Source organism: Streptomyces silvisoli (genome assembly GCF_029269905.1).
Lineage (GTDB): Bacteria > Actinomycetota > Actinomycetes > Streptomycetales > Streptomycetaceae > Streptantibioticus_A > Streptantibioticus_A silvisoli_A.
On the sequence record NZ_JARJBC010000003.1, the window covers coordinates 279,544 to 336,306 of the forward strand.

52 protein-coding genes and 1 pseudogene (2 of these 53 cut by a window edge) are annotated in these 56,763 nt (G+C 71.2%); 13 read left to right on the forward strand and 40 right to left on the reverse strand.

Annotated features, from left to right (window positions below; genetic code table 11):
• Window positions 1–48, reverse strand: partial view of a dihydrofolate reductase family protein gene (locus P3G67_RS06895; RefSeq protein ID WP_276092652.1) — the start only. Its footprint begins 516 nt before the window's first position; 48 of the gene's 564 nt are visible here — the first part of the coding sequence; its start codon is at window positions 46–48; its stop codon lies beyond the left edge, outside the window.
• Window positions 49–303: 255 nt separating this feature from the next.
• Here P3G67_RS06895 and P3G67_RS06900 point away from each other — a divergent pair, with 255 nt between their 5' ends.
• Entirely contained in the window at window positions 304–750 is a 447-nt protein-coding gene (locus P3G67_RS06900; RefSeq protein ID WP_269854980.1) for a TIGR03618 family F420-dependent PPOX class oxidoreductase, read from the forward strand.
• Window positions 751–864: 114 nt separating this feature from the next.
• Here P3G67_RS06900 and P3G67_RS06905 read toward each other — a convergent pair whose 3' ends face one another.
• From P3G67_RS06905 to P3G67_RS06925, 5 genes are all read right to left on the reverse strand, one after another.
• On the reverse strand, window positions 865–1,614 hold the full coding sequence (locus P3G67_RS06905) for a GNAT family N-acetyltransferase (RefSeq protein ID WP_276092653.1): 750 nt from the start codon (window positions 1,612–1,614) through the stop codon (window positions 865–867).
• 58 nt (window positions 1,615–1,672) lie between these two features.
• Complete coding sequence (locus P3G67_RS06910) at window positions 1,673–4,075, reverse strand: excinuclease ABC subunit UvrA (protein ID WP_276092654.1); 2,403 nt, start codon at window positions 4,073–4,075, stop codon at window positions 1,673–1,675.
• Window positions 4,076–4,491: 416 nt separating this feature from the next.
• Window positions 4,492–4,908 carry a VOC family protein gene (locus tag P3G67_RS06915; RefSeq protein WP_269854983.1) on the reverse strand — a complete coding sequence of 139 codons (417 nt, stop codon included), beginning with the start codon at window positions 4,906–4,908 and terminating at the stop codon, window positions 4,492–4,494.
• Window positions 4,909–4,918: 10 nt separating this feature from the next.
• On the reverse strand, window positions 4,919–5,356 hold the full coding sequence (locus P3G67_RS06920) for a helix-turn-helix domain-containing protein (protein WP_269854984.1): 438 nt from the start codon (window positions 5,354–5,356) through the stop codon (window positions 4,919–4,921).
• Between the two features lie 272 nt (window positions 5,357–5,628).
• Window positions 5,629–7,848: an NADP-dependent isocitrate dehydrogenase gene (locus P3G67_RS06925; protein ID WP_276092655.1), complete on the reverse strand. Its 2,220-nt coding sequence runs from the start codon at window positions 7,846–7,848 to the stop codon at window positions 5,629–5,631.
• Between the two features lie 267 nt (window positions 7,849–8,115).
• Between P3G67_RS06925 and P3G67_RS06930 the strand changes: the two genes are divergently transcribed.
• Both P3G67_RS06930 and P3G67_RS06935 read left to right on the forward strand, forming a co-directional pair.
• Window positions 8,116–8,820, forward strand: a complete 705-nt coding sequence (locus tag P3G67_RS06930; RefSeq protein ID WP_276092656.1) for a hypothetical protein — start codon at window positions 8,116–8,118, stop codon at window positions 8,818–8,820.
• 77 nt (window positions 8,821–8,897) lie between these two features.
• On the forward strand, window positions 8,898–9,104 hold the full coding sequence (locus P3G67_RS06935; protein ID WP_269854987.1) for a DUF1918 domain-containing protein: 207 nt from the start codon (window positions 8,898–8,900) through the stop codon (window positions 9,102–9,104).
• A gap of 3 nt (window positions 9,105–9,107) precedes the next feature.
• On the opposite strand, the gene P3G67_RS06940 is transcribed toward P3G67_RS06935, so the two are convergent.
• Window positions 9,108–10,331: a glycoside hydrolase family 10 protein gene (locus P3G67_RS06940; RefSeq protein WP_276092657.1), complete on the reverse strand. Its 1,224-nt coding sequence runs from the start codon at window positions 10,329–10,331 to the stop codon at window positions 9,108–9,110.
• Window positions 10,332–10,438: 107 nt separating this feature from the next.
• Here P3G67_RS06940 and P3G67_RS06945 point away from each other — a divergent pair, with 107 nt between their 5' ends.
• A complete protein-coding gene (locus P3G67_RS06945) occupies window positions 10,439–10,873 on the forward strand; it encodes a DUF6314 family protein (RefSeq protein WP_276092658.1) in 435 nt (144 codons plus the stop codon).
• A gap of 109 nt (window positions 10,874–10,982) precedes the next feature.
• Window positions 10,983–11,843, forward strand: coding sequence for a 3-hydroxybutyryl-CoA dehydrogenase (locus tag P3G67_RS06950; protein WP_269854990.1), 861 nt, complete (start codon window positions 10,983–10,985; stop codon window positions 11,841–11,843).
• 86 nt (window positions 11,844–11,929) lie between these two features.
• On the opposite strand, the gene pheT is transcribed toward P3G67_RS06950, so the two are convergent.
• From pheT to infC, 7 genes are all read right to left on the reverse strand, one after another.
• On the reverse strand, window positions 11,930–14,443 hold the full coding sequence (pheT, locus tag P3G67_RS06955) for a phenylalanine--tRNA ligase subunit beta (RefSeq protein ID WP_276092659.1): 2,514 nt from the start codon (window positions 14,441–14,443) through the stop codon (window positions 11,930–11,932).
• Entirely contained in the window at window positions 14,443–15,588 is a 1,146-nt protein-coding gene (gene pheS / locus P3G67_RS06960) for a phenylalanine--tRNA ligase subunit alpha (RefSeq protein ID WP_276092660.1), read from the reverse strand. Before pheS ends, pheT begins: the two co-directional genes overlap by 1 nt.
• A gap of 158 nt (window positions 15,589–15,746) precedes the next feature.
• Window positions 15,747–16,868, reverse strand: a complete 1,122-nt coding sequence (locus P3G67_RS06965; protein ID WP_276092661.1) for a sensor histidine kinase — start codon at window positions 16,866–16,868, stop codon at window positions 15,747–15,749.
• Between the two features lie 45 nt (window positions 16,869–16,913).
• Window positions 16,914–17,753 carry a TrmH family RNA methyltransferase gene (locus P3G67_RS06970; RefSeq protein ID WP_391858209.1) on the reverse strand — a complete coding sequence of 280 codons (840 nt, stop codon included), beginning with the start codon at window positions 17,751–17,753 and terminating at the stop codon, window positions 16,914–16,916.
• Window positions 17,754–17,902: 149 nt separating this feature from the next.
• A complete protein-coding gene (rplT, locus tag P3G67_RS06975; RefSeq protein ID WP_255928596.1) occupies window positions 17,903–18,286 on the reverse strand; it encodes a 50S ribosomal protein L20 in 384 nt (127 codons plus the stop codon).
• 97 nt (window positions 18,287–18,383) lie between these two features.
• Window positions 18,384–18,578: a 50S ribosomal protein L35 gene (gene rpmI, locus P3G67_RS06980; protein WP_269854995.1), complete on the reverse strand. Its 195-nt coding sequence runs from the start codon at window positions 18,576–18,578 to the stop codon at window positions 18,384–18,386.
• A gap of 115 nt (window positions 18,579–18,693) precedes the next feature.
• On the reverse strand, window positions 18,694–19,317 hold the full coding sequence (gene infC, locus P3G67_RS06985) for a translation initiation factor IF-3 (RefSeq protein WP_269855159.1): 624 nt from the start codon (window positions 19,315–19,317) through the stop codon (window positions 18,694–18,696).
• A gap of 357 nt (window positions 19,318–19,674) precedes the next feature.
• Between infC and P3G67_RS06990 the strand changes: the two genes are divergently transcribed.
• Window positions 19,675–20,064 (forward strand): DUF1844 domain-containing protein, encoded by a 390-nt coding sequence (locus P3G67_RS06990; RefSeq protein ID WP_276092663.1) that lies wholly within the window; start codon window positions 19,675–19,677, stop codon window positions 20,062–20,064.
• A gap of 76 nt (window positions 20,065–20,140) precedes the next feature.
• On the opposite strand, the gene P3G67_RS06995 is transcribed toward P3G67_RS06990, so the two are convergent.
• From P3G67_RS06995 to P3G67_RS07010, 4 genes are all read right to left on the reverse strand, one after another.
• The gene (locus tag P3G67_RS06995) at window positions 20,141–20,884 is read right to left on the reverse strand and encodes an MIP/aquaporin family protein (protein WP_276092664.1); all 744 of its coding nucleotides are present in this window, start codon (window positions 20,882–20,884) and stop codon (window positions 20,141–20,143) included.
• Between the two features lie 140 nt (window positions 20,885–21,024).
• A complete protein-coding gene (locus P3G67_RS07000; protein WP_276092665.1) occupies window positions 21,025–21,804 on the reverse strand; it encodes an SseB family protein in 780 nt (259 codons plus the stop codon).
• 34 nt (window positions 21,805–21,838) lie between these two features.
• Entirely contained in the window at window positions 21,839–23,017 is a 1,179-nt protein-coding gene (gene mycP / locus P3G67_RS07005) for a type VII secretion-associated serine protease mycosin (RefSeq protein WP_276092666.1), read from the reverse strand.
• A complete protein-coding gene (locus tag P3G67_RS07010) occupies window positions 23,014–23,952 on the reverse strand; it encodes a hypothetical protein (RefSeq protein ID WP_276092667.1) in 939 nt (312 codons plus the stop codon). The genes mycP and P3G67_RS07010 overlap by 4 nt, the downstream gene beginning before the upstream one ends.
• Before the next feature lie 272 nt (window positions 23,953–24,224).
• Here P3G67_RS07010 and P3G67_RS07015 point away from each other — a divergent pair, with 272 nt between their 5' ends.
• Window positions 24,225–25,427, forward strand: a complete 1,203-nt coding sequence (locus P3G67_RS07015; protein WP_276092668.1) for an amino acid deaminase/aldolase — start codon at window positions 24,225–24,227, stop codon at window positions 25,425–25,427.
• 123 nt (window positions 25,428–25,550) lie between these two features.
• Here P3G67_RS07015 and P3G67_RS07020 read toward each other — a convergent pair whose 3' ends face one another.
• From P3G67_RS07020 to P3G67_RS07030, 3 genes are read right to left on the reverse strand one after another with little or no spacing between them, the layout of a single operon-like run.
• Window positions 25,551–26,351: a 3-oxoacyl-ACP reductase gene (locus P3G67_RS07020; RefSeq protein WP_269855002.1), complete on the reverse strand. Its 801-nt coding sequence runs from the start codon at window positions 26,349–26,351 to the stop codon at window positions 25,551–25,553.
• Window positions 26,348–27,724, reverse strand: a complete 1,377-nt coding sequence (locus tag P3G67_RS07025; protein ID WP_276092669.1) for an aldehyde dehydrogenase family protein — start codon at window positions 27,722–27,724, stop codon at window positions 26,348–26,350. The genes P3G67_RS07020 and P3G67_RS07025 overlap by 4 nt, the downstream gene beginning before the upstream one ends.
• Window positions 27,725–27,732: 8 nt before the next feature.
• Window positions 27,733–29,100 (reverse strand): glutamine synthetase family protein, encoded by a 1,368-nt coding sequence (locus P3G67_RS07030; protein ID WP_276092670.1) that lies wholly within the window; start codon window positions 29,098–29,100, stop codon window positions 27,733–27,735.
• Between the two features lie 82 nt (window positions 29,101–29,182).
• On the opposite strand from P3G67_RS07030, the gene P3G67_RS07035 reads away from it, so the two are divergent.
• Window positions 29,183–29,932: a FadR/GntR family transcriptional regulator gene (locus P3G67_RS07035; protein ID WP_276092671.1), complete on the forward strand. Its 750-nt coding sequence runs from the start codon at window positions 29,183–29,185 to the stop codon at window positions 29,930–29,932.
• 49 nt (window positions 29,933–29,981) lie between these two features.
• Complete coding sequence (locus P3G67_RS07040) at window positions 29,982–30,686, forward strand: gamma-glutamyl-gamma-aminobutyrate hydrolase family protein (protein WP_276092672.1); 705 nt, start codon at window positions 29,982–29,984, stop codon at window positions 30,684–30,686.
• A 51-nt stretch (window positions 30,687–30,737) separates the two neighbouring features.
• Here P3G67_RS07040 and P3G67_RS07045 read toward each other — a convergent pair whose 3' ends face one another.
• On the reverse strand, window positions 30,738–31,664 hold the full coding sequence (locus tag P3G67_RS07045; RefSeq protein WP_276092673.1) for a LysR family transcriptional regulator: 927 nt from the start codon (window positions 31,662–31,664) through the stop codon (window positions 30,738–30,740).
• Window positions 31,665–31,734: 70 nt separating this feature from the next.
• On the opposite strand from P3G67_RS07045, the gene P3G67_RS07050 reads away from it, so the two are divergent.
• Complete coding sequence (locus tag P3G67_RS07050) at window positions 31,735–32,856, forward strand: TDT family transporter (RefSeq protein WP_276092674.1); 1,122 nt, start codon at window positions 31,735–31,737, stop codon at window positions 32,854–32,856.
• Here P3G67_RS07050 and P3G67_RS07055 read toward each other — a convergent pair.
• The 3 genes and pseudogenes from P3G67_RS07055 to P3G67_RS07065 form a co-directional block, all read right to left on the reverse strand.
• Window positions 32,822–33,541, reverse strand: a complete 720-nt coding sequence (locus P3G67_RS07055; RefSeq protein ID WP_276092675.1) for a helical backbone metal receptor — start codon at window positions 33,539–33,541, stop codon at window positions 32,822–32,824. The two genes, P3G67_RS07050 and P3G67_RS07055, sit on opposite strands and share 35 nt — an antisense overlap.
• A 126-nt stretch (window positions 33,542–33,667) precedes the next feature.
• Window positions 33,668–35,431 (reverse strand): annotated as a pseudogene (locus P3G67_RS07060) (ABC transporter permease/substrate binding protein); the annotation flags it as partial.
• Entirely contained in the window at window positions 35,424–36,500 is a 1,077-nt protein-coding gene (locus P3G67_RS07065; RefSeq protein WP_276092676.1) for a quaternary amine ABC transporter ATP-binding protein, read from the reverse strand. The gene P3G67_RS07065 and the pseudogene P3G67_RS07060, both read right to left, overlap by 8 nt.
• Before the next feature lie 178 nt (window positions 36,501–36,678).
• Between P3G67_RS07065 and P3G67_RS07070 the strand changes: the two genes are divergently transcribed.
• Both P3G67_RS07070 and P3G67_RS07075 read left to right on the forward strand, forming a co-directional pair.
• A complete protein-coding gene (locus tag P3G67_RS07070) occupies window positions 36,679–37,596 on the forward strand; it encodes a 5'-3' exonuclease (protein ID WP_313879748.1) in 918 nt (305 codons plus the stop codon).
• Between the two features lie 65 nt (window positions 37,597–37,661).
• Window positions 37,662–38,519 carry a siderophore-interacting protein gene (locus P3G67_RS07075; RefSeq protein ID WP_276092678.1) on the forward strand — a complete coding sequence of 286 codons (858 nt, stop codon included), beginning with the start codon at window positions 37,662–37,664 and terminating at the stop codon, window positions 38,517–38,519.
• Window positions 38,520–38,634: 115 nt separating this feature from the next.
• On the opposite strand, the gene P3G67_RS07080 is transcribed toward P3G67_RS07075, so the two are convergent.
• The 10 genes from P3G67_RS07080 to P3G67_RS07125 all read right to left on the reverse strand — a co-directional run bounded on the left by P3G67_RS07080 (window position 38,635) and on the right by P3G67_RS07125 (window position 49,445).
• A complete protein-coding gene (locus tag P3G67_RS07080) occupies window positions 38,635–41,475 on the reverse strand; it encodes a DEAD/DEAH box helicase (protein ID WP_276092679.1) in 2,841 nt (946 codons plus the stop codon).
• A gap of 146 nt (window positions 41,476–41,621) precedes the next feature.
• A complete protein-coding gene (gene tatC / locus P3G67_RS07085; RefSeq protein WP_276092680.1) occupies window positions 41,622–42,539 on the reverse strand; it encodes a twin-arginine translocase subunit TatC in 918 nt (305 codons plus the stop codon).
• Window positions 42,540–42,771: 232 nt separating this feature from the next.
• Complete coding sequence (locus P3G67_RS07090) at window positions 42,772–42,975, reverse strand: hypothetical protein (RefSeq protein WP_276092681.1); 204 nt, start codon at window positions 42,973–42,975, stop codon at window positions 42,772–42,774.
• Between the two features lie 24 nt (window positions 42,976–42,999).
• Window positions 43,000–43,236, reverse strand: a complete 237-nt coding sequence (locus P3G67_RS07095; protein WP_269855017.1) for a hypothetical protein — start codon at window positions 43,234–43,236, stop codon at window positions 43,000–43,002.
• A gap of 10 nt (window positions 43,237–43,246) precedes the next feature.
• On the reverse strand, window positions 43,247–44,206 hold the full coding sequence (locus tag P3G67_RS07100; RefSeq protein ID WP_269855018.1) for a helix-turn-helix transcriptional regulator: 960 nt from the start codon (window positions 44,204–44,206) through the stop codon (window positions 43,247–43,249).
• A 16-nt stretch (window positions 44,207–44,222) separates the two neighbouring features.
• A complete protein-coding gene (locus tag P3G67_RS07105) occupies window positions 44,223–45,197 on the reverse strand; it encodes a helix-turn-helix transcriptional regulator (protein ID WP_269855019.1) in 975 nt (324 codons plus the stop codon).
• Between the two features lie 107 nt (window positions 45,198–45,304).
• Entirely contained in the window at window positions 45,305–45,685 is a 381-nt protein-coding gene (locus P3G67_RS07110) for an FKBP-type peptidyl-prolyl cis-trans isomerase (RefSeq protein WP_269855020.1), read from the reverse strand.
• A gap of 40 nt (window positions 45,686–45,725) precedes the next feature.
• Window positions 45,726–46,622, reverse strand: coding sequence for an FKBP-type peptidyl-prolyl cis-trans isomerase (locus tag P3G67_RS07115; protein ID WP_276092816.1), 897 nt, complete (start codon window positions 46,620–46,622; stop codon window positions 45,726–45,728).
• Between the two features lie 204 nt (window positions 46,623–46,826).
• A complete protein-coding gene (pafA, locus tag P3G67_RS07120) occupies window positions 46,827–48,188 on the reverse strand; it encodes a Pup--protein ligase (protein ID WP_269855021.1) in 1,362 nt (453 codons plus the stop codon).
• A 9-nt stretch (window positions 48,189–48,197) separates the two neighbouring features.
• Complete coding sequence (locus P3G67_RS07125; RefSeq protein ID WP_269855022.1) at window positions 48,198–49,445, reverse strand: MFS transporter; 1,248 nt, start codon at window positions 49,443–49,445, stop codon at window positions 48,198–48,200.
• Between the two features lie 73 nt (window positions 49,446–49,518).
• Here P3G67_RS07125 and P3G67_RS07130 point away from each other — a divergent pair, with 73 nt between their 5' ends.
• Window positions 49,519–50,604 carry a LacI family DNA-binding transcriptional regulator gene (locus P3G67_RS07130; RefSeq protein ID WP_276092682.1) on the forward strand — a complete coding sequence of 362 codons (1,086 nt, stop codon included), beginning with the start codon at window positions 49,519–49,521 and terminating at the stop codon, window positions 50,602–50,604.
• A 505-nt stretch (window positions 50,605–51,109) separates the two neighbouring features.
• Here the strand turns inward: P3G67_RS07130 and prcA are convergent.
• The 5 genes from prcA to arc form a co-directional block, all read right to left on the reverse strand.
• The gene (gene prcA / locus P3G67_RS07135; protein ID WP_269855024.1) at window positions 51,110–51,856 is read right to left on the reverse strand and encodes a proteasome subunit alpha; all 747 of its coding nucleotides are present in this window, start codon (window positions 51,854–51,856) and stop codon (window positions 51,110–51,112) included.
• A 49-nt stretch (window positions 51,857–51,905) separates the two neighbouring features.
• Complete coding sequence (gene prcB / locus P3G67_RS07140) at window positions 51,906–52,751, reverse strand: proteasome subunit beta (RefSeq protein WP_276092683.1); 846 nt, start codon at window positions 52,749–52,751, stop codon at window positions 51,906–51,908.
• A 152-nt stretch (window positions 52,752–52,903) separates the two neighbouring features.
• Entirely contained in the window at window positions 52,904–53,119 is a 216-nt protein-coding gene (locus P3G67_RS07145) for a ubiquitin-like protein Pup (RefSeq protein ID WP_269855026.1), read from the reverse strand.
• Between the two features lie 181 nt (window positions 53,120–53,300).
• Window positions 53,301–54,812: a depupylase/deamidase Dop gene (gene dop, locus P3G67_RS07150; RefSeq protein WP_391858211.1), complete on the reverse strand. Its 1,512-nt coding sequence runs from the start codon at window positions 54,810–54,812 to the stop codon at window positions 53,301–53,303.
• Window positions 54,813–55,023: 211 nt separating this feature from the next.
• On the reverse strand, window positions 55,024–56,763 hold the 3' portion of the coding sequence (arc, locus tag P3G67_RS07155) for a proteasome ATPase (protein ID WP_269855027.1). It continues 27 nt past the right edge of the window; 1,740 of the gene's 1,767 nt are visible here — the last part of the coding sequence; its start codon lies off the right edge, out of view; it ends in the stop codon at window positions 55,024–55,026.

Below are 56,763 nucleotides of genomic sequence, written 5' to 3' on the forward strand. Positions count from 1 at the left end.
GATGTAGCCGTCCAGTGAGACGCCCATCGAATACGTCAGGCTGCGCATCAAAGGCCTCCTCGGCGACGGGTTCGCCAGTACGACCGCCGGACGCCGCGGTGACATCTATCGCGACAGTCACAGCAGGGTAGCGGTCGCCACTCCCACCTGCGGGGTCTTCGTGGGAAGTGGTACGGGAGGCCGCTCGGGCAGGCTGCGCTGGGCGCGGTCTCGGCCGCAGGGGGCAGGCCCCGCGTCGGCTTCGCCCCCCGGAATCCGGCTCTCCCGAGCTGTCCCGCCGATCATGGTTGATAGCCTCCCGGGATGACTGCGACGTTCGACGAAGCCGTTCGCGCCCGGCTGCAAGCCCCCAACATCTGGTACGTCGGCACCGTGTTCGCCGACGGAGCACCACAGGTCAGCCCGATGTGGGTGGATCTGGAGGGAGAGGGGGAGCTGATGTTCAACACCTCGGTGGGTCGGGTGAAGGAGGAGAACCTGCGCCGCGACCCCCGCGTCTATCTCTCGCACGCGGACGCCACGGACCCCTTCGACCGAGTGCAGATCAGTGGTGTGGTGGCCCGCTTCATCGAGGGCGAGGAGGCGCACGAGCGGATGGACCAGTTGGCCCGCAAGTACCTGGGCAGCGAGCGCTTCGAGTGGCTCATGCCGGGAGAGCAGCGGGTCGCGGTGATCGTGCGCCCGGTCAAGGTGCGGCACATCGTCGGGGTGGAGCGGTTCCGGCCCGGCGGCCCCGTCCCCGCTCCCTGACAGGCACCCCCGTCGTGGCAACCGTCACCACCGGCTAGGCCGCCCTGTCGCAGGGCGGCAGGACGGTCGGCAGGTGCCACGCTGCCGACCTGCGCCGTGCCGGAGGGGCAGTCCTCACCGGCCCTGGTCGGCAGGGGCGTTGCCCAGGCGAACGCTGAGCTGGGCACCCAGTTCCTGGAAACCCAGAGCTACAGCCACCCGTTGTGATGGATAGGGCCGTGCTCTCCACTGGGGCAGCAATCCGACATCAAGGGCATGGGCCACTGCTGCGGACGCCACGGTCCGGGCCAGGTGCCGTCCCCGGTAGTGCGGAGCAACCAGCACGCTCAGGTGGGCCACTGACCGCGGCCATGACTGGTACCCGGCCGCGGCCACCACCTCGTCGCCCCGGCGCAGCGTGAACGTGGGAGAGGAGATGTCCGCCAGACCGCTCTCGCCTGCCTCCTTCTCCCCGGCCACGGCCAGCAGTTCGGCCAGGCCGCCAGTACCGTGACCAACCGGCAACTGCTTGACCCCGGTAACTTCGTGCGCAGGAAGAAAGCCGTCCCGGCCGACATAGAAGAGCGAAGCCGGCCCGAGGACATCGAGTACAGGCAGCACCGCACGCAGACGAGCGACATCGAAGAGCTCTTCGAGGGACAACTCCCGCGCGGCGTCGCCCATCATCCCGGCGGTCCGCGCGCTCGGCGCGGTGACGATGGCAGCGTCATCGATCCGCACGACCCCGGTCCACGACGGCGGACACAACCGAGACCCGGGCGCGACCACCACATTCCCATCTCCCGACGGGCGGAAATCGACTGGTGTGCCCGCCAGCTCCGCCCACAGTTCCCGGGCGCGAGCGAGCAAGAGATCGTCAGCCATGGCCGCATCCTGTCGGCTCCGTCAGCCGGAGCGCGACCGGATTCCGCGAGAGCCTCGGTCAGGTGCCGACGTAGGCCGCGAGGTGCTCGCCGGTGAGGGTGGAGCGGGCGGCGACGAGGTCAGCCGGTGTGCCCTCGAAGACGATCCGGCCGCCGTCGTGGCCGGCGCCGGGGCCGAGGTCGATGATCCAGTCGGCGTGCGCCATGACCGCCTGGTGGTGCTCCACGACGATGACCGACTTGCCGGAGTCGACGAGCCGGTCGAGCAGGCCGAGCAGGTGCTCGACGTCGGCGAGGTGGAGGCCTGCGGTCGGCTCGTCGAGGACGTAGACGCCGCCCTTGTCCGCCATGTGGGTGGCCAGTTTCAGCCGCTGCCGCTCGCCGCCGGACAGCGTGGTGAGCGGCTGGCCGAGGGTGAGGTAGCCGAGCCCGACGTCGGCGAGCCGGCCGAGTATGCGGTGCGCGGCCGGCGTGTGCGCCTCGCCGGCGCCGAAGAACTCCTCGGCCTCGGCCACGGACATCGCCAGCACCTCGCTGATGTCGCGGCCGCCGAGGCGGTACTCCAGCACCGACGCCTCGAACCGCTTCCCCTCGCACTCCTCGCAGGTGGTGGTGACTCCAGCCATCATCGCCAGGTCGGTGTAGATGACACCGGCGCCGTTGCAGTTGGGGCAGGCGCCCTCGGAGTTGGCGCTGAACAGCGCGGGCTTCAGGCCGTTGGCCTTCGCGAACGCCTTGCGGATCGGCTCCAGCAGCCCGGTGTACGTCGCCGGGTTGCTCCGTCGCGAGCCGCGGATGGCGCCCTGGTCGATCGAAACCACACCCGCACCATCGGCCCCCGGCTGTTGGGGCAGCGACCCGTGCACGAGCGAGCTCTTGCCGGAGCCGGCGACGCCGGTGACCACGGTGAGCACGCCGAGCGGGATGTCGACGTCGACGTCGCGCAGGTTGTGCGTCGTCGCGCCGCGGATCTCCAGCGTGCCGGTGGGCTTGCGCACCGTCTCCTTCACGGCGGCCCGGTCGTCGAGATGGCGGCCGGTGATGGTGCCGCCGGCCCGCAGCCCCTCGACGGTGCCCTCGAAGCAGACGGTGCCGCCCGCCGTACCGGCGCCGGGACCGAGGTCGACGACGTGGTCGGCGATCGCGATCACCTCCGGCTTGTGCTCCACGACGAGCACCGTGTTGCCCTTGTCCCGCAGCCGTAGCAGAAGGTCGTTCATCCGCTGGATGTCATGGGGGTGCAGGCCCGTGGTGGGCTCGTCGAAGACATAGGTGGTGTCGGTGAGCGAGGAGCCGAGGTGGCGGATCATCTTGACGCGCTGGGCCTCGCCACCCGACAGCGTGCCCGAGGGACGATCGAGCGAGAGGTAGCCCAGGCCGATCTCCACGAACGAGTCGAGGGTGTGCCGCAGCGCGGTGAGCAGCGGCGCCACCGACGGCTCGTCGAGGCCGCGGACCCATTCGGCCAGGTCGCTGATCTGCATCGCGCAGGCGTCGGCGATGCTGGTCTTCTTGATCTTCGACGACCGGGCCGCCTCGCTGAGCCGGGTTCCGTCGCAGTCGGGGCAGGCGGTGAAGGTGATCGCCCGGTCCACGAACTCCCGGATGTGCGGCTGCAGCGAGTCGACGTCCTTGGAGAGCATCGACTTCTGGATCCGCGGGATCAGCCCCTCGTAGGTCATGTTGATGCCCGCGATCTTCATCCTGGTCGGCTCGCGGTGGAGGAAGTCGTGCAGTTCCTTCTTGGTGTACTTGCGGATCGGCTTGTCCGCGGCGAAGAAGCCCGACTCGCTGTAGAGCCGGTAGTTCCAGCCGCCCGCCTTGTAGCCGGGGACGGTGATCGCGCCCTCGGCGAGCGACTTCGAGTCGTCGTAGAGCTGGGTGAGGTCGACGTCGGAGACCGACCCCCGGCCCTCACAGCGCGCACACATGCCGCCGGTGCGGGAGAAGGTCTGCTTCACCGTCTTCTTGGCACCGCGCTCAACGGTGATCGCGCCGCTCGCCCGGACCGAGGGGACGTTGAAGGCGTACGCGCTGGGCGGGCCGATGTGCGGCTCCCCGAGCCGGCTGAAGAGGATGCGCAGCATCGCGTTGGCGTCGGTGGCGGTGCCGACCGTGGAGCGGGGGTCGGCCCCCATCCGCTGCTGGTCGACGATGATCGCGGTCGTCAGCCCTTCGAGCACGTCGACCTCGGGCCGCGCCAGCGTCGGCATGAACCCCTGCACGAAGGCGCTGTAGGTCTCGTTGATCAGCCGCTGCGACTCCGCGGCGATCGTGTCGAACACCAGCGAGCTCTTGCCCGAGCCGGAGACGCCGGTGAACACCGTCAGCCTGCGCTTCGGGATCTCGATGCTGACGTCCTTGAGGTTGTTCTCGCGCGCGCCGTGCACGCGGATCAGATCGTGGCTGTCGGCAACGTGCTGCGCAGGCGACTGCGTGTCCGTCCTCTTGGCCTTGCTCATCGTGTCTCCATAGGTGGGCGAGGCCGCCTTCGGGGCCTCTGTCTGCGTCGCCCGGCTCGATCTGACCAGCTTCGAGCAGTACGTCTGGTTCTCGGCGCGGTCGCGGCAACGGTAGCTGGCCACCTGACCGGTGGTGCCGGCCGGGGCGCCGGACCGACCATCCCCGTCGGGCGTCAGCTCGCGGTCGTGCGGGCGGCGCAGATCGCGTCCGGCCCGCGTCGAGGAAGTGGCCGTGCGCGACCGCGCCAGCGGTGGCAGCCATCACCGGGCCCGGCGCGCGACCGTCTGGAACATGACGTGGCCAGGCGGCGCTTCGCGCCGCTCGCGGCGTGCGCCGACTCGTCCCCCAGGTACGCCTCGATGCCCGCTCGGGGCGTTTGCCCCCAGGTCCACCCGGATCCTGCGGCGGGCGGCCCTTACCGCTTGCGGGGCTGGTTGAAGCGGAGCATGTTGCCGGCCGGGTCGCGGAAGGCGCAGTCGCGGACGCCGTAGGGCTGGTCGATCGGCTCCTGCAGCACCTCACCACCGGCGGCCCGGATGCGTTCGAAGGTGGCGTCGCAGTCGTCGGTGGAGAAGATCACGCCGCGCAGCATGCCCTTGGCCAGCAGTTCCGCCATCGCCTGCTTGTCGGCCGGCGAGGCGTTGGGGTTGGCCAGCGGCGGTTCGAGGACGATCTCCACGTCCGGCTGCGCGGGTGAGCCGACGGTCACCCAGCGCATCCCCTCGAAGGCGACGTCGTTGCGCACCTCCATGCCGAGGATGTCGCGGTAGAAGGCGAGCGCCTTGTCGTGGTCGTCGACTGCGATGAAGCACTGTGCGAGCTTGATGGTCATGCCTCCGACGCTACGAGGCGGCGGCGGATTCCGCTTCTTCGATCCTGACCGGTTGGCCGGTCCTGACCGGTCGCGTGAGGATCTTGGCGACGCACGCCGGGATCGCGGCGCCCGCCTCGTGGCGGCGGGCCCGGTAGGCGCTGGGGCTCTCGCCGACCAGTTCGGTGAAGCGCGAGCTGAACGACCCCAGCGAGGTGCACCCGACCGCGAAGCAGACCTCCGTCACGCTCATGTCGCCCCGCCGCAGCAGCGCCTTCGCCCGCTCGACGCGGCGGGTCATCAGATAGCTGTAGGGCGTCTCCCCGAAGGCGGCGCGGAAGCTGCGGGAGAAGTGCCCGGGCGACATGAGAGCGACGTTCGCCAGCGCCGGAACGTCCAGTGGCCGCGCGTAGTCGCGGTCCATCACGTCCCGGGCGCGGCGCAGCCGTACCAGGTCCTCCAGGTTCATGCGCACCAGCATCGCACGTCGGCGGCCGGTCCTCGGCACGACGGGAACCCGATGGCGCGAAGCCGGGTCGCGGCGCCGCGTAGCCGGTCAAGGCACCGTGTGACCGCCGCCACGACTTCCGGCGCGGCCTGCTGCCTTGGTGGCCTCGGACTGCTTCAGGGCTCGCGCTGTCCGCTCAGGTGACCTCCTGGCTGAAACCCGGCCGCCCCGGCTGGCGAGGCCAGCCGGGGCGGAACAGGGGCTTGCGCGGGGCGGCCGGCCGCCCCGGCGGATCAACTCAGGCCGGCGAGGGCCTGGTTGAAGGTGGCCGACGGACGCATGACCGCGGCGGCCTTGGTGGCGTCGGGCTGGTAGTAGCCGCCGATGTCGGCGGGCGAGCCCTGCACCGCGATCAGCTCGTCGACGATGGCCTGCTCCTGCTCGGAGAGCGTCGCCGCGAGCGGGGCGAACGCCTTGGCCAGCTCGGCGTCGTCGGTCTGCTTGGCCAGCTCCTGGGCCCAGTACATGGCCAGGTAGAAGTGGCTGCCCCGGTTGTCGATGCCACCGAGGCGACGGCTCGGCGACTTGTTCTCGTTCAGGAAGGTGCCGGTGGCCCGGTCGAGGGTGTCCGCGAGCACCTGGGCCCGGGCGTTGCCGGTGGTCTTCGCGTACTGCTCAAGGGAGGGGACGAGGGCGAAGAACTCGCCCAGCGAGTCCCAGCGCAGGTAGTTCTCCTTGACCAGCTGCTGGACGTGCTTCGGCGCGGAGCCGCCCGCGCCCGTCTCGAACAGGCCGCCGCCCGCCATCAGCGGGACGACCGAGAGCATCTTGGCGCTGGTGCCCAGCTCCAGGATCGGGAACAGGTCGGTCAGGTAGTCGCGGAGCACGTTGCCGGTGACCGAGATGGTGTTCTCGCCGCGGCGGATGCGCTCCAGGGAGAACTTCGTCGCCTCGACCGGCGACATGATCTCGATCCGCAGGCCCTCGGTGTCGTGCTGCGGCAGGTAGTTCCTGACCTTCTCGATCAGCACCGCGTCGTGCGCCCGGCTCTCGTCCAGCCAGAACACGGCCGGGTCGCCGGTGGCGCGGGCACGGGTGACGGCGAGCTTGACCCAGTCCTGGATCGGCAGGTCCTTGGTCTGGCACATGCGGAAGATGTCGCCGGCGCCGACCACCTGCTGGAGCACCACGTTGCCGTTGCCGTCGACCACCCGCACCGTGCCGGTGGTGGGGATCTCGAAGGTCTTGTCGTGGCTGCCGTACTCCTCGGCCTTCTGCGCCATCAGGCCGACGTTGGGCACCGAGCCCATCGTCGCGGGGTCGAAGGCGCCGTTCGCCCGGCAGTCTTCGATGACGGCCTGGTAGACACCGGAGTAGCTGCTGTCCGGGAGGACCGCGAGGGTGTCCGCCTCCTGACCGTCCGGGCCCCACATGTGACCGGAGGTGCGGATCATGGCGGGCATGGAGGCGTCGACGATGACGTCGCTCGGTACGTGCAGGTTGGTGATGCCGCGGTCGGAGTCGACCATCGCCAGGGCCGGGCCCTCGGTCAGCTCGGCGTCGAAGGACGCCTTGATCTCGGCGCCCTCGGGCAGCGACTCCAGGCCCTTGAAGATGCCGCCGAGGCCGTCGTTCGGGCTCAGCCCCGCGGCGGCGAGCGTCTCACCGTACTTGGCGAACGTCTTCGGGAAGAAGGCCCGCACGACGTGGCCGAAGATGATCGGGTCGGAGACCTTCATCATGGTGGCCTTCAGGTGCACGGAGAACAGCACGCCCTCGGCCTTGGCCCGGGCCACCTGCTCGCTGAGGAACTCGCGCAGCGCGGCGACGCGCATGACGGACGCGTCCACGACCTCACCGGCGAGCACCGGCACCGACTCGCGCAGCACGGTGGTGCTGCCGTCGTCCCCGGCAAGCTCGATGCGCAGCGAGCCGTCCTCGGCGATCACCGCGGACTTCTCGGTGGAGCGGAAGTCGTCGACGCCCATGGTGGCGACGTTCGTCTTCGACTCCGACGTCCAGGCACCCATGCGGTGCGGGTGGGCCTTGGCGTAGTTCTTCACCGACGCGGGGGCGCGGCGGTCGGAGTTGCCCTCGCGCAGCACGGGGTTGACGGCGCTGCCCTTGACCTTGTCGTAGCGGGCGCGGATGTCGCGCTCCTCGTCGGTCTTCGGGTCGTCCGGGTAGTCCGGCAGCGCGTAGCCCTTCTCCTGGAGCTCGGCGATGGCCGCCTTCAGCTGCGGGATCGAAGCCGAGATGTTCGGCAGCTTGATGATGTTGGCCTCGGGCGTCTTGGCCAGCTCGCCCAGCTCGGCGAGGGCGTCCGGGATCCGCTGGCCCTCCTCGAGACGCTCGGGGAAGCTGGCGATGATGCGCCCCGCCAGAGAGATGTCACGGGTCTCCACAGCGACCCCGGCGGTCGAGGCGTACGCCTGGATCACAGGCAAGAACGAATACGTCGCCAGGGCCGGGGCCTCGTCGGTGTGGGTGTAGATGATGGTCGAATCAGTCACCGGGTGCTCCGCTCCACGTCTGCGCACATTGCTTGACATCAAGATATCCCGTGATCGACTCGACCTCGAAAGGGCCCTACGCTTTCCCGTCGCCGAGCGGAGCCGAGGCTGCCGCAACCCCGACCGAACCCCGGACACGCGTCCCGGATGGCGAGACATCACCCCTAACTTGGCTGCTGCCGGGCCAAGTTGCGCCATCCTTGGGGAACGATGGGCAGCCGAGTACCGCGGCTCCCGCGCGGACCAGGACGACGGAAGGCATTCAGCGTGACATCCCGGATACAGCGCCGCACCATGCTCGGACTCCTCGCGGCAGGCGCTGCCGCACCGGCACTGGGCGCCTGCGCGAAGGGCGGACACGCGTCGGACCCCACCGTCAGCACGGCGTCCACGGCACAGGTCGGTAGCGGAGGGCCAGACATGCTCATGATCATCCGGCACGCGGAGAAGCCCACCGGCTCCGGAGCGCCGTACGGGGTGACCGATGCCGGCGAGAAGGACGACAAGTCGCTTACCATCCAGGGCTGGTCCCGCGCGGGCGCGCTGATCGGGTTGTTCGACCCGCGGGACGGCGACGGTCACCCGGCGCCGCCGCGCCCCGGCCTGGCCCGCCCGACCCGGATCTTCGCCGCCGACCCTTCCAGCGGTGGCAGCAAGCGCCCCAAGGAGACGGTCACCCCGCTCGCCGCCGCCCTGGGCACCTCGCTCGACCTGCGGTTCGCCAAGGGCCAGGAGGCCGCGCTGGCCGCCGCCCTGCGCAGCGCCTCCGGGCCGACGCTGGTGGCCTGGGAGCACCAGAGCGTCGCGGCGATCATCGCCCATCTGGGACCGGTCACCCCGAAGCCGCCGGCGTCCTGGCCGGGGTCCCGGTTCGACGTGGTCTACGTCTTCAACCGGCACGGCGACGGCTGGAACTTCAGCCAGGTGCCGCAGCTGCTGCTCGCGGGCGACTCCCCGCATCCGATCGCCTGAGCGGGTGCGTCCGGGCCGTACCCGAATAGACTTGGCACATCCGCGCTAGGGAATTCATCACCGGCGGGAGGTCAGCTATGCACGCGGACAAAGGCGACAAGATCCTGGTGCACGGCAGGACCGTGGGCCACCATGACCGGATGGCCGAGGTCATCGAGGTGCTGGGCGAGAAGGGCGACCCTCCCTACCGGGTGCGGTTCGAGGACGACGGGCACGAGTGCCTGATGTCGCCCGGGCCCGACTCGGTGGTACGGCACCTCAAGTCCCCGCCCACCGCGCACTGACCCTCAGCGAGGCGGCCTGGCCCGGGTCGGATAGTGGTCGGCGACCACCCGGGCCATCGCGCCGGACGGGTCGGCGATCACATCCCTCGCCGAGAAGTAGACGTTCCCCAGCACCTGCGGCCACGACCGGTCGAAGGCGAGGTGCAGGCTGAGCTCGCCCGGGTTCTGCCAGGCGGCGGGCTGGCCGGGTGCCTCCTGCCTGTAGAGCGCCTCCCCGATGTAGAGGTGGACCCCGGTGCCGTTCACGGCGTCGGACCACCAGGGGACGAGCTTGGCGTAGTCGGCGGCGGCCAGGCCGATGTTCCAGTACAGCTGCGGGCAGACGTAGTCCAGCCAGCCCCTGCGCACCCAGCCGCGCGAGTCGGCGTAGAGGTCGTCATAGCTCTGGATCCCGGCCGCGGTCCGTGAACCGCGCGGATCCGCCGAATCGTTCCGCCACACCCCGAACGGGCTGATGCCGAACCGCGCGCCCGGTCGCAGCCGCTTGATCCGGGCGGCCGTCTCCCGTACCAGCAGGTCCACGTTGTGCCGCCGCCAGGCGGCCCGGTCCGGGAAGCCGCTGCCGTACGCCTGGTACGCGTCCGCGTCGTCGAACTCCTCGCCCGCCACCGGGTACGGGTAGAAGTAGTCGTCGAAGTGCAGGCCGTCCACCGGGTAGCGGCGCACCGCGTCCAGCATCGCCTCCCGGACGAAGCCGCGTACCGCGGGCAGCCCCGGGTTGTAGTAGAGCTGCCCGCCGTACTCGACCACCCAGTCGGGGTGCCGCCGCGCCGGATGCCCCGGCGCCAGCATGCCGGGATCGGGCCGCACCGAGACCCGGTACGGGTTGCACCAGGCGTGCAGCTCAAGCCCCCGGCGGTGGGCTTCGCGCACCGCGTGGCCGAGCGGATCCCAACCGGGGTCCCGGCCCTGGGTACCGGTGAGGTACCGCGACCAGGGCTCGTAGCGGGACGGCCAGAAGGCGTCGGCGGCCGGTCGCACCTGGAGCAGTACCGCGTTGAGCCGCCGGTCGACGGCGCTGTCGAGCAGCGCCAGCAGCTCGGCCCGCTGCTCGGGTACGCCGAGGCCGGGCGCCGAGGGCCAGTCGAGGTTGGCGACGGTGGCCGCCCACATCCCGCGGAACTGCTCGGGCAGCCGCTCGCGGGCGGCGGCGGGCCCGCCGCCCAGCGCACCGGTCAGCGCGCCCACGGCCGCCGCGGTGAAGTTCCTTCGGCTGATCGGCTCCATCGCATCCCCTGACGGTTCGTCAGATACTGGTCTGTCGATGATGTGCCCGCGGCACGCTCCTGGGCAACCCGTCAGGGCCACGGCGCGTCGCCGCTACGATCGACGGCGTGTCCCATCCCGTACCCGATGTGCTCGCCTACCTGGAAGGCCGATGGCGGGTGACGCGTACGGTCCGTGACCTCGGCAGCGGGGAGACCGGCTCCTTCGACGGGAGTTGCGAGTTCCGCCGGCAGCGCCCGGGCGGAGTGCTGCTGCACACCGAGGAGGGCCGGTTCACCTGGGGCGGCGTGACCCGGCACGCCTACCGCGGCCACCGGTTCGAACCGGTCGGCGACGGTACGAGCGAGGTCCGGTTCACCGACGGCCGCCCGTTCCACCACCTCGACCTGCGCACCGGGCACTGGACGGCGCACCATCCCTGCGCCGCGGACGGCTACCTCGCTCAGTACACGGTGAGCGGTCAGGACCGCTGGCAGGTGGTGTGGCGGGTGACCGGACCGCACAAGGACCTGCTCATGATCACCGTCCACGACCGGCTCTGAAGGGCCCCGCGCACCCGGTGTAAGGTCGCGAAGTGGCGCGGGTCGACGGGGACCGGCCGCCCGCCGCCCGCGATCCGGGGGGCGACATGCGAACACGAGAGGCTGCACGGTGGGCGACATCCAGTTGGTCGGGGTAGTGGGCTGCGGTCAGATGGGCGCGGGTATCGCCGAGGTCTGCGCCAGGGCGGGGCTGGACGTACGAGTCGCCGAGACCAACGGTGAGGCGCTGGAGCTCGGCCGGACCCGGCTGGCGAACTCCCTCGGCCGGGCGGCCGAACGCGGCAAGATCACCGAGGCGGAGCGGGACGCCACACTGGACCGCCTCACCTTCACCACCGACCTCGGCGAGTTCGCCGACCGCGACCTGGTGATCGAGGCGGTGGTGGAGAACGAGCAGGTGAAGACCGAGATCTTCCAGGTGCTCGATCAGGTGGTGACCCGGCCGGACGCCATCCTCGCCTCCAACACCTCCTCCATCCCCCTGGTGAAGCTGGCCGTCGCCACCTCGCGCCCCGACCATGTGCTGGGCATCCACTTCTTCAACCCGGCGCCGGTGCAGAAGCTGGTCGAGCTGATCCCGGCGCTGACCACCGGTGAGCAGACGCTGCTGCGTACCGAGAAGCTGGTCACCGACGTGCTGGGCAAGCACGCCATCCGCGCCCAGGACCGGTCCGGGTTCGTGGTGAACGCGCTGCTGGTGCCGTATCTGCTCTCCGCGATCCGGATGTTCGAGTCCGGCATCGCCACCCGCGAGGACATCGACAACGGCATGGAGCTGGGCTGCGCCCACCCGATGGGACCGCTCAAGCTCTCCGACCTGATCGGCCTGGACACCATCGCGGCGATCGCGGACTCGATGTACGCCGAGTACAAGGAGCCGCTGTACGCCTCGCCGCCGCTGCTCCAGCGCATGGTCGACGCGGGCCGCCTCGGCCGCAAGAGCGGCCACGGCTTCTACGACTACGCGTAACCCGCGCTCTTCCGGGGCTTGGCGACAAGGCCCGAACGGCCGAGGGCCGGTCCGGCGATTCGCCGGACCGGCCCTCGGTCGTCACGTCACGCGCCGCGCAGCACCGCTCCGGTGCGCTCGGCCGCCGCGGCCACCGCGGCGTCACGAGCGGCGGACGCCTCCTCGGCGGTCAGCGTGCGGTCCGGGGCACGGAAGCGCAACGCGTACGCCAGCGACTTCCTGCCCTCGCCGATCTGCTCACCGGAGAAGATGTCGAACAGCCGCAGATCCTCCAGGAGTTCACCCGCGCCCGCGCGCAGCGCGGCCTCCACGTCGGCGGCCGGGACGGCCTCGTCCACCACCAGCGCGACGTCCTGGGTGGCCACCGGGAAGGTGGAGACCCGCGGTGCCCGCAGCGTGCCGCCACCGGCCCGCTCCACGAGCTCCAGGTCGATCTCCATCGCGCAGGTGCGCTCCGGCAGGTTCATCGCCTTGATGACCCGCGGGTGCAACTCTCCGGCGTGGCCGACCAGTTCCTCCCCCGCGTACAGCGCGGCGCACCGGCCGGGGTGCCAGGGCGCGTACTGGCCCTGACGGACGGCCAGTTCGACTCCGGCCTCACGGGCCACGGTACGGGCCGCCTCGACGGCGTCCGCCCAGGTCGCGGGGTAGCCCCTGCCCCACCAGCCCTGCGGCTCACGGGCACCGGTCAGCACGACGGCGGCGTGCACCGGCTGGTGCGGCAACGCGGCGTCCAGCGCGGCCAGTTCCTCGTCCGTGGGGCGCCGGTCCACCGTCAGCTTCGGCGGCGGCGGCTTCTCGCCGGTGGGCAGGAAGACCAGGCCGGTCTCGAAAAGCGCCAGGTCCTGCGCACCACGCCCGTGGTTGCGGCGCAGCGTGCCGAGCAGCCCGGGCAGCAGCGTGGTGCGCATCGCCGGTTCCTCGTCGGACAGCGGGTTGACCAGCGTCACCGAGCGGCGCCGTGCGTCGTCCGGCTCCAGGCCCATCTGGTCCAGCACCGCGTCACCGACGAACGGGTAGTTGAGCACCTCGACGTACCCGGCACCGGCCAGCGCACGGCCGATCCGGCGGCGCAGCTGCTGCGACTCGGTCAGACCACGGCCGGAGGGCAGCTTCGGCAGCGTGGACGGCAGGTTCTCGTAGCCTTCGAGCCGGATGACCTCCTCGGCGAGGTCGTTCGGGTCGGTCAGGTCCGGGCGCCAGCTCGGCACGGTGACGACCAGTTCGTCGGCACCGTAGACGTCGCAGCCGACCTGCTGCAGCCGCCGTACCACGGTCTCCCGGCCGTACTCGGTACCGGCGACCCGGTCCGGGTGGTCCGCCGGGATGGAGATGGTGCGCGGCGCGGACGGGGAGATGACCTCGGTGACCCCGGCCTCGGCGGTGCCGCCCGCCAGCAGGACCAGCAGGTCGACGGTGCGCTGGGCGGCGGCCGAGGCGGCCTGCGGGTCGACGCCTCGCTCGAAGCGCTTGGACGCCTCGGAGGACAGCTTGTGGCGGCGGGCGGTGCGGGCCACCGCGACCGGGTCGAAGTGCGCGGCCTCGACGACGATCTCGGTGGTGCCGCGCACCTCACCGGTCTCCTCATCGCGGACCGGGTCGGCGATCTCGGTGTTGGCCCCGCCCATCACGCCGGCCAGGCCGATCGGGCCGGAGTTGTCGGTGATGACGAGGTCCTCGGGGTCGAGGACGCGCTGGGTGCCGTCCAGCGTGGTGAGCTTCTCGCCCGGATGGGCCCGGCGCACCCCGATGGGGCCGTCGAGACGGCCGCGGTCGTAGGCGTGCAGCGGCTGACCCAGCTCCAGCATCACGTAGTTGGTGACGTCCACGGCCAGCGAGACCGGCCGCATCCCGGCCTTCTGCAGCCGCCGCTGCAGCCAGATCGGCGACACCGCCTCGGGGCTGACGTTCACCACGGTGCGCGCGGTGAAGCGGTCGCACCCGATGGGGTCGGCGACCTTCACCAGGTAGCCGTACGAGTTGGGGGCGGGCACGTCCAGCAGCGCCGGGTCGCGCAGCGGCAGCCCGTAGGCGGTGGCGGTCTCACGGGCGATGCCGCGCATCGACATGCAGTAGCCGCGGTCCGGGGTGACCGCGATGTCCAGCACCTCGTCGACCAGTTCCAGCAGCTCGATGGCGTCGGTGCCGACCTCGTGCTCCGGCGACAGCACGATGATGCCGTCGTGGTCGTCGCCCATGTCCAGCTCGCGGGCCGAGCAGATCATGCCCTCGGAGACCTTGCCGTAGGTCTTGCGGGACGCGATCTGGAAGTCGCCCGGCAGCACGGCGCCGGGCAGCGCGACGACGACCTTGTCGCCGACGCGGAAGTTGCGCGCGCCGCAGATCACGTTCTGCGGCTCGCCGGTGCCGTTGGCCGTGCCGACGTCCAACTGGCAGTAGCGGATGGGCTTCTTGAACTCGGTCAGCTCCTCGATGGCCAGCACCTTGCCGACCACCAGCGGGCCCTTCAGGCCCGCGCCGAGCTGCTCGACCTTCTCCACCTCGAGTCCGGCCGAGACCAGCCGCGCCTGCACATCGCGGCCGGTCTCGCCAGCCGGAAGGTCGACGTACTCCCGCAGCCAGGAAAGCGGGGCCCGCATCAGATCTCCATCCCGAACGGAAGGGTGAAGCGCACGTCACCCTCGACGATGTCTCGCATGTCCTCGACGTTGTGGCGGAACATCAGCATCCGCTCGATACCGAAGCCGAAGGCGAAACCGCTGTACTTGTTGGGGTCCACACCGCAGGCGGTGAGCACCCGCGGGTTGACCATGCCGCAGCCGCCGAGCTCGATCCAGCCCTCGGAGGAGCAGGTGCGGCACGGACGGTCGGGGTTGCCCACCGAGTCGCCACGGCACACGTAGCAGACCATGTCCATCTCGGCGGACGGCTCGGTGAACGGGAAGTAGTTGGGGCGCAGGCGGGTGCGCATGCCCTCCCCGAACAGCGCCTGCACCATGTGGTCCAGCGTGCCCTTGAGGTCCGCCATGGTCAGGCCCTCGTCCACGGCGAGCAGCTCGACCTGGTTGAAGACCGGGGTGTGGGTGGCGTCCAGCTCGTCGGTGCGGTAGACGCGGCCCGGGCAGATCACGTAGACCGGCGGTTCGCGGTCGAGCAGCGAACGGACCTGCACCGGGGAGGTGTGGGTGCGCAGTACGACGTCGCCGGAGGCCGAACCGGTGCCGACCCGCCTGCCGTTGGCCTGACCGGCGTTGACGAAGAAGGTGTCCTGCATCGTGCGGGCCGGGTGGTCCGCGGCGATGTTGAGGGCGTCGAAGTTGAACCACTCCGCCTCGACCTCCGGACCCTCGGCGACCTCGTAGCCCATGGCCACGAAGATGTCGGCGATCCGGTCGGAAAGGGTGGTGAGCGGGTGCCGGGCACCGGCCGGGCGGCGGTCGTACGGCAGCGTGACGTCCACCGCCTCCTCGACCAGCACGCGGGCGTCGCGCTCGACCTCCAACTGCTCCTTGCGGGCGGCCAGGGCCTTGTTGACCGCGCCGCGCGCCTGGCCGACGCGCTTTCCGGCCTCCGCCTTGGCGTGCGGTGGCAGCGCGCCGATCTCCCGGTTGGCGAGCGCGAGCGGTGAACGGTCACCGGTGTGGGCGACCTTCACCTCGTGCAGCGCGTCCAGATCGGCCGCGGCGGCGATGGCGGCGAGCGCCTCGTCGCGCATCCGCTCGATCTCTTCCGGTTTCAGCATCGCGACCTCGACAGGGTCGTACGACTTATTGGGTGCCGACATCTCTTCCCGTGTTTCCGGTTGGCTGGCGCGCGGTCTGTCTTCGACCTGGATGGCCTGTTTCCGACCTCTGTGGCCAAAGGTCGAGTCTAATGGGCACGGCGGCCGCGCCCGACGCACCCTGCAGTGGACCTGCGGTGGAAGAGGAAGCCCGTGGAGGCTCAGCCCATGAAGGCCGGTGCCCCGACGGGCAGGATAAATCGGAACTGGGCGCCGCCGCCGGGGGCCCGGGACACCGTGATCGTGCCGCCGTGCGCCTCCACGATGCCCTTGACGATGTACAGGCCCAGGCCGGTGCCACCGCGCCGGTTGCCCCGCCAGAAGCGGGTGAAGACGCGGCCCATCGACTCCTCCGGAATGCCGGGCCCCTCGTCGCTCACGGTGACGGCCGTTCCGGCACTGCCCCGCTCACGCGGGGACGACGAGGGCGCCACGTCGATGATGACAGTCCCGTCACCGTGCCGCACCGCGTTTTCCAGCAGGTTGCTCAGCACCTGCTGGAGCTTGTCCGGGTCGGCCCACAACGGGGGCAGCGGTCCGGTCACCCGCACCCGCAGCCGTTCGGCTGGGACGCCCGCCGCGATGAGCGCGGCCACCCGGTGGCGCACGGCGGCCTCGATGTCGACGAGTTGACGGCGCACTTCGAGCCGGCCGGTGTCGATCCGGGAGATGTCCAGGAGTTCGGCGATCAGCCGGGTGACCCGGTTGGCGTCCGCGTCGACGGTCTCAAGCATCAGCTTCTTCTGCTCGTCGGTGAACCGCTCCCACTTGGCGAGCAGGGTGGCGGTGAACCCCTTGACCGAGGTCAGCGGGGAGCGCAGCTCATGGGCGACGGTGGCGATCAGTTCGGCGTGGCTGCGCTCGGTGCGCCGACGACTTCCGGTGCCGCGCAGCGCGACGACCAGGCGGCGCACCGGTCCGGCGGGGTGCTCGCGCACATAGCGGGCGGAGACCAGGACCTCACGGCCGCCGGGCAGCAGAAGGTTGCGTTCCGGTTGCCCGACCCGGATGGCCAGGCCGCGGTACGGATCGGTGACCGTCCACCAGCGGCGGCCTTCGAGGTCCTCCAGCGGCAGCGCGTGCTCGATCGGCAGGCCGATGACGTCCGCCGGGCGCAGTGCGGTCAGCCGGGCGGCGGCGGCGTTGAAGCAGACCACCCGCCCGGTCTCGTCGGCCACCACCAGTCCGTCGGGGAGGTCGTCGGGGTCCAGGCCGAGGTCCGCCAGGTCGGCGCCGAACAGCGCGACGCTCGTGGTGCGGCTGGCGGCGGTTCCGGCGTCCATCCCCCTGCTCCCCTTCGCTGCCCTTCACGGGTCCGGCCCGTCAGCCTACCGGCCGGAGGTTACTGAGCGGCACCCTCCCGCTGCGCGCTGCGCACGCGCCGAGGCGTACAGGCACACCGCGGCGGCCGTCGCGAGGTTGAGGCTCTCGGCCCGGCCGTGGATCGGGACGCGGACCACCTCGTCGGCGAGCGCCCGGGTCTCCTCCGGCAGTCCCCAGGCCTCGTTGCCGAAGATCCAGGCTGTGGGGCCGCCCATGGTGCCCTCGTCCAGCTCGCTGTCCAGGTCCCGCTCCCCCGCGCCGTCGGCCGCGAGCAGCCGCACGCCCGCCTCGCGCAGCCCGGCGACCGCGGTGTGCACCGGGACGCCGACCGCCACCGGCAGGTGGAACAGGCTGCCCACCGAGGCGCGCACGGCCTTGGGGTTGTACAGGTCGACCGAGGCGTCGGTGAACACGACCGCGTCGGCGCCGGCGGCGTCCGCGCAGCGCAGCACCGTTCCGGCGTTGCCGGGGTCGCGGACGTGCGCGAGGACGGCGACCAGCTTCGGGCGGGCGCGCAGGATCTCCTCGAACGGCGAGTCGAGGAACCGGCAGATGCCCACGATGCCCTGCGGGGTCACGGTGTCACAGACCTCGGCCACCACCTCGTCGGTGGCGGTGAACACGGTGGCGCCCGCTGCGCGGGCCGCCGCGACGATGTCGGCGTGCCGCCGCATCGCCTCCGGCGCCACATACACCTCGATCAGGTGCCCGATCGCCTCACGGACCGCCTGCGGCCCCTCCGCGATGAACCGGCGCTCCTTGCCGCGGAAGCTGCGCTTGGCGAGCCGCCGTGCGGCGCTGACGCGCGGGGATCGCAGGGAGGTCAGCTGGGGGGTCTGGCTCAAGGTGCGCAAGCTTTCGGTTCAGGGGCGGTCGCCGGGTGCGGGTCCGTTGTACCCAGCCGTTCCGCCCTGCGGAACGACCGACCACAACGGAGGGCCCGCAGGGAGATCCCTGCGGGCCCGGAAGCCTTGACGGCTCAGCGCAGCGTCACTCACGCGGCCTTCGGCGCGTTGACGTCGCTCGGCAGCGCCTTCTGCGCGGCCTCGACCAGCGCGGCGAACGCGTTGGGGTCGTTGACGGCGAGCTCCGCGAGGATCTTGCGGTCCACCTCGATGTTGGCGGCCTTCAGACCCTGGATGAAGCGGTTGTAGGTGATGCCGTTGGCGCGGGCAGCGGCGTTGATGCGCTGGATCCACAGCTGACGGAAGTCGCCCTTGCGCTTCTTGCGGTCGTTGTAGTTGTAGACGAGGGAGTGGGTGACCTGCTCCTTCGCCTTGCGGTACAGGCGGGAACGCTGCCCGCGGTAGCCGCTGGCCTGCTCGAGGATTGCCCGGCGCTTCTTGTGGGCGTTCACTGCCCGCTTGACGCGTGCCACTTGGTAACTCCTTGTTGGGGACCGCGGTGGTACTCACACGGCCCGAAAACGAATTGGTCCCGGTCAGTCGGCGCGCCCCGGTCGGGGGCGCGGTCCGTCACTTGCCGAGAAGCTTCTTGATCTTCTTGGCGTCGGCCGGAGCCATCTCGGCGTTGCCGGTGAGGCGGCGCGTCAGCGCGGACGACTTGCGCTCCAGCAGGTGGCGCTTGCCGGCACGCTCACGCAGCACCTTGCCGGAGCCGGTGATCTTGAACCGCTTGCTCGCACCACTGTGCGTCTTGTTCTTCGGCATGGCGCCGTAGTCTCCTCATCGCTGGCCCTCCCGTCCGCGACCAGGGCGGACGGAGAGCGTCAGTCAGTACTGCATTGCATACCCAGGGTGCACCCCCGGGGTCTTGCTGGTTGCCTCAGCCGGCGTCGGCGGGAGCCTGCGGCTCCTCGGCCTCTTCGTCCTGCCTCGGCTGGCGACCGGCCTTGCGGGCGGCCTGCGCCTCGCGGGCCTCGGCCATCGCCTCGGTCTTCTTCTTGTGCGGACCGAGAACCATGATCATGTTGCGGCCGTCCTGCTTCGGGTTGGACTCCACGAAGCCCAAGTCCTGGACGTCCTCCGCCAGCCGCTGGAGCAGTCGGAAGCCCAGTTCGGGACGGGACTGCTCGCGACCACGGAACATGATCGTGATCTTGACCTTGTCGCCCTGCTTGAGGAACCGGACGACGTGACCCTTCTTGGTGTCGTAGTCGTGCGGGTCGATCTTCGGCCGGAGCTTCATCTCCTTGATGACCGTGTGCGCCTGGTTCTTGCGCGCCTCACGGGCCTTCATGGCCGACTCGTACTTGAACTTCCCGTAGTCCATGAGCTTGCACACGGGCGGGCGGGCGGTAGCCGCGACCTCGACCAGGTCCAGGTCGTACTCCTGTGCGAGCTCCAGGGCCTTGGCAAGCGGCACGATGCCCACCTGCTCGCCACTGGGACCGACGAGTCGCACCTCGGGGACGCGAATCCGGTCGTTGATGCGGGGCTCGGCGCTGATGGGGCCTCCTCGGTTGCACCACGCGGCGGCCTGGCGGGCAACCGCGCCTTGAGTCTTCTAGTCTCCAGACCCCGTACCCAGGACGCGAAAAACGCCCCGTACGGTACGCAGGCGGGGCTCCTCACAACCGGGAGCACCGCCGCGAAATTCCGCGGGGCGCATCGGGCCATCGCCTCTCGCGAGGTGATGACGCCTGACCGGAGACCCGCCGACCCGGAGGTCGGTCAGGTGGGAGTTGGAGCTCCACTTGCGGGCTGAACATCCGGGTACACCTGGGTGCCCAGCCGGTCGATCTCCAAGCATACCAGCCTCTGGGCGCGGACAGTATTCAGCGGAACGGGGCCTATCGTGTCCGTCATGAGCGACACCACCTCCCCCGCCGCCACCGCCTTGTCCGACTCCGCCGCCGGTGGCCCCGACTTCGACACCATGACCCGTGACATCGCGGACGTTCCCGCGGTCGAGGTGATCACCACGGTGGCGGTCCACCTCATGAGCGCCGCGGCGGTCAACCTGGGCCTGGCCGAGGAGGGCGCGGAACACAAGGACCTCGACGAGGCGCGCAAGCTGATCACCGCGCTGGCGGGTCTTGTCACCGCCGGAGCCACCGAGATCGGTTCCTACCACGCGGCCCCGCTGCGGGACGGGCTGAAGTCGCTGCAGTTGGCGTTCCGCGAGGCCTCCATAGTGCCGGACGAGCCCGGTCAGGGGCCGGGCGAGAAGTTCACCGGCCCGGTGATCGGCTGAGGCCCCCCAGCGCGGGGCACGGCCCCGGTACGGCCGTCCCGCGCACGCGCGGTGCACCGAGCGGCGCCGCCCCCGGTCACCGCGTCCGCGCCGCGGCGGCGCTCGCCTCCGGCTCGGCCAGGGACATCGGCGCGGCGGGCGCCGGATGGGTCAGCCGCTGCGCCAACGCCGCGAGCGCGCCGCCGACCAGTGGGGCGGCGAGGAACAGCCACAGTTGCGTCAGCGCCGCCCCGCCCGCGAACAGCGCGGGTCCCAGGCTGCGCGCCGGATTCATCGAGGCGCCGGTGAGCGGGCCGCCGACCAGTTGCGCCACGGCGAAGGCCATCCCGACCGGCAGCCCGGCGGAGCCCGCCAGGGTGGCCCTGCCCCGGCTCACCGCGAGCACCACGAAGACCAGCAGGAAGGTCAGCGCCACCTCGGCGAGGAACGCCCCGAGGACGCTGATGCCGACGGCCGACCGGCCGCCGTAGCCGTTGCTGCCGAACGTCTCCTTGACCTTCAGTCCCGGCACCTGACTGGCCACCACGAACAGCAGCGCGGCCCCCGCGATCCCGCCCGCGAACTGGGCGGCCCAGTACCGTACGGCGGTCCGCGGCTCCAGCCGTCCCGCGCACAGCATGCCCAGCGTCACCGCCGGATTGACGTGGCAGCCGGAGACCGCGCCGAACGAGGAAACCAGCGCCAGCAGCACCAGCCCGAAGGCCAGCGCGGTGCCGAGCGTGCCGATGTACTCGCCCGCCAGGACCGCGGCCCCCACGGCGCAGAAGACCAACAGCAGGGTGCCCAGGAACTCGCAGGTGAGGGCGGTCCGGTTCGCCATGGCGCTCTCCTCGCGTCGATTGCCATGTCCCATTCGTTGCCCTGTCGCACTTGGGACACGGCACATTCTCGACTAACCGAGCACTCGCCGACATCTCGACCCTCCGGCGCGGCCTGGACTACCGGTGGGAAAGTTCCCGTTCAGCGAACGAACAGCGGCTCACCGGGCAACCTGGCGTCCGGCGGCAGCAGCGCCAGGTCCAGGCCGCGCACCAGCCGGGCGCGCAGCGTCTCGTCGCCCGCGAGCGCCGTGGCCACCCGCTGGGCGACCGCCGCCACCTCGGCACCGTCCCCGAGCACCAGCCCGAGCGTGCCGTCCGTCTCCCGGCTCGGCACCAGATGGGCACGCACCACGTCGGGCTGCGCGGTCAACACGTCACGCACCGCCTCGGCGACCGCAGGGTCGGTGAGCGGGTCCAGCCGGTCCAGGCCGGAGGCGAGGGCGTGCAGCGCGGGGCCGGACAGCGCGTACGGCACGGGTCCGGCCATGTCGATCAGCAGGGTGTCGGCCTGCTCGTGGGCGAGCGCGCGCAGCGCCTGCTGCAGCGGTACGGCCACCGGCCGGGCGTCGGCTCGCCAGCGGGCCAGGCTCTCGACCGAGGTGAACGCGGGTAGCGCCCGGCGGCCGTCCGGGGCCTGGATGGTGGGCACCGCCATGTCGCTGGTCTTCCCCCGGCGCAGCCCGTCCGCCCGTCGTCCACCCTCAGCGGAGGCGCCTGGCGCCGCGGCGGCCACCACGGTCTCCACCTCCCCGAGCAGCGCGACGACCGGCACCAGCAGCCGGGCGCCGACCAGCGCGGCGAGCACATCGGGCTCGGCGGCGCGGTCCTCGGCGTACGCGGCGAGGGCCGCGGTCAGCCGGGGGTCGGCGGTGCCGTCGTCGTCGGAGAAGCCGGGGTCCGGAATGTTCTTGAGAGCCACCCGATGAGGGTATCGGCGCCCGCGCCCGGCCCGGTCAGCGCCTTGCCCGCCATCTGAACACCCCGGCCGCCGCCAGCAGCACGACCCCGGCGATCGCGCTCACCGTGGGGAGTCCGATCCCGGAACCGCCACCTGACCGCGCGGAGGCGCGGACCGGGGCCGGCCCGGAACCGAAGTACCGCTTGGCGTAGGCCGCCGGGGTGGGCGCCTCGGGGCTGGGGGTGAGCTTCGCGGCGGCGTCCAGCGCGGCCACCGGGTCCACCACGCCCGCGCCCACCTGGTCGTTGCGGCCGCCCGGCGGCGCGTCCTGGGCGGTGTCCTCCAGCAGCCGCTTTATCTGGGCGGGGCTCAGCCGCGGGCAGGCGGAGCGGATGAGCGCGGCGACGCCGGAGACGTAGGCGGAGGCCGCGCTGGTGCCCCAGCCCTCGTAGTAGCGGCGGTCGGGGTCGGCGATGACCACGTCCACGCCGGGCGCGCCGACGGTGGCGTACCAGCGGCTGGTGGAGAAGGCGGCGCGGTTGCCGTACCGGTCCACCGCCGCCACCGCGATCACCCCGGGGTAGGCGGCTGGGTAGGAGGCGGGGTCGCCCTGCTGGCCGCTGTTGCCCGCGGAGGCGACCACCACGATCCCCTTGGCCAGCGCGTACTGGACGGCGGCGTCCTCGGCCGGGTCGGGGTGCGCGGTCTTGCTGTCGTCGCCAAGGGAGAGGTTGATGACGTTCGCGCCGTGGTCGGCGGCCCAGCGGATGCCCTGGGCGAGTGCGCCGCCGCGAGTGGCGCGGGCCTGTTTGCGCTGTGGGTCGGTGTCTTCGAGGATCACCCGCACCGGAAGGATCTTCGCCTCAGGGGCGATGCCCATCACACCGCTGCTGTCGCCGGGGCCGTGGCCGTGCCCGGCGATGATGCCCGCCATCGCGGTGCCGTGCCGGGCCCAGGTGGAGGAGCCGCGTTTGGCGCCGAAGCCCACCAGGTCGGTGCCGGGCAGTACCTGCCCGGTGAGGTCGGGGTGGCTGCCGTCGACTCCGGTGTCGAGGACCGCGACGGTCACGCCCCTGCCCTTGGTGGTCCGCCAGGCGGTCTGCGCGTGGAGGGTGTCGAGTGCCCACTGCTGCTGGCGGATCGAGTCGGCGTACGCGGTGGACGCACCCGGTGCGAGGAGGGCGGTCAGTACGGCGAGCAGCAGGGCGAGGCAGCGGTGGCGTGCCGCCGTCATGAGGCGGTTCCCTTGCGATGGACGGCCTGTTCCACGTCGGTGCGTATGTGGTGTTCGATGGCGGAGGCCAGTCCCTTGGCGTCGTATCCGAGTCCGGCCTGCGCGGCGGCCGTGGTGGCGCCCGGCTTGGTGGCCGCCGCGGCGGGCTGCGGGTCGGTGACGGTGCGGCCGTCGGCGAAGCCGCTCACCGCGTAGCCGATGACCGGCAGGGTGTCGGAGATGTCGACGGTCCAACTGCCGCGCTGGGCAAGGCCGAAGCCCGCCGCGAGGGTGCCGGGGAAGGCCACCGGGCGCGGCATGGCGTCGGTGCGGTCGCCCAGGTGGCGTGCGGTCCAGGTGCCGCGCAGCGCGGCCATGCTGGCCGGGTCGGCGCGGGTGATCAGCACTCCGACGGTGGTGACGTTGCTGGACGTGGCGTCGGTGTAGGTGGCGCGCAGCAGCCGCAGGCAGCCGACCGGGGCGAGTGCGGTGGCCAGCGGCGGATCGAACGCGCCGTCACAGCCGCTGTCCGGCGCGACCCCGATCCGGGTCCAGGTCCGGTCGGCGCCCCCGGGTCCGGCGCCGCGGCCGTGCACCGTCGGCGGGAAGAGGGTGTCGACGGGCACGCTGTGCCACAGGCTCCGGGCGTCGGCGTACGTCAGCGCGGTGTCCTCCCGGGTGGTCTGCGCCGCGGCCGTGTCGCCGCCCACGAAGTGCCCGACCGCCGCGCCGCCCAGCAGTCCGGCGCCCAGCACCAGGCAGATCCCGGCCGCCACCGTGCCGCGCGTCGAGCGCCCGGCCGCGTACGGGGACGGGCCCGGGCGGGCGGCGGGCGGCGGCGGATAGCCGGGCGGGGGCGGGAACGCGGGCATCCCGAGCGTGGGCGGGCGCACCGGCGCGGTCGGCACCGCGAGCGTCGAGGTCGGACCGGTGGGCACGGAACCGATTTCGGCCATGGGGCCAACTCCTGCGGCGGAAAGAGGCTGTTGCGGCGGAGCCGGGGGGCGCGGTGGTGGAGCGACGCGGCGTGGTACCCCGCTGTCGACTCCGGTTCCCACCCGGTGCCCCCTCCGTGAGCTGTGTCCGTTCCGGTTCGTCCCGCCGATAACGGGGCCTGGCCCCGCGGTGACACAGTACGGGTTGTGCCTGTGTTCGCGCCCCCTGGTCCGGATCATGTCCGCTGGTCGAGGGTCTTGTCGGGCGCTCGAACACGGTGCAAGCTGCCCGCATGGCTGATCCTGCCGCTGACCGCGCCCGTTACGACCGGGCGACCGCGCACCTTGACGCGCCGCTCGCGGTGGTGGATCTCGCCGCGTTCGACGCCAACGCCGATGACCTGGTGCGACGGGCGGGTGGCAAGCCGGTCCGGGTGGCCAGCAAGTCGGTGCGCTGCCGGGCGCTGCTGGAACGGGTGCTGGAGCGGGACGGGTTCGCCGGGGTGATGGCGTTCACGCTGGCCGAGGCGGTGTGGTTGGCCCGTGCCGGGATCGAGGATGTACTGCTGGCCTACCCGTCGGTGGACCGTACCGGTTTCGCGGAGTTGACGGCCGATCCGAAGCTGGCCGGGGCGGTGTCGGTGATGGTCGACGACGTGGCGCAGCTCGATCTGATCGACACGGCGCGCGCGGGCGGCGGCCAGGAGGTGCGGGTCTGCCTGGAGTTGGACACCAGCCTGCGGCTGCTCGGCGGCCGGATACGGTTCGGCGCACGTCGCTCACCCCTGCACGATCCCGCCCAACTGGCCGAACTGGCAAGGGCGGTGCAGCGCAGGCCCGGGTTCCGGGTGGTCGGCCTGATGGCGTACGAGGGGCATGTCGCGGGGGTCGGTGACGCGGTTCCGGGCGCCGCGCTGCGGTCCCGCGCGGTACGGCTGATGCAGGCCGCTGCCCGCAGGGAGCTGGCGGCGCGCCGGGCGGAGGCGGTTCGCGCGGTACGGGCGGTGGTGCCGGGGCTGGAGTTCGTCAACGGCGGCGGCACCGGCAGCGTGCAGCACACGGCCGCGGAGCGCGCCGTCACCGAAGTGGCCGCCGGTTCCGGGCTGTTCGTCCCGCGGTTGTTCGACAACTACACCTCGTTCCGGGGGCGTCCCGCGGCCCTGTTCGCCCAGCCGGTGGTACGGCGCCCCGGGGTCGGGGTGGTGACGGTGCTGGGCGGCGGCTATCCGGCGTCCGGCGCCGCGGGCAGGGACCGGTCACCGGTGCCGTATCTGCCGGAGGGGTTGCGGTACGACCCGCAGGAGGGCGCCGGTGAGGTACAGACGCCGCTCCTGGGGTCGGCCGCGGACGACCTGCTGATCGGCGACAAGGTGTGGTTCCGGCACGCCAAGGCGGGCGAACTCTGCGAGCGCTTCTCTGAGTTGCACCTGGTTTCCGGCGAGGAAGTGGTTGCCGTCGTCCCCACGTACCGCGGCGAGGGCCGCACGTTCCTGTAGGGATTTTTTGGGGGTGTCGGGGGCTCGCCCCCGACGTTTCGTCCCGCCGCGGCGGCGGGCGACCCCCGACGCGAGGACCGGCGGTGCCGAACCAACCGCGATCCAGCCCCCGCGTCCACCGCCCTACAGCGGCGTGACGTACGCGCCCGCGATGCCACCGTCCACCAGGAACTCCGAACCCGTGATGAACGACGAGTCGTCGCTGGCCAGGAAGGCCACCGCGGCGGCGATCTCGTCGGCCTCGGCGAAGCGGCCGAGCGGAATGTGCACCAGGCGCCGGGCGGCGCGCTCCGGGTCCTTGGCGAACAGCTCCCGCAGCAGCGGGGTGTTGACCGGCCCCGGGCACAGCGCGTTGACCCGGATGCCCTCCCGGGCGAACTGCACGCCCAGTTCACGGGACATCGCCAGCACTCCGCCCTTGGAGGCGGTGTACGAGATCTGGGAGGTCGCGGCACCCATCACGGCGACGAAGCTCGCGGTGTTGATGATGGAGCCCCTGCCCTGGCGCTGCATGTAGGGCAGTGCCGCCTTGCAGCACAGATAGACGGAGGTGAGGTTGACCTCCTGGACCCGGCGCCAGGCGTCGATCCCGGTGGTCAGGATGGAGTCGTCGTCGGGCGGGGAGATACCGGCGTTGTTGAACGCGATGTCAACGGAGCCGTAGATGTCGTAGGCGGTGCGGAACAGTTCCTCCACCTGCTCGGCGTCGGTCACGTCGACCTTGACGTAGGAGCCGCCGGTCTGGGCGGCCGCGCTCTCCCCCGCCGCCTGGTCGATGTCGGCGCACACCACGTTGGCGCCCTCGGAGGCGAGACGGCGGGCGGTCGCCAGGCCGATGCCGCTGCCGGCACCGGTGACGACGGCGGTACGGCCGGGCAGGCGGCGGCAGATGACTTCGTCGGTCTGTGCGGTCACTGGTGTCATTCCTCCGTGCTGATGAAGACGTTCTTGGTCTCGGTGAAGGCGGCCAGCGCGCCGGGGCCGAGTTCGCGGCCGAGTCCGGACTCGCCGAAGCCGCCGAAGGGTGTCCAGTAGCGCACCGCGCTGTGGGAGTTGACGGAGAGGTTGCCCGCGGCGACCGCCCGCGAGACCCGCACCGCGCGGCCCACGTCCCGGGTCCACAGCGATCCGGCGAGCCCGTAGCGGGTGGCGTTGGCCAGCCGTACCGCGTCGGCCTCGTCCTCGAACGGCAGCACCACGGCGACCGGCCCGAAGATCTCCTCGGTGACGGCGGGCGCGTCCTCCGGCAGCCCGGCGAGTACCGTCGCCGGGTACCAGAAGCCCCTGCCGGTGGGTGCGCTGCCGCGGATCGCGGCGGGGGCGTCCTCGGCGACGTAGGACCTGACCCGCTCCCGCTGGGCGGCGGAGATCAGCGGCCCCATCTGGGTGGCCGGATCGGCCGGGTCGCCGATGGTGACCGCCTTGATGTGGGGTTCGAGGAGTTCCAGGAAGCGGTCGTGGACGCTGCGTTGCACCAGGATGCGGCTGCGGGCGCAGCAGTCCTGGCCGGTGTTGTCCAGGAACGCCATCGGGGCGGCCTGAGCGGCCCTTTCGAGGTCCGCGTCGGCGAAGACGATGTTGGGGCTCTTGCCGCCGAGTTCGAGGGTGACCCGCTTCACCTGGTCCGCGCACTGCGCCATGATCCGCTTGCCGACCGCGGTGGAGCCGGTGAAGACGATCTTGGCGACCACGGGGTGCTCCACCAGGGCGGCGCCGGTGACCGGGCCCGCGCCCGGCAGCACCTGGAACAGGTCCTCCGGAAGGCCGGATTCCAGGGCGAGTTCGGCGAGTCGCAGCGCGGTCAGCGGTGTGGTCTCGGCCGGTTTGAGCAGTACCGCGTTACCGGCCGCGAGGGCCGGCGCGGTGGCCCAACCGGCGATCGGCATCGGGAAGTTCCAGGGGGCGATGACCCCGATCACACCGAGCGGTTCGTGGAAGGTGACGTCCAGCCCACCCGGCACCGGGATCTGCGCGCCGAGGAGGCGTTCGGCTCCCCCGGCCGCGTACTCCAGCAGGTCGCGTACGTTGCCCGCCTCCCAGCGGGCGTTGCCGATCGGGTGTCCGGCCTCGCGGACCTCCAACCGGGCGAGTTCCTCGGTGTGTTGGTCCACGGTGGCGGCGAAGCGGCGCAGCAGGCGGGCCCGGTCGGCGGCGCTGGTGGCGGCCCAGTCGGCCTGCGCGCGGGCCGCGCGGCGGACGGCGGCGTCCACTTCCCGCGGTGTGGTGGCGGGGACGGTGGCGATGGGTTCTTCCGTCGCCGGGTTGAGCACCTGGTGCTCGGTGGGGTGGTCGGGCACGGGGCTCCTCACATGCGTTCGAAGGAGCGGTAGCGCTCCCAGTCGGTGACGGCGGTGTCGAAGGCGTCCTGCTCGACGCGGGCCATGTTGGCGTAGTGCTCGACCACTTCGTCACCGAAGGCGCCGCGGGCCAGCGCGCTGGCCCGCCAGAGTCCCGCCGCCTCGCGCAGGGTGGCCGGGACGTGGCCGTCGTCACCGCGGTAGGCGTTGCCGGTGCAGGCGGGCGGCAGCTCCAGTTCGTTGTCGACGCCGTGCAGCCCGGCGGCGATCATCGCGGCGACCGCCAGGTAGGGGTTGACGTCTCCGCCGGGCACGCGGTTCTCGAAGCGCAGCGAATGGCCGTGGCCGATGACCCGCAGTGCGCAGGTGCGGTTGTCCGGCCCCCAGGCGACGGCTGTGGGGGCGAAGGAACCGGGCCGGTAGCGCTTGTACGAGTTGACGTTGGGCGCGTAGAGCAGGGTCAGTTCGCGTAGCGCGGCGAGTTGTCCGGCGAGGAAGTGCCGCATGGTCTTCGCCATGCCCAACTCGCCGCCCGGGTCGGCGAACACCGGCTGGCCGAACTCGTCGCGCAGCGAGAGGTGGATGTGGCAGGAGTTGCCCTCGCGCTCGTCGTACTTGGCCATGAAGGTCAGCGCGCGCCCCTCCTGCGCGGCGATCTCCTTGGCGCCGGTCTTGTAGATGACGTGCTGGTCGCAGGTGGTCAGGGCCTCGTCGTAGCGGAAGGCGATCTCGTGCTGGCCGAGGTTGCACTCGCCCTTCGCCGACTCCACGGTCATCCCGGCGGCGCCCATCTCGTTGCGGATGCGGCGCAGCAGCGGTTCCACCCGGCCGGTGCCGAGCACGGAGTAGTCGACGTTGTACTGGTTGGCGGGCTGCATCTGCCGGTAGCCGCGGCTCCAGGCGTCCTCGTAGGTGTCGTTGAACACCATGAACTCCAACTCGGTGCCCACGTAAGCGGACCAGCCGCGTTCGGCGAGGCGGTCGAGCTGGCGGCGCAGGATCTGCCGGGGCGAGGCGGTGACGGGCGCGCCGTCGTGCCAGGCGAGGTCGGCGATCAGCAGCGCGGTGCCCTCGTTCCAGGGGGTGCGGCGTAGCGTGGCCGTGTCGGCGTGCATGGCGAAGTCGCCGTAGCCGCGTTCCCACGAGGACATCGCGTAACCGTCCACCGTGTTCATGTCCGCGTCCACGGCGAGCAGGTAGTTGCAGCCCTCGGTGCCGTGCTCCAGCACCTCGTCCAGGAAGAAGGGTGCCGCGAAGCGCTTGCCCTGGAGCCGCCCCTGCATGTCGGTGAAGGCGAGGACGACGGTGTCGATGGTGCCGGTGTCGATCAGCCGCCGCAGCTCGGCAACGGTGAGTGGCGGTGTGCGGTCTGCCACGAGGTGGGCCTCCTGTCAGTGGACCGGAGCCCTAAGGTATGCATAGGAACCATTGGTTGGGAAGGGCTTTCGGGGAGGACGGATGAGCGGGTCCGCGCAGAGCGGCCAGGCACGGGAGGACGACCGGTTGTCACCCGTGCTGCGTCCGGTGCGGGCGGGCAGCGGCTTCGAGGAGGCGCTGGAGCAGATACTCCAGGTGCTGCGGCTCGGCCTGGTGCCGTACGGCGAACGGCTGCCGTCGGAACGGGAGTTGGCGGACCGGCTGCGGATCAGCCGGGTGACCTTGCGCGAGGTACTCAAGGTGCTTCAGGAGCAGGGCCTGGTGGAGAGCAGGCGCGGCCGGTACGGCGGAACGTTTGTGCGCTACCGGGCGGGGGACCTGGCCCCCACGCCGTCCGGCGGCACGTCCCAGGTCACCGACGTCGACGTGGATGACGCACTGCGGTTCCGCGAGGTGCTTGAGGTGGGCGCGGCCGAGCTGTGCGCGGCACGGGAGTTGGACGGGGAGCAGCGGGAGCGGTTGCGGGCCTGCCTGGCCGCGACGAAGGACGCGCCGCTGGGTGACTACCGCAGGCTGGACACCCGGCTACATCTGACGCTGGCCGAGCTGTCGGGTTCGCCGTCGCTGGCCGCCGCCTACGCCGGGACCCGGGCGCGGGTCAACGACCTGCTGGACCGGATCCCGCTGCTGGTGCGCAACCTTGAGCACTCGCAGACCCAGCACGCGGCGCTGCTGGACGCGATCCTGGAGGGGGACGTCGACGGGGCGCGCGAGGTGATGCGCGAGCACTGCGCGGGCACGGCGGCACTGCTGCGCGGCTTCCTCACCTGACCCACCAAAGGTACGATCCCGATCCATTGGAGGCGACGGGAGGACAGCGGTGGGAAGGCCACTGATCGGCGTCAGCACGTACTGGGAGTCCTCGGCACGCTACCGGGTGTGGCAGCAGCCGGCGGCACTGCTGCCCGCCGGCTATCCGCGCATCGTGCAGGCAGCCGGGGCACTGGCGGTGATGCTGCCGCCGGACGACCCGGGAGCGGCGAAGGAGGCCGTGGAGCGGGTGGACGGCGTGGTGATCGCGGGCGGCGAGGACGTCGACCCACGCCGGTACGGCGCCGAGCCGCATCCGCGGACCGGGCCGCCCGCGGTGGAGCGCGACGCATGGGAACTCGCCCTGATCGAGGCCGCGTTGGCCTCCGGCACCCCGCTGCTCGGCATCTGCCGCGGCATGCAACTGCTCAACGTCGCACTGGGCGGCACCCTGGTGCAGCACCTGCCGGACGAGGTGGGCCACACCGAGCACGCCGAGAGGGAGGGCGTGTTCGGCAGCCATCGGATCGTCCCGGTCCCCGGAACCCGCCTGGCCACCGCCGTACCGGAACCGGTGGACGTCCCCACGTACCACCATCAGGCGGTGGGCCGTCTGGGCAACGGGCTGGTCGCCAGTGCGCACGCCGTCTGCGACGGAACGGTCGAGGCGGTCGAACTGCCGGGCACCCCCTTCACCCTGGCGGTCCAGTGGCATCCGGAGATGTCCGACGACCCGCGTGTCCTGCGGGCGCTGGTGGCGGCCGCCTTGGGGTGAGGCGGGCTCGGCACCACCGGCCTCCCCCGTCGTGGTGCCGCAACAGCCGCGCTACCCCTGTACCGTCAGCGACAGCAGGTCCCGGGACGGCCCGGAAGGCCGCTGGCCGCAAGGCCACACCGCCCGCAGGGCGCGGGTCAACTGGATGCCGGACACCGGGACTTCCACCATGCGGCGAGCCGTCAGCTCGTCGCTGACGGCGAGTTGGCTGAGGACTGCGGGGCCTGCCCCGCTGATGACCGCGGACTTGACCGCCGTGGTCGAGGACAGTTCGAGCAACGGTGCCGCCAGGCCCCCGTACTGCGCCAGGGCCGAGTCCACCACCTGGCGGGTCCCGGAGCCCTCCTCGCGGAGGATCAGCGGGGTCGCCGCCACCTCCCGCGCCGGAATCGGGGTGCGGCGCCGCGCCCAGGGGTGGCCCGGTGCCACGACCACCACCAGCCGGTCCTTGGCGACCGTCACCGCGTCGAGCCCAACCGGCACGTCGACGCCCTCGACGAAGCCCAGGTCGGCCTCGCCGGCCCGCAGCCGGTCGGCGACGGCCGCCGAGTTCCCCGCCAGCAGCGAGACCGCGGTGCCGGGGCGCTGCCCGTGCAACGCGATCAGCCAGCCGGGCAGCAGGTACTCGGCGATGGTCATGCTGGCGGCGATGCGCAGCCGGGAGTCCCGGCGGGCCCGCAGCGCCTGCGCGCCCACGTCGAACTCCTCGGCCGCCTCGACCACCCGCCGCGCCCAGTCGGTGACCAGGGACCCGGTTTCGGTGAGCCGGGAGCCGGACGGCGAGCGGATCACAAGACCCACGCCGAGCTGCCGTTCCATCGCGCGGATCCGGCTGCTCGCGGCGGGCTGGGTGATGCCGAGTTCCCGCGCGGCGCGGCCAAGGCTGCCCAGCCGGGCGACGGCGAGCAGCAACTCCATCGCGCCCAGATCCGGCACCCGGTGGGCAAGTGGTCGCGGCACGCCCTCACTGCTGCTCATAACCCCAGCTTATGCCCCCATAGACACATACTCCCTGGTGAGCGAGGCGACCACCGGCGAGCGTGGAGCCATGGCCACTCTCACGCCCGTACGCCCCACCGCCCCGACCGCCCAGGACCGGCGATCGGCGCTCCTACGCCACATCGGCCCCAACTGGTACGCCACCGTCATGGGCACGGCCATCGTGGCCAACGCCGGTGCGGCGCTGCCCGGGCATCCGTCCTGGCTGCGGGTGCCGTGCCTGGTGGTGTGGGCGCTGTCGGGGGTGCTGCTGGCCGCCGTGCTCACCGCCCGCGTCGGGCATCTGCTGTGCCACCCCGACCAGGCGCGCAGGCATCTGCTGGACCCGGCGGTGGCGCCGTTCTACGGGTGTCTTTCGATGGCCCTGCTCGCGGTGGGCGCCGGGACGCTGTCCGTCGGCGCCGAGTGGATCGGGGTGCCGGCAGCGGTCGCGGTGGACGCGGGGCTGTGGCTGGCCGGAACGGCGAGCGGGCTGCTCATCGCGGTCGCGATCCCGTATCTGATGGTGGTCAGGCACCGAGTCGCGCCGGACGGCGCGTCGCCGGTGTGGCTGCTGCCGGTGGTGGCGCCGATGGTGTCGGCCGCAACCGGTCCGGCGCTGGTGCCGCATCTGCCGCCAGGCCAGTGGCGGGCGGCGCTGCTGCTCGGCGGCTATGCGATGTTCGGGCTGAGCCTGCTGGCGACGCTGGTGATGCTGCCGGTGGTGTTCGCCCGGCTGGTGCAGCACGGGCCGTTGCCGCTCGCCCTGACGCCCACGCTGTTCCTGGTGCTGGGCCCGCTCGGCCAGTCGACCACCGCGGTGGGCAACGCCGCCGACGCCGCGCCCGCCCTGGGCTCCGCGCCGTACGCACATCTGCTGGGCGGTTTCGCCGTGCTGTACGGGGTGCCGGTGATGGGGTTCGCACTGCTGTGGCTGGCGCTGGCCGGGGCGATGGTGGTGCGCGCGGCGCGGCGCGGCATGCCGTTCGCGATGACGTGGTGGGCGTTCACCTTCCCGGTGGGCACCTGCGTCACCGGCGCGGCGAGCCTGGCCCGGCACACCGGCGCGGAGGTCTTCGGCTGGCTGGCGGTCGGGCTGTACGTCCTGCTGGTGGCGGCCTGGGGCACCGCGGCGGTGCGCACGGCGCGCGGCCTGGTCAGCGGCGCGCTGCTCGCAGCGCCTCGCCGATGACCTCGGGCGCCTCCCGCAACGAGGGCCCGTACCAGGTGAGATGGCGTCCGCTGACCAGCGCCGCGGGCAGCCCGGGGAACGCCTCCGGGCCGTCGTCCGCGGTGAAGCGGTACGGCTCGTCGGGCAGCACCACCAACTCGGCTTCGGCCGCGTTCAGTTCGCCGATCGGGACACGCGGATAGCGCTCGGGGTGACCGGCGTACACGTTGCCCACCCCGAGCCGGGCCAGTACGTCGCCCGCGAAGGTGTCCCGGCCGCAGACCATCCAGGGCCGCCGCCAGATCGGCACGACGGCCGCGATCCGCCGGGTGGGCGGCTCCAACCGGCGCCAGGCGTCCTCCGCCTCGGCCAGCCAGCCCGGGCTGGGCAGCCCGCAACCGTCGACCAGTACCCGGCGCAGTTCTGCGAACGCCTGCTCCAGGGTGCGTACCTCGGTGACCAGGACGCGCAGCCCGGCGGCGCGCAGCGCGGCGAGGTCCGGTGCGCGGTTCTCCTCCTCGTTGGCGATGACCAGGTCGGGCGCGAGCTCGGTGATCCGCTGGGTGTCGGGGTTCTTGGTGCCGCCGATCCGCACCACGTCGAGGTCGTGCGGATGGCTGCACCAGTCGGTGGCTCCGACCAGCAGTTCCCGTCGGGTGGCGGCCACGGCCTCGGTGAGCGAGGGGACCAGCGAGACGACACGCATGGCCCCAGTCTCCCGGATGGCCCCGAACCGCGCCGCGCGCGGTGTGCTCAATCGCCGGACGGGCTGGATTCAGCCCGTTCCGGCCTTCGTGCTGCCCACCGGTGCCATCTTGTCGACGAAGCCGGGGTGCTGCTTCAACCAGTCGCGCACGCCCTGCTGTTCGTTGCCCTGTCCCGCGTCCTGGATCGCCGCCTCCAGTCCGGTCAGGTCCTTCTCGTCCATGTGGAAGTTCCGCAGCCAGCCGGCGACCGCCGGGTTCTTCTTCGGGAACTCCTTGGCGGCCAGGGTGTGGACGCGGTCACCGGTGCCGAACGCGCCCCGCGGATCCTGGAGCTTGGTGAGCGAGTACTTGCTGTACGCCCAGTGCGGCGACCACAGCACCACGGCGACCGGCTCCTTCTTGGCGTAGGAGCGCTCCAGTTGGGCCAGCATCCCGGCGGTGCTGCCGGTGGTCAGCTGGTACTCCTTGTCCAGGCCGTACGCGGGCAGCACCTTGGTACGCAGCAGGTTCATCTCGCCCGCGCCGGGTTCGATGCCGATGATCCGGCCGCCGAACTCCGACGCCTTGCCGCGCAGGTCGGCGAGCGACTTCACGTCCTTCACATAGCCGGGAACGCTGATCTCCAGCGACGTCGGCCCGTACCAGGAGCCCAGGTCGGCCAGGTCCCTGCCGTACTGCTTCCAGTACTGGGCGTGGGTGGTGGGCAGCCAGGAGTCGGTCTCGAAGTCGACGGCTCCCCCGGCCATCCCGGTGTACAGGGCGCCCACGTCGTACGTCTTGGCGTTGACGGTGTAGCCGCGCTGTTCCAGCGCCTCCTTCCACAGGTACGTGGAGGCGATGCCCTCGTCCCACGGGATGTAGCCGAGGTTGACGGTCCTGCCCTTGCCCACGTTCTTGCCCGCGGCGACCTGGACCCCGCCACCGGATCCGCCGAACACCCCGATCCCCGCCGCGACCAGGGCGAGCACCACCACACCGGCCATGGCGACCGCGGTGTTCGGCCGGTAGCTCCGGATCCGCGCGCCGCGCAGCGCGTCGGCCTTGGCCAGGGCGCGGCGGCCGAGCGGGGAGACCTGGTTGCCCAGGGCGCCGGTCATCCGGTCCAGGTACATGGCGAGGATGACCACGGCGACGCCGCCCTCGAAGCCGAGGCCCACGTTGACCTGGCTGATCGCGGTGAACACCGAGGCGCCCAGACCCCCCGCACCGACCATGCCCGCGATCACGACCATGGACAGCGCCAGCATGATGACCTGGTTGATCCCGGCCATGATGGTGGGCAGCGCCAGCGGCAACTGCACCCGCAGCAGGATGTTGCGCGAGGTGGTGCCGAACGCCTCGGCGGCCTCCACGAGTTCGCCGTCCACCTGCCGGATGCCCAGCTCCGTCATCCGTACGCCCGGCGCCATCGCGAAGATGATGGTGGCGATGACGCCCGGCACCACGCCGAGGCCGAAGAAGAAGATGCCCGGGATCAGGTAGACGAAGGCGGGCATCGTCTGCATGACATCGAGCACCGGCCGCAGCACCGTGCTGACGGTGCTGTTGCGTCCGGCCCAGACGCCCAGCGGCACGGCGAGCACGACGGTGATGACGGTGGCGACCAGTACCAGCGAGAGGGTCTGCATCGCCGGGTCCCACTGCTGTACGGAGTCGATGAGCGCGAAGCCCGCGAAGGCCGGCACACCGGCGGCCAGCCCGCGCAGCCACAGCGCCAGCACCGCGAAGATGCCCGCCAGCAGCAGCGGTTGGGGCGCGGAGAGCACCGCGTTGACGCCGTCGTACATGTGCGAGACGACGGCGGTGACGAAGTCGAAGAGCCAGGCGAGGTGGTCGCGCAGGAAGCTGACCGCACTGTCCACCCATTGCCCGAGTCGCAGCCTAGGCACCGGTGGCCTCCTTCTCCGTCGGCCGTGCGTCGCACGGCGTTTGCGGTCCGTCGTGGTCGCCGAGCAGGGTCAGTACGCGCTGCCGGGGTACGACGCCCAGCAGTCGGTCCCCGTCGTCGCGGACCGCGACCGGGTGCGGCACCCGGGCGGTGACGGGGAGCAGTTCGGCGAGCGTGGTGTTCGGGGTGACGGTCTCGCAGCCGCAACCCGCGGCGTCCGGGCGGTGCGGCGGCACCATGGCGGAGGCGGCGGTGAGCACCCGGGAGCGGTCCACGTCCTGGATGAAGGAGGCCACGTAGTCGTTCGCCGGTTCGACCAGGATCTGCTCGGCGGTGCCCAGTTGCACGATCCGGCCGTCGCGCATCACGGCTATGCGGTCGCCGAGCCGCATCGCCTCGTTGAGGTCATGGGTGATGAAGACGATGGTCTTGTGCAGGCTCCGCTGGAGTTCCAGCAGCTGGTCCTGCATGTCGCGGCGGATCAGCGGGTCGAGGGCGCTGAACGACTCGTCCATCAGCAGCAGTTCGGCGTCGGTGGCCAGCGCCCTGGCCAGGCCCACCCGCTGCTGCATGCCGCCGGACAACTCGTCGGGCCAGGATTTCTCCCAGCCCTTCAGGCCGACCAGGTGCAGTGCCTCGGTGGCCCGCCGCAGCCGCTCCTCGCGCGGTACGCCCTGCACCTCAAGCCCGTAGGCGGCGTTCTCCAGCACGCCGTGGTGCGGGAACAGCGCGAAGTGCTGGAAGACCATGCTGATCTGGTGCGAGCGCACCCGGCGCAGCTCGCTCGGGGCGAGCGCGGTCAGGTCCTGACCGCCGAACAGCACCCGCCCGCAGGTGGGTTCCAGCAGGCCGTTGAGCATCCGCAGCAGGGTGGACTTGCCGGAGCCGGACAGCCCCATGATGACGAAGATCTCGCCCTCCTCGACGGTGAAGGACGCGTCGATCACCGCGGGCGTGCTGCCGCCGTCCCGCAACGCGGCCCGTTCGGCGCCCTGTTGCAGTTCGTGTACCGCGTCGAGTGGCCGTCGCCCGAAGACTTTGTACAGGTGGTCGGCTTGCAGGCTTGGCACTGACACCTCGCGGGTCGAACGACAAAAAGACCCGCCGTGCGCCGGGTCCACTCCGGCCAGCCGCTGCCCGACATCTCCCGATCCAAACAATTCGTGGCCCAGATCACAGTGCGCGGCGGGTGCGGCGGTCCCCGCCCGCGACCGGTAGGGCATCATCGGTCGGGTGAGTCGACGTCTGATGCTTCTGGACACCGCGAGCCTGTACTTCCGCGCGTACTTCGGCGTTCCCGAATCGGTGAGGGCGCCCGACGGCACGCCGGTGAACGCGGTGCGGGGGTTGCTGGACTTCATCGCCCGGCTGGTCGAGGACCACTCCCCCGACGACCTGGTGGCCTGTATGGACGCCGACTGGCGCCCGCAGTGGCGGGTGGACCTGATCCCCTCCTACAAGGCGCACCGGGTCGCCGAGGAGACCCCGGCGGGGCCGGACGTGGAGGAGGTGCCGGACACCCTCTCCCCGCAGGTCCCGGTGATCGAGGCGGTGCTGGACGCGATCGGCCTCGCACGGATGGGGGTCCCCGAGTACGAGGCGGACGACGTCATCGGCACCTTCACCGCCCGGGCGGCCGGGCCGGTCGACATCGTCACCGGCGACCGCGACCTGTACCAGTTGGTGGACGACGCCCGCGGGGTGCGGGTGCTGTACCCGGTCAAGGGCGTGGGCACCCTGCACATGACCGACGAGGCGGCGCTGCGGGCCAAGTACGGGGTGGACGGACGCGGTTACGCGGACCTCGCGGTGCTGCGCGGCGACCCCAGCGACGGGCTTCCCGGCGTGGCCGGGATCGGCGAGAAGACGGCGGCCAGGCTGCTGGCGGCGTACGGCGATCTGGCCGGGGTACTGGCCGCCGTCGACGATCCGCGCTCCGGGCTCACCCCGTCCCAGCGCAAGCGGCTCATCGAGGGGCGGCCGTACCTCGCCGTGGCACCGAAGGTGGTCCGGGTCGCGGCCGACGTTCCGCTGCCGCCGGTCAGCACGGCGCTGCCGGGCGAGCCGCGTGACCCGGCGGCGCTGGAGGCGCTGGCCGAGCGGTGGGGGCTCGGCGGATCGCTTCAGCGGCTGCTGGCGGCGCTGTCCCTGCGGGCCGCGCGGTAATCGGTACCGGATCAGTACCACATTGGTTAGGCTTCCCTAAGTCATTCGATGATCAGGGAGTCCTCATGGCGGACGCTTCACAGCGTGCTTCACAACGTAGGAACCAGCCAGTCAGCCGGGGTCGTGTGGTGCGCGTCGAGCGGCTGACCCCGCACATGGTCCGGGTCGTCCTCGGCGGCGAGGGGCTCGACGGCTTCGCCGCGGGGCAGTACACGGACCACTACGTCAAGCTGCTGTTCCCGGTGGACGGGGTGGCCTACCCCGAGCCGTTCGACATCCAGGCGATCCGTGCGGACTTCCCGCGCGACCAGTGGCCGCGCACCCGCACCTACACCGTGCGGCGCTGGGATGCCGAGGCGTGTGAACTCACCCTCGACTTCGTCGTCCACGGGGACGAGGGCCTGGCCGGACCGTGGGCGGCCGGCGTCCAGCCCGGTGCGGAGATCCTCTTCCTCGGCCCGGGCGGCGCATACGCCCCCGACGAGGCGGCCGACTGGCATCTGCTGGCCGGCGACGAGAGCGCCCTTCCGGCGATCGCCGCCGCGCTGGAGCGGCTGCCGGAGGAGGCGGTCTGCCATGCGTTCATCGAGGTGCCGGACGCGGCGGAGGAGCAGAAGCTGAACGCCCCGGCCGGGGCCTCCATCACCTGGGTGCACCGCGGCACCCGCCCGGTCGGTGAGGCACTGGTGGCGGCCGTCGAGGCGCTGGAGTTCCCGTCCGGCACCCCGCACGCCTTCGTGCACGGCGAGGCGCACTTCGTCAAGGAACTGCGCCGACTGCTCCGCGTCGACCGGGGCATCGACCGGGACCGCCTGTCCATCTCCGGCTACTGGCGCCACGGCTCCGACGAGGACAACTGGCAGGCCACCAAGCGCGAGTGGAACCAGCGGGTGGAGGCGGAACAGGAGCCGGCGGCGGCTTGATGAGCGGCGTGCTCGCCGCCGCGACGGGAAGAAGTCTCCGCCGCGACGGCGAGCAACCACGCCGGCGCGGCCCGGCGGAGCCGGACCAACCGCGACCCGCCACCGCCGAAGGGCTTCAGCCCAACGACGAGTACGCCACGACTCCCCGCAACAACCCGTCAACCGCCTTGCGGGCGTTCCGCCGTACCGGAGAGTCCTGGGGCGCGGCCTCGGAAATCTGCCCCAGCACATCGATCAACTGCTTCGTCCAGCGGACGAAATCACCAGCGGGCATGTCCGCCTCCCGCAGCACGGAGTCCAGGCCCTGCCCGGACGCCCAGCTGTAGGCGCACCAGGCGAAACCGAGGTCCGGCTCGCGCTGGCCCACGCCCTCCGTCTGGTTGATCTTGTGCTCCTCCTCCAGCGCGGCCAACCGCCCCCAGATCCGCACCATTTCGCCAAGTGCCGTACGGGCCTGGCCGTTCGGCAGCTTCGGCGGCAGCGCGTCCTCGGCGGACCTGGCCTCGTACACCAACGCCGAGGCGCAGGCGGCGAGTTCGGCCGGGCCGAGCCCGTCCCACACCCCTTCCCGCAGGCACTCGCTGGCCAGCAGGTCCAACTCGCCGTAGAGACGGCCCAGTCGCCGGCCCTCCGGGGTGACCCGGTCCCCGTCGAGATAGCCCAGTTCGGACAGCAGGCCGCAGATGCGGTCGAAGGTGCGGGCGATGGTGTTGGTGCGGCCCTCGATGCGCCGCTCCAGCGCCTGGGTGTCGCGGCGCAGCCGGTGGTAGCGCTCGGCCCAGCGGGCGTGGTCCTCGCGTTCGTCGCAGCCGTGGCAGGGATGGGCACGGATCGCGGTGCGCAGCCGGGTGATCTCGGTGTCGTCGGCCCCGGCGGCGCGCTGCTTGCGCCGCTTGGGGGCGTGGATCCCGGCGGTCCCGGCCTTGGACCGCAGGGCGGAGGCCAGGTCGCGCCGCGAGTGCGGGCTGCGCGGATTGAACGTCTTGGGGATCCGCATCCGGTCCAGCGGCTCCACCGGAACCGGGAAGTCCACCGAGCCCAGCCGCTTGACCTGCCGCTCGGCGGTGAGCACCAGCGGGCGCGGCCCGTCGTCGTAGCTCTGCCCGCCGTACCGCGGATGGTGGCGGCCCGTGCTGCGTCCGGCGGGCACACCGGGGTCCAGGACCAGCGCGAGGCCCGCGAACTTGCCGGACGGTACGTGGATTATGTCGCCAGGGCGCAGCCGCTCCAACGCCTCCGCCGCCGCGGCCCTGCGCTGGGCCGCGCCCTGCCGGGACAGTTCGGCCTCGCGGTCCTTCAACTCCCGGCGTAGCCGGGCGTACTCCTCGAAGTCGCCGAGGTGGCAGGTCATGCCCTCCTGGTAGCCCGCCAGGCCCTCCTCGTTGCGCTGCACCTGGCGGGAGATGCCGACCACCGACCGGTCGGCCTGGAACTGCGCGAACGAGGTCTCCAGCAGTTCCCGCGAGCGGTGCCGCCCGAACTGGCCGACCAGGTTGACCGCCATGTTGTACGAGGGCTTGAACGAGGAACGCAGCGGATACGTACGGGTTCCCGCGAGGCCGCCGAGCGCCACCGGGTCGAGACCGCGCTGCCACAGCACCACGGCGTGGCCCTCCACGTCGATGCCGCGGCGTCCGGCACGTCCGGTGAGCTGGGTGTACTCACCCGGGGTGATGTCGGCGTGGGTCTCGCCGTTCCACTTGACCAGCTTCTCCAACACCACTGAGCGGGCGGGCATGTTGATGCCCAGCGCCAGGGTCTCGGTGGCGAAGACCGCCTTGACCAGGCCCTGGACGAACAACTCCTCCACGACCTCCTTGAAGGTCGGCAGCATGCCCGCGTGGTGCGCGGCGATGCCCCGCTCCAGCCCTTCGAGCCACTCGTAGTAACCGAGGACGTGCAGATCCTCGTCGGGAATGGCCGCGGTGCGCTCCTCGACGATGGACCGGACCCTGGCCCGCCCCTCGTCGTCGTTGAGCCGCAGCCCCGCGTACAGGCACTGCTGTACGGCGGCCTCGCAGCCCGCGCGGCTGAAGATGAAGGTGATGGCGGGCAACAGGCCCTCGGCGTCCAGCCGCTCGATCACCTCGGGGCGGCCGGGCGTCCAGATCCTGGAGTTCTGCCGCCGGGCGCGCTCGCGGTCCGCCTCGTAGCCGCGACGGCGGCGGTCGCGCGGGTTGTACGCCAGGGTGTTCTGGACGCGGGCCATGCGCACCAGGTCGGGGTTGACCTCAAGCTTGCCGCCGCCGTTCGGGGAACCGTTGTTCTTCACCTCGAACAGGTCGTACATCCGGCGTCCGGCCAGTACGTGCTGCCACAGCGGGACCGGGCGGTGCTCGGCGACGATCACCTCGGTGTCGCCGCGTACGGTGTCCAGCCAGTCGCCGAACTCCTCGGCGTTGGAGACCGTGGCGGAGAGGGACACCAGGGTCACCGACTCCGGAAGGTGGATGATGACCTCCTCCCAGACCGCGCCGCGGAAGCGGTCGGAGAGGTAGTGCACCTCGTCCATCACCACGTAGCCGAGGCCGCTGAGCGCCTGGGATCCCGCGTAGAGCATGTTGCGCAGCACCTCGGTGGTCATCACGACCACCGGAGCGTCGCCGTTGACGCTGTTGTCGCCGGTGAGCAGTCCGACCTTGTCGGAGCCGTAACGCTTTACGAGGTCGGCGTACTTCTGGTTGGACAGCGCCTTGATGGGCGTGGTGTAGAAGCACTTGCGGCCCTCGGCGAGGGCCAGGTGGACGGCGAACTCGCCCACGATGGTCTTGCCTGATCCGGTCGGCGCGGCGACCAGTACGCCCTTTCCGGCCTCCAGGGCCTGGCAGGCCGCTACCTGGAACGGGTCCAGCGGGAAGTCGTACATCTCGCGGAAGGAGCCGAGGGCGGTGGCCCGCTCGGCGGCGCGACGCCGAGCGTCGGCGTACCGCTCGGCTGGTGAGATCTCGTCGGTCATCGTGCTTTCGAGCCTACCGGCCGGGTGTGACAACGTGCCCGATCTTTACCAGGGGGCTCCGCACCGGACCCCTTCGGCAGCTCCGACCCCCGGACCCCGCTCGGGGCCGCGCCCCAGGGAACCGCCTGCCGGGGGAACCGCCAGGCCTACGTGGCGTCGTCGTAGTCGTCGGAGGGGAGGGCCTGGGGGCTGGAGACGGACTCCACCTCGGGGAGGGCTTCCGGGGTCAGGTCGAGGTCGGAGGCCTCGTCGGGGCTCAGGCCGTCGTCCGCACGCCGGGCCTTGCGCTTGTCGTGGAGCATGGAGATGCCCACCGCCAGGAAGAACAGCGCGCAGATGGGCGCCGCCAGCGCCAGCATGGACAGCGGGTCGGGGCTGGGCACCGCGACCGCCGAGAAGACGGTGATGCCCATGACCATCCAGCGCCACCACCCCAGCATCCGCCGCCCACTCAGCACCCCGCCGAAGTTGAGCAGCACCAGCAGCAGCGGCAGTTCGAAGGAGAGCCCGAAGACCAGCACCATCCGCACCAGCAGGTCCAGATACCCGTCCAGCGGCACGAGGTTGGTGACATGGTCGGGGGTGAGGCTGAGCAGTGCCTTGGCGGTGGTCGGAATGATGGTGTACGCGAACCACGCGCCGATGAGGAACAGCGGGAACCCGGCTCCGACGAAGCTGAGCGCGTACTTCTTCTCATGCTTGTGCAGCCCGGGCGCGAGGAAGGCCCACACCTGGTAGAGCCAGACCGGCGAGGCCGCCACCACACCGGCCATCAGGCCGACCTTGAGCAGGATGCTGAACGGCCCGAGCAGGCCGTTGATGTTGAGCGTCGCGCAGTGCTCGCCGTGCTTGGCGATGTCCTGGAAACTGGCCTTGCAGCCGACCGACTTCAGCAGCGGCTCGGTGAGGAACGCGGCGAGCTGGTCGTGGTAGATGAACGCGACGACCGCGACCAGCCCGATCGCCAGCAGCGACTTCACCAAGCGGCTGCGCAGCTCGCGGAGGTGGTCCGCGAGCGGCATCCGCCCCTCGGGGTCCTTCTTCTTGCGGGCGGACTTGAGCAACCCACGTCCCTATCTCGTGCGGCAGCCGGTCGTCGTCGGCTTGGGTGTACCGGTCGGGGCACTTACGTACGCGTCACATCTCAGTGACAGCGATCGTAACGCGCGGTGGTGAACGCCTGGCAATCCCCCAAGGGCCGCCAGGTGGCCGCCCGCGCCGTGCGTACGGCCCGCGGCGATCAGCCTACCCTCGGCCGGGCCGCGCCCTGTGCCAGGCGGACCGCCGCCCGCCGGGTCAGCGGCGGACCGCGGTACCGGCGCGGGCAGCCAGCGGCTCCGCGCTGCGCTGGAACTGCTCGGCCGCGCCGGCCAGCGCCTGGGAGCTGTCGCCGACCTGCCGGGCGAGCCGCCGTACCTCCACATAGACCCGGATGCCGAGGACGCCGAGGACGGCGATGCCGCAGAACGCGAGGGCGGTGGTGACCAGGATCCAGACCATGCCCGCGAGCCTAGCGGCCCCGCCTCACCCGACGTGCAGCCGCATGGTGCGCACTCCGCCGCTGGTGAGCAGCGCGACGATCCGCTGCCCCGCCGGCTTGCGCACCGAGGCCCCGCAGTCGGGGCAGGTGAACGAGTAGAAGGTGGTCCTGGCGGTACGCCCGATGGCCAGCCGCAGCGCCGGGGCGGTCAGCTCGAAGCGGCCCCGGCAGTCGGGGCACATCGCCTTGAAGACCACGCTCTGCGCCGTGGGCACCTGCATGTCGCGTCCTCTACTCGTCGCCGTACGCCGCGAGCGCCTGCTCGGCCGCCGCCCGTGCGCTGTCCGCCAGCGCCCGCGGGGAGACGATCCGGCCGTCGCGGCCGAGCCGCAGCGCCAGGCGGCGCAGCGAACCGGGGTCGGGGGTGCGCAACGTGATGCGCAGGCCGCCTTCGGGCAGTTCCTCCGCGCTGTCGTGCGGGTAGTACTCGGCGACCCAGCGCCCGCCCGGGCCGACCTCGACCACCACTTCCGGGTCGTCACCGGCGGGCTGGACCAGTCCGGCGGACAGGTCGCGCGGCTCGATCCTGGGTGGGTCGGCGGGGGCGTCGAGCAGCTTGATCTCGGCGACCCGGTCCAGCCGGAACATCCGGCGGTCCTCGGACAACCGGCACCAGGCCTCGAAGTAGGTGTGCCCCACAGCGAACAACCGGATCGGATCGACCTCGCGCTCGGTCAACTCGTCACGGGCGGGTGAGTAGTAGCGGATCCACAGCCTGCGCCGCTCGGCGATAGCCCGGTCCACATCGGCGAAGACGCTGCCCTCGGACTCGAAGGTGACCGACAGCCGGGCGCTGGCGCCCGCCGCCTCACCGGCCGCCGCCTCCAGCTTGGCGTAGGCCCGCAGCAGCGCCTGGCGGTCGCTGTCCCGCAGCCCCGGCAGGGTGGCCACCGCCCGTGCCGCGACCAGCAGCGCGGTGGCCTCGTCGGCGGCCAGCCGCAACGGCTGGGCCGCCTCACCGAAGGCACCGTCGTTGTGCCACCAGATCCGCTCGCCGTCGGTGTCGATGTCGAGCAGGTCGCCGCCGCGGAAGCTGGTGCCGCACATCGGCAGCACGTTGAGGTCGCCGATCAGCTCGGCCTCGGTCACCCCGAAGGCGCGCGCCACATCGCTGACGTGCGCGCCGGGCCGCTCCTTCAGATAGGTGACCAGGGAGAGCATCCGGCGGGTCTGGTCGATCGCGTTGGACATCGTGGTTCGTCTCCCCTCAGCCGCGGGCCACGGCGCGCAGTCGGTCGACCACGTCATCGCGCAGCTCCGCGGGGGCCAGCACGACCACGTCAGGCCCGAACTCCACCAGCCAGGCGTCCAGCCCGTGTCCGTACGGGATCTCCAGCTCGTCCCACTCCGCGGCCCATTCTCCCGGCGCGGGCGTCGTCTCCACCGCCTTGGCCCGCAGCGGGTATCCGGCACCGCGCCGCAGCCGGATCCGCGCGGTGGCGGTGGCGCCCTCACCGGCCCAGCTGGCCACGGTCTGCCGTACGTCGACGTGGTCCGGCACCTCGGCGGTGAACTGGCCGCCACGGGACCGGATCCGGCCGGTGATCCGGCTGAGCCGGAACACCCGGCGGGCCTCGCGGTCCCGGTCCCATCCGGCCAGGTACCAGTGGCCGCGCCAGCACTCCAGCGCCCACGGCTCCACCGACCGTGGCTCGGGGCGCACGGCGTTGGACTTGCGGTAGTCGAAGGAGACCGGGCGGCGGTCGCGAGCGGCCAGCATCAGCGGCTCGAACGCGGGCTCGTGCGCGGGGATCCGGGGTTCGATCACGCTGTGGCCCTCGGCGGGCTCGTAGCCGGACTCCTGGAACGGCACGCCCGCGGCCCGCAGCTTCTGCAGCGCTCCGCTGGCGGCTCCGGCCAGCCGGGCCTGCTGCCAGACCTTGGCGGCCAGGGTGAGCGCGGCGGCCTCCTCCGCGTCGAGGGCGATCTCGGGGAGGCGGTTGCGGTCGCGGCGGGCGACGTAGCCGGTCTCGCCGTCGATGGCGTCCACCGTCTCGATGACCAGGCCGAGTTCGCGCAGGTCGTCCTTGTCGCGCTCGAACATCCGGTTGAAGGCCTCCTCGGAGGCGATCTCCCGGTAGGCCTCGACCGAAGCTCGCAACTCGCGCTTGCTGAGCGGGCGGCGGGTGTTCATCAGGCACAGTGCCAGGTTCATCAGCCGCTCGGCCTTGGCGATGGCCATCGGACGCACCCCTCCTGTTCTGCTCTCACGATGAACCTACCGTTCCCAGGTCGTCCCGCAAAAGCCGATGGCCCCCGCCGGGCGGCGGGGGCCATCGGTTCGGGCTGCTACCGGCCCTGGACGGCCATCAGGTCGCAGACGAAGATCAGCGTCTCGCCCGGGGCGATCCGGCCGCCCGCGCCACGGTCGCCGTAGGCCAGGTGCGCCGGGATGGTCAGCTGGCGGCGTCCACCGACCTTCATGCCCTGCACACCCTTGTCCCAGCCGGAGATGACCTGACCGACGCCGAGCTGGAACTCCAGCGGGTTGCCGCGGTTCCAGCTGGCGTCGAACTCCTCGCCGGTGCTGAAGGCCACGCCCACGTAGTGGACCTTGACGAAGTCGCCCGCCTTCGCCTCCGGGCCTTCGCCCTCCCAGATGTCCTTGATCTCAAGGTCCGCCGGGGGCTCGCCGCCCGGGAAGTCGATCTCGGGCTTGTCGATGCTCACGTCTCTGCTCCTCATTACGGTGTGTGCAACCTGCACAGTTTTACATCGTTCCGAGGATGTCCACCGAGAAGACCAGGGTCGAGTTGGCCGGTACGCCGTTCTGCGGCTGACTGCCGAACGCCTGGTCGGGCGGAAGCACGAGCAGCACCCGGCTGCCCACCTTCTTGCCGGTGAGGCCCTGCGTCAGCCCCTTGACCGGGAGTTGATTGAGCGTCAGCGTGGTGGGCGCGTTCCGGTCGTAGGTGCTGTCGAACTTGGAGCCGTCCCACAGCACGGACTTGTACTGCACGACCACCGTGTCGGTGTTCTTCACCACCGGGCCGCTGCCCTCGATGACGTAGTTCGACACCAGCTTCTTGGGCGCCGGGGTCTTGGGCACGTCGAGCGACGGGGCCTTGCCGTCGGTGTTGGTACCGACCTTGGGCAGGCTGCTGTCCTTCTGCGGCTGGACCGCGCCCTGGGCGCTCTTGGGCGGGTTGGTGCCCTTGAGGATGTCGACGACGAAGAACAAGGTGGCGTTCGGCGGGATCTGCGGGGGCTGGCCCTGGGGGCCGTAGCCGAGATCCGGCGGGATGGTGATCGCGAGCCGGCTGCCGACCTTCTGCCCCTCCAGCGCCTGGTCCCAGCCCTTGATCACCTGACCGGTGCCCACCACCAGACTGAACGGCTGCTTGCCGAAGCTGGTGTCAAAGGGTGTGTCGGAGTCATAGGTTTGACCCAGGTAGTTGACCTGGGCGATGGAGCCCTTGCTCAGGGTGGTGCCGTTGCCCTGGTGGAGGACCTTCACCTCCAGGTTCTTGGGCGGCGTGCCCTTGCCCTTGGAAACGGTCGGCTTCTGGCCGAAGTCGGCCCCGGAGGTGATCTTCGGCGGGGTGTTCTCACTACCGCAGGCCGCCGCGGTCAGCACCAGCAGCGGTACGACCAGGGCGGCCAGCAGCCGCGAGGCACGGCGCTTCCTCGGCGGGGCGGCGGACTCGGTGGCTGCCGGACCTGGGGGCGGCGGCGGGGCAATTCGACGCAACGTTGCCTCGGTTTCATCAATGGATCTTCCGGGTGTGCAATGCGGGCCACTCTACGACGCGACCGGGGCCCCGTACGAGAAACGTACGGGGCCCCGGCGTTGCTTTCGTCCGCCCTCCGGTCACATTCCGGCAATTAGCTTCTCCACCCGGTCGTCAACCGAGCGGAACGGATCCTTGCACAACACCGTGCGCTGCGCCTGGTCGTTGAGTTTCAGGTGCACCCAGTCGACGGTGAAGTCGCGCCGCTGTTCCTGCGCGCGGCGGATGAACTCACCGCGCAACCGCGCCCGAGTGGTCTGCGGGGGCACCGACTTGGCCTCGAAGATCTTCAGGTCATCGCAGATCCGCTTGGCCTGACCCTTGCGTTCCAGCAGGTAGTACAGACCACGACGGCGGTGAATGTCGTGGTAGGCGAGGTCTATCTGGGCGATTCGCGGATGTGACATGGTGATGTTGTCGCGGCTGCGATAGCGCTCGATCAGCTGGTACTTCATCACCCAGTCGATCTCGGTGCTGATCGAGGCGAGGTCACCGGTGGAGACCGCCTCCAGGGTGCGGCCCCACAGGTCGAGAACCTGCTCGGTCACTCCGGTGCGGATGCCACGGCGCTCGCAGAAGTCAACTGCCTTGGAGTAGTACTCCTCTTGGATGTCCAGGGCGGAGGCCTCGCGTCCGCTGGCCAGCCGCACCTTGCGGCGTCCCGTTATGTCGTGGCTGACCTCGCGGATGGCCCGGATCGGGTTCTCCAGTGTCAGGTCCCGCATCACCGTGCCCGCCTCGATCATGCGCAGCACCAGATCGGTGGCGCCGACCTTCAGCAGCATCGTGGTCTCCGACATGTTGGAGTCACCGACGATGACGTGCAGCCGCCGGTACCGCTCGGCGTCGGCGTGCGGTTCGTCGCGGGTGTTGATGATCGGACGCGAGCGGGTGGTGGCGGAGCTGACGCCCTCCCAGATGTGCTCGGCGCGCTGGCTGACGCAGTACACCGCGCCGCGCGGCGTCTGGAGCACCTTGCCGGCGCCGCAGAGCAGTTGCCGGGTGACGAGGAACGGGATGAGGATGTCGGCGAGCCGGGAGAATTCCCCGTGCCGGGCGACCAGATAGTTCTCGTGGCAGCCGTAGGAGTTGCCCGCGGAATCGGTGTTGTTCTTGAACAGATAGACGTCGCCGGCGATCCCCTCCTCGTGCAGCCTGCGCTCGGCGTCGACCAGCAGCCCTTCCAGAATGCGTTCACCGGCCTTGTCGTGGGTGACCAGTTCGGTGACGCTGTCGCACTCAGGAGTGGCGTACTCCGGGTGCGAACCCACATCGAGATAGAGGCGTGCGCCGTTCTTCAGGAAGACGTTGCTGCTGCGACCCCATGACACGACACGGCGGAACAGGTACCGCGCCACCTCGTCCGGGGACAGACGACGCTGTCCCCGGAACGTGCACGTGACGCCGTACTCGTTCTCCAGCCCGAAAATGCGGCGGTCCATGAGTGAACATTACGCCCGATGCGTCTCACTGAAACCGGGTTCGACGGCGTCGATTCGATCATTTTCCGGTCGGCGCCCCGCGTTTGGGGCAGCGAGCACCCGGCCGCCCGCCAGCAGCACCAGCAGCGCGACGACCCCACCGGCCCCCGCCACCGCGAACCCGGCCGGAACGCCACCGTACTGCGCGGCGGGTCCGGCCGCCGCCGTACCCACCGACGCGCCCACGCCGAAGGCGGTGACCAGCCAGGAGAACGCCTCGGTCACGGTACCCGCCGGGGCGTGCCGGTCCACCACCACGAAGGCGCATGCGAGGGACGGCGCGAGGAACAGACCGGACAAACCAGCCAAAGCAGTCATAGCTGGCACACCGGGCACGGCCACCAGCGGTACGTAGGCGAGCGCGAGACACAGCATCAGCGCCCGCAGCCTGCGCTCCGGCACACCGGACCAGCGCACCGCGCCGTAGACCACACCGCCGATCAGCGCCCCGACGCCCAGCGCGGAGAGCAGATAGCTGGAGACCATGCCGCCGCCGTGCGCGTCGGCGTAGGCGACCGCGGCGACCGCTATCGAACCGAGCGCCAGGCCCACGAAGAAGAACGAGCCGAGCAGCGCGAGCAGTCCGGGCGAGCGCAGCGGCCCAAGCCAGTGCGCCTCGCGCTCACCCGCCCGCCAGCGGCGGGACGGCTCGGTGGTGACGACCAGCAGCGTGCCGACGACACCGATCAGGGACAGCCCGACCAGCGCGGCGGCGGTGGAGGCGGTGGCGACGAGCAGGGTGACCAGCAGCGGGCCGACCGCGTACATCACCTCCTGCGCGGCGGCGTCCAGCGCGTACGCGCTGTGCACCTGGTCGGCGCGGTCCAGCACGCTCGGCCACAGGGCGCGCAGCCCGCCCTCCAGCGGCGGGGTGGCCACGCCCGCCACGGCCATCGCGGCGCAGGCGGCGGCGAGCGGGTCCGGACCCATGACGGCGAAGGCGGTCATGGCGGCGGCCGAGACCACCGCCCCGCCGAGCATCACCCGCGGCTGGCCGCGCTTGTCGACCAGGCGGCCCAGGGCGGGCTGGCCGATCGCGGTGCCCAGGCCGTAGACCGCGGACAACGCCCCGGCGAGGACGTAACTGCCGCCGTGGGCGCGGGTGAACAGTACGACCGCCAACGCGGCGGTGGCGTTCGGCAGCCGCCCGATCAGCGTTCCGCCCAGCAGCCGTATCGCGTACCGCGTGCGCAGCAGTTCCAGGTACGCCGTGGCCATACCCTCCCCGTTCTCCGTGGACGGACCTTCCACCCTCGGTAGTGTTACGTATAACTTACCCGTCATACGTAGCATGGCGCTCGGCCGCGGGTCCAGCCGCGGGACGCAGAAGGGACATGAACCGGTGACCGGGACCGACCGTCCGACCTCACGGGACGTCGCACGCGCCGCGGGCGTCTCCCAGGCCACGGTGTCGCTGGTACTCGGCGACAAGTGGCGTGGCCGGGTCTCGCAGCGCACCGCGGAGTCGGTGCGGTCGGCCGCCGCCGAGCTCGGATATCGGCCGAATATCGCCGCCCGGAACCTACGGCTGGGGCGCACGAGGACGGCGCTGCTGGTGGTGCCCGCACTCACCAACGACTACTTCGCCCGGGTGTACACCGGCGCGGCGCGGGTCGCGGCGCGCAACGGGGTCGGCGTGGTGCTCTATCCGTCCCCGGAGGGGGTCGGTCCGGCTCCCGACCCGTTCGGTTCCGCGCGGGCGGCGCTGGACGGGGTGATCGCCTCGTCCATGGCGGTCGGAGCGCTTGACGCGATCAGCGGCGATCCGGCGGCCGGGACGGCCGGGCTGCCGCTGGTGATGCTGGACAGCGAGCCCGGGGCGGCCGGTGCGGCGGCCACCGTCAACCTCGACCTCGCCGACGGCATGCGGCAGGTGATGGACCATCTGGGCGCCCTGGGCCATCGGCGGATCACGCACATCACGGCGGCGGTGGACTCCTGGACGTTCCATGTACGGCGGCGCGCCTTCGAGACCGCGATCGTCGGCCTGCCGGGCGCGGTGGCGGGCCGTGAGCCCGCCGGGCTGAGCGTCGACGAGGGCCTTCAGGCGGCCCGGCGGGCGCTCACCGCGCCGGGTCCCAGGCCGACCGCGCTGGTCTGCGACGACGACCTGCTGGCCGTGGGCGCGTGCAAGGCGGTACGGCGGCTGGGGCTGCGGGTGCCGGAGGACGTGTCCGTCACGGGTTTCGACGATCTGGCGCTGGCCACGGCGGTGGAGCCGGAGCTCACCACGGTCCAGCTCCCCGCCGACGAGGTGGGCGCCCGCGGTATGTCCGCCCTGCTGGGCGCGTTGGACGGCCGTCCGCCCGAGCCGCCCGACATCCTCCCCGTCCACCTGGCGGTACGCGGCACGACGGCCGCTCCCGCGGAGGGCTGAGGGGCGCCGCTCCCGCCGCCGCGAGGATCCTGTCGGGGCAAGGGTCCTCGGCCGCGGCTGGAACTTGGGGAGCGCACCGTCGTCCCCAGGGTAGGGCGGGCCGAACCCTCTGACCGCTCCGGCCTGAGCTGCGCTCAGCAACGCCGGTCCGCACTGCGGGGGTTATTCGACGTCGCAGCGGAAGGCGTTGGGGCGAACACCCGGCTCACCGGCCGCGGCGCCCTCGTGACGGGGCCTCAACGCCCAGGGAAGGCCCCGTGCTTGGTCACCCTCCGAGTCCACGGCTCACGTCGGCCCGCGGCGAGTTCGGCACCGCCGGTCTCCACCGCGGGAGTTGTTCGCCCCTGCGGCGGAAATCGCTGGGGCAAGCCCCAGCGCCCCCGGGCGCGGGTTGAGGCCAGCCTCAAATGCCCGGATGCGCCCGGGACTTCGTGGCGTGCCCGGAAGGGCCACCGCGACCGCCTTCGAGAGCCGCGGGCCCGCCCGCGCCGGGAAGGTGCGCGGGCTACTCCTCCGGCTCCGTCTCCGACGGCTCGGTGCCCTCGGGAGTGCCCTCGGGCGAGAGGAGGCGGGTGAGTTGGCGGCCGAGTACTCGGCGGAACTTGCGCTGTTGGGGGCGGGTGCGGTCAAGGACCGCGACCTCCAACTGCTCGGCGGTGAGCTGTCGTTCACCGCCGTTGTTGTCCCGGCTGAGCGACTCCACCGCCAGTCCGAGCGCCTCGGCGAGCGTCATGTCGTCGCGGTGCCGCTGGTCGAGGTAGCTGCCGATCTGGTCGGAGTTGCCACCGACCGCGACCGCGCCGTGTTCGTCGACGATCGAGCCGTCGTGCGGCAGCCGGTAGATCTGGTCCTCCTCCGGCGCCGAGCCGACCTCGGCGACGATGAGCTCGACCTCGTACGGCTTCTCCGCCGCGCTGGAGAAGATGGTGCCGAGCGTCTGGGCGTAGACGTTGGCCAGCCCCCGCGCGGTCACATCCTCACGGTGGTAGGTGTAACCCCGCAGATCGGCGTAGCGGACGCCGCCGATGCGCAGGTTCTCGAACTCGTTGTACTTGCCGACCGCGGCGAAGGCGATGCGGTCATAGATCTCGCTGACCTTGTGCAGCGCGCGGGACGGGTTCTCGGCGACGAAGAGGATTCCGTCGGTGTACTGCAGTACGACGACGCTGCGACCGCGCGCGATGCCCTTGCGGGCGTACTCGGCGCGATCCGCCATGGCCTGCTGGGGTGAGACGTAGAACGGCGTCGACACCGGCTATCCGTCCCTTTCTGTCTGTGTGGGAAGTTCCCGGATCCGACCGTTACAGAAGCGAGGCGCGGGGGCCGTCCGGCTCCTCGAGACGCCGCTCGTGGACAGCCCGGGCGACCTCCGAGACCTCGGCCTCCGTGAGCCGCCGGAAGCCCTCGTCGGTGATGACGGTGACGAGCGGGTAGATCTGCCGGGCGAGGTCCGGACCGCCGGTCGCCGAGTCATCGTCGGCCGCGTCGTACAGCGACTGCACGACCGCGGTGATGGTCTGCTGCTCCGTCAGGTCCTTGCGGTAGAGCTTCTTGAGCGAACCGCGGGCGAAGACCGAACCCGAGCCGGTGGCCGTGAAGCCGTGCTCCTCCGCGCGCCCGCCGGTCACGTCGTAGGAGAAGATCCGGCCCTTCTCGCGGTCCGTGTCGTACCCGGCGAACAGCGGTACCACCGCGAGGCCCTGCATGGCCATGCCCAGGTTGCCACGGATCATCGTGGACAGCCGGTTCGCCTTGCCCTCCAGGGAGAGCCCGGCACCCTCGATCTTCTCGTAGTGCTCCAGCTCCAGTTGGAACAGCTTGACCATCTCGACGGCCAGGCCCGCGGTTCCGGCGATACCGACCGCGGAGTACTCGTCGGCCGGGAAGACCTTCTCGATGTCCCGCTGCGCGATGACATTGCCCATGGTCGCCCGGCGGTCACCGGCGAGCACCACGCCGCCGGGGAACGTGGCCGCCACGATCGTCGTCCCGTGCGGGATCTCCAGCGCGCCCTGTACGGGGGGCAGCGTCCGGTTGCCGGGCAGCAGTTCCGGCGCGTGCTCGCCGAGGAAGTCCATGAAGGACGACGAACCAGGCGTCAGGAAGGCCGCCGGCAGACGCCCGGTACTACGAGTGTTGGCTTCCACACGTTTCCTTCCACGATGACTGCGGACCGTCTCCCTCTCCCCGGGGAGCGGCCGGTTTCGATCACTTGCCACGGACCATACCCCTGGCCGTGCCAGTCATCCGTCCCGCGTCCGGAACCTGGGCACCGGAGGCGGGACGGACGGCAGAGCGGCTACTGACCGCCCTTCTGTACGAACGAACGAACGAAGTCCTCGGCGTTCTCCTCCAGGACGTCGTCGATCTCGTCCAGGACGGAGTCCACGTCGTCCGAGAGCTTCTCCTGACGCTCCTTGAGGTCGTCGGAGGCCTGCGCCTCCGGGGCGGTCTCCTCGACCTCCTCGGTGGAACGCGTGGCCCTCTGCTGCCCGCCGGTGTCCTTGGTAGCCATGTGCACCTCACCCCGATCGCCCGCTCGGTTTGCATGTCCTACAAGATCAGACCCTACAAGCCGGGTCTGACATCGGCCCTGTTCTCCGGTGATCTCGCGGAACTCGCGGACCCTCGCTCACGTGCTTTCCACTGGTTCAACGTCCGGGAGCCACCCCGATGATTCCCGCAACCGCGCGGTTTCAGCCCCCGGACAACACCCGTACCAGGTCCTCCGCGGTACGACAGCGGTCAAGGAGTTCCTTGACATGGTTGCGGGTGCCGCGCAGCGGCTCCAGGGTCGGCACCCGTTGCAGGGAGTCCCGCCCGGGCAGGTCGAAGATGACCGAGTCCCACGAGGCGGCGGCCACGTCGTCCGCGTACTGCTCCAGGCACCGGCCGCGGAAGTAGGCCCTGGTGTCCTCCGGGGGCTTGATACGGGCCCTGGAGACGGCCGTCTCGTCCAGTAGCCGCTTCATCCGCCCGCGGGCCGCCAGGCGGTTGTACAGGCCCTTGTCGGGGCGTACGTCGGCGTACTGGAGGTCGACCAGGTGCAGCCGGGCCGCGTCCCAGTCGATGCCGTCGCGCCTGCGGTAGCCCTCCAGGAGCTCGCGCTTGGCCACCCAGTCCAGCTCGCCGGACAGGCTCATCGGATCGGTCTCCAGCCGCCCCAGGACGTCCTCCCAGCGGGTCAGCACGTCCCTGGTCTGCTCGTCGGCGTCGGTGCCGTAGCGGTCCTCGACGTACTTGCGGGCCAGCTCGAAGTACTCCATCTGCAGCTGCACGGCGGTCAGCGTGCGGCCGTTGCGCAGGGTGATCAGCCGTCGCAGTGTGGGGTCGTGGGAGACCTGGTGCAGGGTGCGCACCGGCTGGTCCACGGCGAGGTCCACCGCGATGAAGCCGTCCTCGATCATGGACAGGACAAGCGCGGTGGTGCCCAGCTTGAGGTACGTGGAGATCTCGGAGAGGTTGGCGTCACCGATGATCACGTGCAGTCGGCGGTACTTCTCCGCGTCGGCGTGCGGTTCGTCCCGGGTGTTGATGATGGGGCGCTTGAGCGTGGTCTCCAGGCCCACCTCGACCTCGAAGTAGTCGGCCCGCTGGCTGATCTGGAAACCGTGCTCGCCGCCGTCCTGGCCGATGCCGACCCGGCCCGCGCCGGTGACGACCTGCCGGGAGACGAAGAAGGGCGTCAGGTGCCGCACGATGTCCGAGAACGGGGTCTCCCGCTTCATCAGGTAGTTCTCGTGGGTGCCGTAGGACGCGCCCTTGTTGTCGGTGTTGTTCTTGTACAGGTGGATCGGCTGCGCGCCGGGCAGCTGGGCGGCCCGCTCGGCCGCCTCGGCCATGATCCGCTCCCCCGCCTTGTCCCAGAGCACCGCGTCCCGCGGGTTGGTGACCTCGGGGGCGCTGTACTCGGGGTGGGCGTGGTCCACGTAGAGCCTGGCCCCGTTGGTGAGGATCACGTTGGCCAGGCCGATGTCCTCGTCCGTGAGCTGGCTGGAATCGGCCGACTCGCGCGCCAGGTCGAAGCCGCGGGCGTCCCGCAGCGGGTTCTCCTCCTCGAAGTCCCAGCGAGCGCGGCGGGCCCGGTGCATCGCCGCCGCGTAGGCGTTGACGATCTGGGACGAGGTGAGCATGGCATTGGCGTTCGGGTGGCCGGGGACGGAGATCCCGTACTCCGTCTCGATGCCCATTACTCGCCGTACGGTCATGCGGCCCTCCTTGCCCGGCTCCGCCCGTCGGCGGCACCGTGTGGCGCGGTACCGACGAGCGTAGAACGCGGCGGCGGCAGTGGGGAGATCATTACAGTCATTCCTCGGCTTCCGGACGTCTGGCGGCCTGCGGGTGGCGCCCGCTGGGAGCCCCGGGAAAAGCGTCCGGCTGCGGGTACCGGAGTTCCGGTACCCGCAGCCGGCTGCCGTTCTACAGGTACTGCCCGGTGTTGGCCACCGTGTCGATCGAGCGGCCGGTGTCGGCGCCCTGCTTGCCGGTGACAAGCGTCCGGATGAAGACGATGCGCTCGCCCTTCTTGCCGGAGATGCGGGCCCAGTCGTCCGGGTTGGTGGTGTTGGGCAGGTCCTCGTTCTCCTTGAACTCGTCCACGCAGGCGGAGAGCAGGTGGGAGACGCGGATGCCCTTCTGGTTGTGGTCGAGGAAGTCCTTGATCGCCATCTTCTTCGCCCGGTCCACGATGTTCTGGATCATGGCGCCGGAGTTGAAGTCCTTGAAGTACAGGACTTCCTTGTCGCCGTTGGCGTAGGTGACTTCGAGGAAGCGGTTCTCCTCCGTCTCGGCGTACATCCGCTCGACCACGGACTGGATCATCGCGCCGATCGTCGCCTCCGGCGAGCCGCCGTGCTCGGCGAGGTCCTCGGCGTGCAGCGGCAGCGTGTCCGTCAGGTACTTGGAGAAGATGTCCTTGGCCGCCTCCGCGTCCGGACGCTCGATCTTGATCTTCACATCGAGGCGGCCGGGGCGCAGGATGGCCGGGTCGATCATGTCCTCGCGGTTGGAGGCGCCGATGACGATGACGTTCTCCAGCCCCTCCACACCGTCGATCTCGGCGAGCAGCTGCGGGACGATGGTGTTCTCCACGTCCGAGCTGACGCCGGATCCGCGGGTGCGGAACAGCGACTCCATCTCGTCGAAGAAGACGATGACCGGGGTGCCCTCGCTGGCCTTCTCCCGGGCCCGTTGGAAGACCAGGCGGATGTGCCGCTCGGTCTCGCCGACGTACTTGTTGAGCAGTTCCGGGCCCTTGATGTTCAGGAAGTAGCTCTTGCCCGCGGGCTGCCCGGTGACCTCGGCGACCTTCTTGGCAAGGGAGTTGGCCACCGCCTTGGCGATGAGCGTCTTGCCGCAGCCGGGCGGGCCGTACAGCAGCACACCCTTGGGCGGGCGCAGTTCGTGTTCCTTGAACAGATCCGGGTACAGGTAGGGGAGTTCGACCGCGTCGCGGATCAACTCGATCTGGTTCCCCAGCCCGCCGATCTTGTTGTAGTCGATGTCGGGCACCTCTTCGAGGACGAGTTCCTCGACCTCGCTCTTGGGCACGACCTCGAAGACGTAACCGGATCGGGGCTCGAGCAGCAGGGCGTCACCGGCGCGGATGTTGACGTCGAGCAGCGGCTCCGCGAGCCGGACCACCCGCTCCTCGTCGGTGTGCCCTATCACCAGGGCCCGTTCGCCGTCCTCAAGGATCTCCTTGAGGGTGACGATCTCGCCGACGCGCTCGAACTCCATGGCCGAAACCACGTTGAGCGCCTCGTTGAGCATGAGCTCCTGTCCGCGCTGGAGTTCATCGAGCTCGACGGTCGGGCTCACGTTCACCCGCAGCTTGCGGCCGCCGGTGAAGATGTCGGCCGTGTCGTCGTCGTTCGCCTGCAGGAACACGCCGAATCCGGCAGGCGGCTGGGCGAGCCGGTCCACTTCCTCCTTGAGGGCCACGATCTGGTCGCGGGCCTCGCGAAGGGTGTTGGCCAGCCGTTCGTTCTGTGCGGACACACCTGCCAGGTTGGTCTGCAGCTCGACGATCCGCTCCTCGAGAATCCTCGTGTGACGCGGAGAGTCGGCGAGCTTGCGTCGCAGGACGGCGATCTCCTGCTCAAGAAAGGCCACCTGGCTCGCGGGGTCCTCCGAACCCCGTGCGGGCCGGTTGCCACG

Coding starts and splice junctions, on each gene's coding strand:
- P3G67_RS06910 (WP_276092654.1), bottom strand. CDS start 4,075: ATGAGCAAGGCCAAGAGGACGGACACGCAGTCGCCTGCGCAGCACGTT.
- P3G67_RS07050 (WP_276092674.1), top strand. CDS start 31,735: ATGGCCACTCTCACGCCCGTACGCCCCACCGCCCCGACCGCCCAGGAC.
- P3G67_RS07090 (WP_276092681.1), bottom strand. CDS start 42,975: ATGGTCTGGATCCTGGTCACCACCGCCCTCGCGTTCTGCGGCATCGCC.
- P3G67_RS06900 (WP_269854980.1), top strand. CDS start 304: ATGACTGCGACGTTCGACGAAGCCGTTCGCGCCCGGCTGCAAGCCCCC.
- P3G67_RS07035 (WP_276092671.1), top strand. CDS start 29,183: ATGAGCGGGTCCGCGCAGAGCGGCCAGGCACGGGAGGACGACCGGTTG.
- mycP (WP_276092666.1), bottom strand. CDS start 23,017: ATGACGGCGGCACGCCACCGCTGCCTCGCCCTGCTGCTCGCCGTACTG.
- dop (WP_391858211.1), bottom strand. CDS start 54,812: ATGACCGTACGGCGAGTAATGGGCATCGAGACGGAGTACGGGATCTCC.
- rpmI (WP_269854995.1), bottom strand. CDS start 18,578: ATGCCGAAGAACAAGACGCACAGTGGTGCGAGCAAGCGGTTCAAGATC.
- P3G67_RS06995 (WP_276092664.1), bottom strand. CDS start 20,884: ATGGCGAACCGGACCGCCCTCACCTGCGAGTTCCTGGGCACCCTGCTG.
- P3G67_RS06905 (WP_276092653.1), bottom strand. CDS start 1,614: ATGGCTGACGATCTCTTGCTCGCTCGCGCCCGGGAACTGTGGGCGGAG.
- P3G67_RS06990 (WP_276092663.1), top strand. CDS start 19,675: ATGAGCGACACCACCTCCCCCGCCGCCACCGCCTTGTCCGACTCCGCC.
- pafA (WP_269855021.1), bottom strand. CDS start 48,188: ATGGACCGCCGCATTTTCGGGCTGGAGAACGAGTACGGCGTCACGTGC.
- P3G67_RS07095 (WP_269855017.1), bottom strand. CDS start 43,236: ATGCAGGTGCCCACGGCGCAGAGCGTGGTCTTCAAGGCGATGTGCCCC.
- P3G67_RS06915 (WP_269854983.1), bottom strand. CDS start 4,908: ATGACCATCAAGCTCGCACAGTGCTTCATCGCAGTCGACGACCACGAC.
- P3G67_RS07145 (WP_269855026.1), bottom strand. CDS start 53,119: ATGGCTACCAAGGACACCGGCGGGCAGCAGAGGGCCACGCGTTCCACC.
- P3G67_RS07070 (WP_313879748.1), top strand. CDS start 36,679: ATGCTTCTGGACACCGCGAGCCTGTACTTCCGCGCGTACTTCGGCGTT.
- pheS (WP_276092660.1), bottom strand. CDS start 15,588: ATGTCGGCACCCAATAAGTCGTACGACCCTGTCGAGGTCGCGATGCTG.
- P3G67_RS07075 (WP_276092678.1), top strand. CDS start 37,662: ATGGCGGACGCTTCACAGCGTGCTTCACAACGTAGGAACCAGCCAGTC.
- P3G67_RS07130 (WP_276092682.1), top strand. CDS start 49,519: ATGGCGCTCGGCCGCGGGTCCAGCCGCGGGACGCAGAAGGGACATGAA.
- pheT (WP_276092659.1), bottom strand. CDS start 14,443: ATGCGGGCCCCGCTTTCCTGGCTGCGGGAGTACGTCGACCTTCCGGCT.
- P3G67_RS06920 (WP_269854984.1), bottom strand. CDS start 5,356: ATGAACCTGGAGGACCTGGTACGGCTGCGCCGCGCCCGGGACGTGATG.
- P3G67_RS06940 (WP_276092657.1), bottom strand. CDS start 10,331: ATGGAGCCGATCAGCCGAAGGAACTTCACCGCGGCGGCCGTGGGCGCG.
- P3G67_RS07010 (WP_276092667.1), bottom strand. CDS start 23,952: ATGGCCGAAATCGGTTCCGTGCCCACCGGTCCGACCTCGACGCTCGCG.
- P3G67_RS07055 (WP_276092675.1), bottom strand. CDS start 33,541: ATGCGTGTCGTCTCGCTGGTCCCCTCGCTCACCGAGGCCGTGGCCGCC.
- P3G67_RS06965 (WP_276092661.1), bottom strand. CDS start 16,868: ATGGACGCCGGAACCGCCGCCAGCCGCACCACGAGCGTCGCGCTGTTC.
- P3G67_RS07125 (WP_269855022.1), bottom strand. CDS start 49,445: ATGGCCACGGCGTACCTGGAACTGCTGCGCACGCGGTACGCGATACGG.
- P3G67_RS07045 (WP_276092673.1), bottom strand. CDS start 31,664: ATGAGCAGCAGTGAGGGCGTGCCGCGACCACTTGCCCACCGGGTGCCG.
- P3G67_RS06935 (WP_269854987.1), top strand. CDS start 8,898: ATGCACGCGGACAAAGGCGACAAGATCCTGGTGCACGGCAGGACCGTG.
- P3G67_RS07020 (WP_269855002.1), bottom strand. CDS start 26,351: ATGACACCAGTGACCGCACAGACCGACGAAGTCATCTGCCGCCGCCTG.
- P3G67_RS07100 (WP_269855018.1), bottom strand. CDS start 44,206: ATGTCCAACGCGATCGACCAGACCCGCCGGATGCTCTCCCTGGTCACC.
- P3G67_RS07015 (WP_276092668.1), top strand. CDS start 24,225: ATGGCTGATCCTGCCGCTGACCGCGCCCGTTACGACCGGGCGACCGCG.
- P3G67_RS07105 (WP_269855019.1), bottom strand. CDS start 45,197: ATGGCCATCGCCAAGGCCGAGCGGCTGATGAACCTGGCACTGTGCCTG.
- P3G67_RS07080 (WP_276092679.1), bottom strand. CDS start 41,475: ATGACCGACGAGATCTCACCAGCCGAGCGGTACGCCGACGCTCGGCGT.